The sequence below is a fragment of the Bradyrhizobium sp. LA6.1 genome (assembly GCF_040547805.1).
GTDB classification, from domain to species: domain Bacteria; phylum Pseudomonadota; class Alphaproteobacteria; order Rhizobiales; family Xanthobacteraceae; genus Bradyrhizobium; species Bradyrhizobium barranii.
On sequence record NZ_JBEPQK010000001.1, the window covers coordinates 692060 to 749730 of the forward strand.

A 57671-nucleotide genomic window follows, 5' to 3' on the forward strand; every position below is an offset into this window, starting at 1 on the left:
CCGGCGGCGGCCCAACCAGCTCCTGCGGCGCAGGACAATGCGGCCGTGAAGGGCAGCGAGATCATCGCCCGCGTCGGCGACAGCGACGTCACCGCGGAAGAAGTGCGCGCGACCATCCAGCTTCTCGATGCGCGCCAGCAGGCTGCGATGGCGCGTGATCCGGCGCTGCTGAGCCAGACGGTGCGCGCGATCCTCGCCAACCGCCTGGTGCTCAAGGAGGCCGCGGCCAAGAAGTGGGACCAGCAGCCGGTCGTCGTGACGCAGCTTGCGCGCGCACGCGATACCTTGATCGTCGAGAGCTACCTGCAATCGGTCACGGCGCTCGGCGACAGCTATCCGAGCGAGGCCGACATCAAGAGCGTCTACGAGGCGAACGCCAGCGCGTTCCTCGTTCCCCGTCGCTTCCGCCTGGCCCAGATCGTGGTCAATCTCGCCAAGGACGCCGACAGGGCGGCCGAGGACACCGCGCGCAAGAAGCTCGATGACATCGTGCGGAAGATCAAGCAGCCCGGCGCGGAGTTCGGTCCGATCGCGAAGGCATTGTCCGACGATGCGGCAACCGCGGGGCGGGAAGGGGAGATCGGCTGGGTCGCCGAGCCCGATATGCGCAGCGAGATCCGTGGGCAGGTCACAGGCCTGCCGAAGTTGGGCATTGCCGATCCGATCCGGCTCGAGGACGGCTGGCACGTCCTGAAGCTGCTCGACACCGAGGCATCGCATACGCGGCCGCTGGCGGACGTGCGGGAGGCCCTCGTGCAGCGGATGCGGGCCGAGCGCATCGAGGCCAACCGCCGTGCCTATGTGGCGGAGCTCTTGAAGCAGACCCCACCCGTGGTCAACGAGATCGCGCTGTCCAGGCTGATCGAGCCCAAACCCGACGCCAAGCCGGACGCTGCGCCGTCGCGCTAGGCGAGCAATGACCTGAAGCGCGATGACGATTCAGCCTGATCTCATCGCGCTTGAGCACGCGGCGGATTGCAAATTCATGTCAATCGGATGACGAGGCGAAGGCGCCGTCATCCACGGATGATACATTGGTTAATCGACAGTAAAAGTATCATAATTATGGTACAATGCCCGTGGTATCCGGATCGCGAACCGACCCCGGGGGCGAATTGTGACCGATCTGACCAATGCGGGTGAGCCGATATCGGCGTTCGAGGGCCGATCGCGGGTCCGTCTGGCGATCCCGTTCAGCTTCATCGAGCCCTTGTTCGCGGCCGTCGACGGCTCGATCATCGTCGCAGCGGGCGCTATCGGCGGCATCGCCTATCAGGGCGCGCTTGGTGGCACCGCCGACGGCTCCTTCTATGCCGGGCTCGGTTTGGTGGCGAGTTTCGCCTATGTCCTGGTCGCGCATTTCCTCGGTCTCTACCGGTTGAACCAGCTGCTGGACGACGAACTCGACGGCGGGCGGGTCCTGGCCGGCTGGTGTCTTGCTGCTCTCGTCCTCGCGGTCGTGCTGTTTCTGTTCAAATCCGGCGGCAACGCCTCGCGTGGCTCGGTCGTTTGCCTCTTCGCGATCGGCGGCGCCGGCCTTCTCGTCGCGCGCTGGCTGGGGAAACGACGCCTTCGTTCGGCGCTTGTCGCCGGCACGATCCGCGGGCGGCGAGTGGTGGTGATCGGAACGCAAGGCGAGCTGGCCCAGTTCGGAAGGAGCGACCTGCTCGCCAGATTTGGCCTGCACGAGGTCGAGCGCATCATTTTGCCGAGAAACGAAGCGCCAAAACTCTCTGCTCCGGGGAGGCACGAAGACGAGCTGATGAAGCGCATACGGGAGGCCGCTGCCGAGGAGATCGTGCTCGCGCTGTCCTGGTCCGGTCCCCGCGACATCGAGGCTTTGCTCGACCGGTTGCGCGTCATTCCGCTTCCGGTGCGCCTGTTACCCGATCGCGCGGTGTCGACGGTGCTGCGCCACCAGACCTCGATGCCTCAACGGCTCTATATGGTGGAGGTGCAGCCGGCGCCGCTGTCGGTTCTCGATCGCCTGACCAAGCGGCTGCTCGACATCATCGTGGCGGCGACGTCGCTGGTCGTGCTGTCTCCCGCACTGATCTTCGTCGCAGTCGCGATCAAGCTGGAGTCGAAGGGGCCGGTGATCTTCCGGCAGCGCCGCCATGGCTTCAACGGCAAGCCGTTCGTGATCTACAAGCTGCGCAGCATGAGCGTCCAGGAGGACGGCGGCGCGGTCGTGCAGGCGACGAAGCAGGATCCGCGCGTGACCCGGGTCGGACGCCTGATCCGCCAGACCAGCATCGACGAACTGCCGCAACTCCTCAACGTGATCCAGGGCCATATGTCGATCGTCGGGCCGCGCCCGCACGCGCTGGTGCACGACTACGAGTACGGCAGCATGATCGCGAACTACGCGTTCCGCCATCACGTCAAGCCGGGAATTACCGGCTGGGCGCAGGTTCAAGGCTATCGCGGGGGCACGCCGCGGCTCGAGCTCATGGAACGGAGAGTTGCACTCGACTTATGGTATATTGATAATTGGAGCCTGATATTGGATATCCATATCATGCTGAAGACGGCGTTCGAATTGATCCGACCGCGCAACGCATATTGACCAGAGCTTCCCGGCCGCAATCGGCCTCGAAGCGGCCTCGTCGCACGAGTTAACATTGGTACATTTGGGAATGATCTGTTTGGCGGCGCGACCGGTTGGAGCACGGGACCGCGCTTTATGATGTCCGTCGCATCGGCGGACGCATGCGCTGACGGGGCAGCCGGCTGATAGCCGGTCCAGGATTTCTCGCTGGCCTATTGAAAACGTTCACGATTCGCGCTTACTAAGTCCGGACTGGCAAGATTCTGGCCGGAGAGGACCACGATGGTTGGCAAGAGGCATGCCTCGGAGGAGATTTCGGCCAAGCTGGCGCAAGCCAACGAACTTGCGGCCAAGGGGAAGACCCAGCGGGAAATATCGAAGGCGCTTGGCGTCAGCATCATGACCTACCACCGCTGGAAGAAGATGCCCGAGTCGTCCGAGCCGGTCGGTGGCCGGCGCGGCGAGGCCGATGGCCGGCCGCTCGGTTCGTCGGACGCCAGCAGTGTGGACACAATCAAGCGGTTAGAGCTCGAAAACGCGCAATTGCGACGTCTTGTGACCGACATGCTGCTGGAAAAGCTGAAATACGAAGAGGAGCTTCGGGCGCGCCAGGGAACGCGCTTGCGGCGCCCCGACAGCGGCTAGTGCCAGGACCGGCCTTTCGGGCCGCCCTATAATCCCTTCTCGTCTAGCGCAAGATCTCAGACAGCTGGCGTACCGCGGCTGGATGGCTCGACAGATACGCCGCGTAAGCGCGTCTCACACCGTCCTCGAGCGAGGTCGTCGCGCGCCAGCCGAGCTTGGCGAGCCGGCTGACGTCGAGCAGCTTGCGCGGCGTGCCGTCGGGGCGCGAGGTGTCGAAACTGATCTCGCCGCCATAACCGACGATGTCGGCTACGACCCGCGCGAACTCGGCGATGGTGATGTCCTCGCCGGTGCCGATGTTGACCAGCTCCGCGCTCGAATAGGTCTTCATCAGGTGCACGCAGGCATCCGCCATGTCGTCGACATAGAGGAACTCGCGCCGCGGCGTGCCGGTGCCCCACACGATGACGCTCTTTGCGCCTGCGACTTTTGCCTCATGGAAACGCCGGATCAGGGCGGCGACGACGTGGCTCAGCTCGGGGTGATAGTTGTCGCCGGGGCCGTAGAGATTGGTCGGCATCACGCTGATGAAGTCGCTGCCATACTGGCTGCGATAGGCCTCCGCCATCTTGATGCCGGCGATCTTGGCAATCGCATAGGGCTCGTTGGTCGGCTCGAGCGGACCTGATAGCACGGAATCCTCGCGCAGCGGCTGCGGCGCCAGCTTCGGATAGATGCAGGACGAGCCCAGAAACATCAGCTTCTCGGCGCCGTTGAGATGCGCGGCCTGGATCACGTTCGCCGCAATCGCGATGTTGTCGTAGATGAACTCGGCGCGCAACGTGTTGTTGGCGACGATGCCGCCGACCTTGGCCGCGGCGAGGAAGATCACTTGCGGCCGCGCTTTCGCGAACCAGTCGAACACGGCGGCCTGGTTGCAGAGATCGACCTCGCGCCGGTCGACCGTAACGAGCTGCACGTCCTCCCGCGCCAGCCGGCGCACCAGCGCGGCTCCGACCATGCCGCGATGGCCGGCGACATAGACGCTCTTGCCCCTCAGCTCAAACGGTGCGTTTGCCACTGCCAGCGTCCCGTTTTGCCTCGGCCAGATCGCTTGCCATCATCTCCTCGACGAGTTGGGCAAAGCTGCGCTTCGGCGTCCAGCCGAGCACCTCGCGCGCCTTGCTGGCGTCGCCGACGAGGAGATCGACCTCGGTCGGACGGAAATAGGTCGGATCGATCTTCACCACGGTCTTGCCGCTCGTCTCGTCGACGCCGGTCTCCTCGACGCCCTTGCCGCACCAGGCGATGCGGCGGCCGACATGGGCAAAGGACAGCTCGACCATCTCGCGCACCGAGCGCATCTCGCCGGTGGCGAGCACGAAATCGTCGGGCTTGTCGGCCTGCAGGATCCTGTGCATGCCCTCGACATAGTCCCTGGCATGGCCCCAGTCGCGCTTGGCTTCGAGATTGCCGAGATAGAGCGTCTGTTCCAGCCCGACCTCGATACGCGCGACGCCGCGGGTGATCTTGCGGGTCACAAAGGTCTCGCCGCGGATCGGGCTCTCATGGTTGAACAGGATGCCGTTGCTGGCGAACATGCCGTAGGCTTCGCGGTAGTTCACCGTGATCCAGTAGCCGTAGAGTTTTGCAACGCCGTAGGGCGAGCGCGGATAGAACGGCGTAGTCTCCTTCTGCGGGATCTCCTGCACCAGGCCGTAGAGCTCGGAGGTCGAGGCCTGGTAGAACCGCGTCTCCTTCTCCATGCCGAGGATGCGGATCGCTTCCAGGAGGCGCAGCACGCCGATGGCGTCGGCGTTGGCGGTGTATTCCGGGCTCTCGAAGCTGACGGCGACGTGGCTCTGGGCGGCGAGATTGTAGATCTCGGTCGGCCGGATCTGCTGCACCAGACGGATCAGATTGGTCGAGTCCGTCATGTCGCCGTAATGCATCAGGAACGGCACGTTGCCGACATGCGGGTCCTGGTAGAGGTGATCGACGCGCGCGGTGTTGAACGAGGACGAGCGCCGCTTGACGCCGTGCACGACATAGCCGAGCGACAGCAAATATTCGGCGAGATAGGCGCCGTCCTGACCGGTCACGCCGGTGATGAGAGCGATCCGCTTGCTCATCCGAGCGCTCGCTCCCGCCGCAGCGGTGATCCGGCGCGGCGCCCTCTCAGCATCAATTCAACGGCACCTCTAGCTGCCACTTCTGTAGTATCCATTCTGATAAACACCCGGCTGCTCAAATTTTTCGAGAACCCTCAGATCGGCCTTGTTCAGCACCACACCAAGCAGGCGATCGTGAAGGTCCGGCTCGGCTAGCAGATGGCGCCGCACCGCCTTGATCCTGGTGCTTCCCCATTCTACCACGAACACGAAGGAGTCGATCACCGGGACGATCGCACGCACGTCGACGACGGGTGCGATCGGCGGAAGGTCAACGATAACATAATCATAGCTTTCGCGCAGTCGATCAAGCAGGGTTCGAAATCCCTGCGAGGCCAGCACTTCGTCGGAATGGACCGGAGCTTCGGTCAGCAGCAGAGGCAGCAGCGCCAGTCCCGTGGCGGCGTCTCGGCCCGTGGCCTGTGCGAGATCGATCTTCCCGCTCAGCACCTCCAGCCATCCGGCTGACGGCCGTGGCGTGAGCGAGCGGGCAAGCGTAGGATTGCGAAGGTCTGCGTCGATCAGGATCACGCGTCGACCGGCATCGGCCAACAGCGACGCAAGGTTCGCGGCAACAGTGGATTTGCCTTCGCCCGCGACGGTCGAGGTTATGCCGATCAGCCTGTTCTCGCGGATGGTGGATTCCAGCCACGCTCTCATCTTGATTGCGCGAAACGCTTCGGTGAAGACCGAGATCGGATCGTCGACTGCGCGTCGCTTCAACGGATCGATGAATGCGTAATGGGGTGTATCCGCCGCCACGTTCTCCACGGTTTGCGGTGGCGGACCCAGTCGACCGGCCTCTGCATCGAAGCCGGTCGTGATCGATCGCGGAGGTGAGGATGCACGAGGTGCTTGTCCAGCCGCGAGCGGAATCACCGAAAGACAACGGACGCCCAATTCCTGTTCGGCCTGCGATCCCGTGCGGAAGACCCCGTCGACCGCCTCGCGCCAGGCTGCAATTCCAAAGCTCGCCATCAGGCCCATCGTGAGCGCGATGGCAAGGACGAATGACGCCACCGGCTTGCTCTTCTTCTTCGGCGCGACGGCTGGACTGATCACGCGTGCATCGGTGATCGGAAACGACTGCTGCTGTATCGCCTCCATATAACGCTGCAGGAAAGTGTCGTAGAGCGTGTGATATACCTTGGCCGAGCTTTCGAGCTCGGCCAATCCAAGCCGATCGCGGTTGGTGAGCTGGCCCTCGGATACCAGGCTGGCCAGCGACCGCTCCAAACTCTCTTCGCGCGTCTTGGCGATCTCGTAATCGCTCTTGTAGCTGCCAGCGATCCGTCCGAGCTCCCCGCGGATGTTTCGGCGCGTTTCCTCCATCTGGTCGCGCAGGTTGATCGCGGCCGTATGATCCGCACCATATCTCGTCGAGATGTTGGCCTCGCGCGCAGACAGGTCGACATACTGATTGCGGAGCCGCGTAATGACCTCGTTTTTCAGGATATCTGCGACGGCGCCCTCGCTGACGTCCATTTTCCGGACTTGCTCGATCCGGTCGAGCCGGGCCTTGGCCTCGCTGGTGGCGCCGCGCGCGGCGGCGAGCTGGCTGTTCAGTTCGAACAGCTGTTGTTCGCCGATGAGCCGGCTCGCGCTGCCGGCGGATACGTTCGGTCCGCCGAGGTCGACAATGTTGTTCTTTTCCTTGAACTCCAGGACAGCGCGATCGGCTGTCGCCGCCTTCGACTTCAGCTCGTTGATCCGGTCCTGCAGCCAGGCGCCTGCGCGGGTGACTGTCTGATATTTTGCGCCGAGCTGGTCGTCGATATAGGCCTCCGCGATCGCGTTGGTGACCTTGGCCGCGGTCTCGGGGCTACGCGACGTGTATGAGATGTTCAGCGCATAAGTCTTGTCGCCGCGCGTGATGGAGCGGTGGGCCAGAAACTCATCGAGCGCCCTCTGCTCACGTTCTTCCACCGTGTTTGAGGTGACGTTCGGACGCGAGAACAGGCTCCAGCCGCCGGCGAATTCCGGATCGTCGGCGAGCTTGAGGCTCCTTACAACGTCGAGTCCCAGCTTGCGCGACGCGAGAATTTCGACCTGGGAGCCCACCTGAAGCGTGTCGAGCGGAATATCCCCCTGCGGCTGCAACTGGTTCTGCAGGACCCGCAGCGTGCTGCTGTCGATCAAAAGCGTAGCGGTCGCGGTGTATTGCGAGGGAGTGATGAGCAGATAGAGCAGGCCGATGGCTAAGGCCACGGCTGGCACGATGAGAATGACCCGATACTGCCGCCGGGCCAGTCCGGACAGTTGGTCGATCAAGGCCGACATCGAGGACGAAGCTTCTTCCCGCCCACCGCTGTAGTTGACGCGGGTTCTGTGCAACGGCATGTCCATCGTCGATCACATCCTCGGCGGGCGGGCGGTTGCTCGGAGCAAAAAGGCGCTACCACGACCGCAGGGAAATTCCACCTGACCGGGGCATCTCACCCTGTCTGGTCCCAAGGGCAGCGGGAGAGGCATTGATCGTCGCATAACTCTACCAGCTAGGAGTATCTCGACTCATGGTCTTGCCATGACCGAGCCCGGCCCGCCGAGTTGTGACGCCAGCCCCCGTAACGTTGATGGCTTTCTCTAGCGAACAAATAATACACATTTGCAACAGTTTGATATGAACTGATGTAGGTGTGTCGTTCGATATGTTATGTGTTATCGCGGCGGACGACGCCGGATGTCACGCGCCGTCCTTTCGCGTCGGCGTGTCGAGGAAATGGCGCATCGGCCGGGGCGGGTTCCGTTCCGTGATCTCGCAAAGTTCAGTGGCTTGCGGTCCAAGCCTCACGTCTTGCCGGGACGCTGCTCGACGCGCGGATCGACGCCATCGCGTTTCAAGATGACCTTGTATTCGCGGGCATCGTTGGGCGCGCCGCCCAACGTCAGTACGTCGCGGCCGTGCTTCGCGTTCGCCGGTCCTGGCGAACACCATTTGCGCGCCGTTCACCGTCAAGGTCAGTGAAGCGGAAGGCCGCACCCGATCGCCGCTCCCGCCCATGACCAGATAGCCCAGCCGTCCGCATGAACGCCAGCTTGCAGGGATTTAACTTGGTTCGAATTGAGTGCCACTTTAACGTTCCATTCCGCTGACCAGATGCCTCGGAAGAGAGTCGCGCCAACTTGCCGCTTTTTCGCCAGAGACGGCCGGGAACTAGGCGGCGTAAGATGCGGTAACTGCTTGAAACAAAAGGGAATATGAGAAGTTGCTATGACCGGTGATAGCACGCGCAGCGCTCTGATTGGGTACCGGATCCGTGACGGCATTCGGTAAACTCGTCCGCACCACGGCATTCCGGCTGACGCTGGTCTACCTGTTCCTGTTTGCGATTTTCGCGGCCTCGCTGCTCGGCTATTTCGCCTGGAATACGCGGCGGCTGATCACCGAGGAAATCACGCAGACGGTCAATGCCGAGACCTCGGAGATCAACGAGATCTACGGCCGTCGCGGCCTGCGCGGCCTCGTGCTCGCGATCGAGTACCGGGCGCTGCGGCCGGGCGCCAACCTCTATCTCGTGACCACGCCGACCGGGCAGGCGATCGCCGGCAATGTCGGCTCGCTGGCGCCGGGCGTAATGGCGACGCGCGGCTGGTCGGAGACGGCCTACAAGCGGATCGAGGACGCCGACGAGCGCGACCATCGCGCGCTGGTGCGCGTCACCGAGCTCGAAAACGGTTTCCGCCTCCTGATCGGCCGCGACCTCGACGAGCGGCGGCGCCTGTTCGGGATCGTCGCCAAGGCCGCGCAATGGTCGATCCTGATCGTGGTCGTGCTGGGCCTCGGCGGCGGCATCTTCGTCGCGCGCCGCGTGCTCACGCGCATCGATGCGATGACCGGCACCGCGCAGCGCATCATGACCGGCGATCTCAGCGGGCGCCTGCCGGTGGGGCGCAGCGGCGACGAGCTCGATCGTCTTGCGGAAAACCTCAATGCGATGCTGGAGCGGATCGAGGCGCTGATGGCGGGGCTGAAGGAAGTCTCCGACAACATCGCCCACGACCTCAAGACGCCACTGACGCGTCTGCGCAACCGCGCCGAGGAGGCGCTGGCGAAATCGGGCAGCGAGACCGATTACCGAGCGGCGCTGGAGCGGACCATCGAAGAATCCGACGGCTTGATCCGCACCTTCAATGCGCTCTTGATGATCGCGCGCGCCGAGTCCGGCCAGGCGCGCGGCAACATGGATGATTTCGACGCCGCCGAAGTCGCGGGCGGCATCCACGAGCTCTACGAGCCGCTGGCCGAGGACGATGGCATGACCTTGAAGGTCAAGGCCGAGCCGACGCCGGTTCACGCCAACCGCGAGTTGATCAGCCAGGCGCTCGCCAACCTGGTCGAGAACGCGATCAAGTACGGCAAGCCGGTCGCGCAGACCGGTGGAACCGTGGTCAGCATGGACTCCAGGCAGATCATCATCGAGGCGAAGCGCGAGGGCGACCAGGTGCTGCTCAGCGTCACCGATCGCGGCCCTGGTATCCCCGAAGCCGACCGCAAGCATGTCGTCGAGCGATTCGTGCGGCTTGAAGCCAGCCGCACGCTGCCGGGCTCCGGCCTCGGTCTCAGCCTTGCCGCCGCGGTTGCGACATTGCATGGCGGAGAATTGCGGCTGGGTGATGCCCAGCCCGGCCTCGTCGCCACGCTGGTGCTCCCGGCGCGCGCCGGCGACAGGGTTGCTCCGCCAATGCAGGATGTGCCACAGAAGGTGGCATGAACCACTCCGCGCCGGGAAACGCGGACAAGCATGGAGAGGGCCTGGCCGCGCGCTTCGCGGAAGCTCCCCATATTGCCGCTTCCACAACTGATGAACGACGTCTTGAAAACTGGCTGGCCGAGCTTGAGCCGGTTCAATTAGCCCGTCTTGGCGTGTTGCTGGCTCATCCCTTCGCGCGGGATATTCTGGCCGGCATCGCAGAATTCTCGCCCTATTTGTTCGATCTGGTGCGCACTGACCCGCTGCGGCTGATCCGGTTGCTGGAATGCGATCCGGATGCGCATCTCGCCCTGCTGATCGCAGAGGCGAGGGACGCGGTGCTCGCGGCAGGCGACGAAGCCGAGGTGATGCGGCTGCTTCGCAGGATGAAGGCCGAAGCGGCGCTTCTCACTGCGCTGTGCGATATCGGCGGCGTCTGGCCGGTGATGCGGGTGACGGCGGCGCTGACCGATGTCGCGGTATCCTCGGTGCAGGCGGCGCTCCAGTACCAGCTGCGGCAGGAAGCCGCACGTGGAAAGATCCTGCCGCCCAATCCCGAAGCTCCGGAAGAGGGCTGCGGCCTGATCGTGCTCGCGATGGGCAAGATGGGGGCGGGCGAGCTGAACTATTCCAGCGACATCGACCTCATCGTGTTCTTCGATCCCGATGCCACGACGCTCGCGCCCGACATCGAGCCGCAGCCGTTCTTCGTGCGGGTGACGCAGGGCGTGGCGCGCATTCTCCAGCAGCGTACCTATGACGGCTACGTCTTCCGCGTCGACCTGCGCCTGCGTCCCGATCCGTCCTCGACGCAAGTGGCGATTTCGCGCGACGCCGCGCTGAACTATTACGAGCGGGAAGGGCGCACCTGGGAGCGTGCTGCGATGATCAAGGCGCGTGCCTGCGCCGGCGATGCCAAAGCGGGCGAGGCGCTGCTCGCCGAAATCGGGCCCTTCGTCTGGCGCAAGCATCTCGACTTCGCCGCGCTTGCCGACGTCCACGACATGAAGCGGCAGATGCAGACCTATCGCGGCCAGAGCGAGATCGCGGTCGAGGGGCACAACGTCAAGGTCGGCCGCGGCGGCATTCGCGAGATCGAATTTTTCGCGCAAACGCAGCAGCTGATCGCCGGCGGTCGCCATCCGGAGTTGCGGGTGCGGCCGACGCTCGCCGCGCTCGATATTCTCGCCACCAGCAACTGGATCACCTTTGCCGCGCGTGACGAGCTGACGATTGCGTATGAATTCCTGCGCCGTGTCGAGCACCGCCTCCAGATGATCGCCGACGAGCAGACCCATGCGTTGCCCGACGACAAGGAGGCGGTCGAGCGCTTTGCGCGCTTCTTCGGCTATCCGGATCGCGAAGCCTTTGCGCGCGACCTGTTGCGGCAGCTCCAGATCGTGCAGGGACACTACGAAAAGCTGTTCGAGGGCGATGACCCGACCGGCACGGCAAAGCTGCCGGCGCTCGACTACAGTGCAGGTCCTGACGATCCGCGCCTGCTGCAATATTTGACGACGCTCGGCTTCAAGAAGCCGGCCGCACTCGCGCAGACCATACGTGACTGGATCACAGGCGACTACCGCGTGTTCCGCAACGACCAGACGCGAAGCGCTTTCGTCGAGTTCGTGCCGGCCCTGATCGACGGCCTCGCGCGGGCCGAGGAGCCGGATCGCGCCGTCGTGGCGTTCGATCAGTTCCTCCAGGCACTCCAGCTTGGCGGGCGGCTGATCACGCTGCTCGGCCAGAACCGCGATCTCGTCGCGCTCGTGGCGCTGGTGCTCGGCGCGGCGCCGCGGCTCGGCGAGATGCTGGCGCGGAAGCCGCAGCTCATGGATGGCCTGATCGATCCCAGATTCTTCGGCGCGATGCCGGACAAGCAAGAATTGTCGGCGCGATTGGCCGCGACGGTGCGCGACGCCGACTCCTATGAGGAATTTCTCGACCGTCTCCGCCTGTTCGGGCAGGAGAGCCTGTTCCTGATCGGCACGCGCATTCTCTCCGGTACCGTCTCGGCGCAGCAGGCCAGCACGGCTTTCGCCGATGTCGCCGAAGGCATCGTCCACACCGTGCACGATCTTGTCGCCGAACGCTTCGCCGCCCAACACGGACGTATCAAGGATCAGGAGACCGCGATCATCGCGATGGGCCGGCTCGGCAGCCGCGAGATGACGGCATCGTCCGATCTCGACCTGATCCTGCTGTACGATTTCGACAGCGACAATCCGGACTCCGACGGGGCCAAATCGCTTCAGGGCGCGCACTATTTCGCGCGCTTCACCCAGCGCCTGATCAGCGCCTTCACCACGCGTACCAATTACGGCGTGCTGTACGAGATCGACATGCGGCTGCGCCCGTCGGGACGCGCCGGTCCGGTGGCGTCGAGCCTCGTCTCATTCGCGGACTACCAGGCCAACGAGGCCTGGACCTGGGAGCACATGGCCCTGACCCGCGCCCGCGTGGTATCGGCCTCGGATGAATTCCGTGAGCGGATCGAGCGTATCATCCGCGATGTCCTGACCCGCCGTCGCGATCGGGCGACCATTGCCAACGACGTCGCCGACATGCGGCGCGCCATCGCGCAGGAGAAGGGCGAGAGCGACCATTGGGATCTCAAATACGCTGCAGGCGGCATGGTCGATATCGACTTCATCGCGCAATATCTCCAGCTCGTGCACGCCCATGACAAGCCTGAAATTCTCGACGTCAGCACCCTTCAGGTTCTGGACAACGCCGCCAAGCTCAACGTGCTCCCGCAATCGGAGGCGGAGATCCTGCGCGCGGCGGCGCGGCTCTATCACGACCTGACGCAGATCCTGCGGCTCTGCGTCAGCGACGGCTTCAAGCCCGAGACCGCCGGCACCGATCTTCAGCGCGTGATGGCGCGCGCCGGCGATGCGCCCGACTTCTCGTCGCTGGAGGCGCGCGTGAAGGAAACGCAGAGCGAGGTGAGGCGCGTATTTACGGCGCTGCTGGAAGGGACGTCGTCTGCTTCAGCGAGGTAAGAGCCTCGCGCACGTTCGGCTCCAGGCCTGCGCCGCCCGCGTCGAGATGGGCGAAGATCGCGCGCTTCATCCGGGGATCCCAGAACTTCTTGATGTGGTCGGCGATTCCCGGCACGGCCTTGTCGTGGCCCTGGCTCTTGAAGAAGGTACCGATCTGGTTGGCCATGTAGACGAGGCGGTCAGGCGACGACATCGATAATCTCCTGAGCACGATGAGCCGTAACGCGACTCTGGTGCGTGAATACTTCAAACCCATCGCTGCGGGCAATCGCGATCAACGTGATGCCGGCGGCCTCCGCGGTGCGAACCGCGAGCGCGGTGGGCGCCGAGACGGCGACCAGCACCGGGGCGCCGATTGCGGCCGTCTTCTGCACCATCTCGACCGAGACACGGCTCGTCAGCAGCACCATGCCCACGCTAGCGTCCGTCCGGCTGCGCGCCAGCGAACCTGCGAGCTTGTCTAGCGCGTTATGGCGGCCGACGTCTTCGCGCAGGGCCACAATGCCATTCGATGGCGACCAGAAGGCTGCGGCGTGGACTGCGCGCGTCTGCATGTTGATCGATTGCAGGGGCGCGATCGCCTGCATCGCCGTCATGATCTGTTGCGGCGTGAAGCTGGACCCTGGTGGGACGACGGCCGCAGGCCGCACGGCCTCGGCGATTGAATCGATGCCGCAAATGCCGCAGCCGGTCGGGCCGGCAATGTGCCGCCGCCGCTCGCTGATGCGCGCGGCATCTTCCGACGCCAGCCACATGCGCAGCTCGATGCCGTCGTCGAGGCGGACCACCTCAAGTGACTTGACGTCATCGACCGACTTGATGATGCCTTCGTCCAGACTGAAGCCGACCGCAAAATCCTCGAGATTCTGCGGCGTCCCCATCATTACGGCATAGGTGCCGCCGTTATAGGTCAGCGCCAGCGGCGTCTCCTCCGGGATCAGGCGCGCGCCTTCGGACGCGACTCCGTCGCGCCAGATCTCGCGGTCGATGGCCTGGACCGGCACGTGCATGCCGTTACTCCGCGGCCTCGGCCGGCGCGATGCGGCGGGAGTGCTGCGCCTGCGCGTCATAGGCCTTCTGCCAGTCGGACGGGCCGTTCGACGGCGAGATCTGCACCGCCGTGACCTTGTATTCGGGGCAGTTGGTGGCCCAATCCGAATAGTCGGTGGTGATGACGTTGGCCTGCGTGTCCGGGTGATGGAAGGTGGTGTAGACGACGCCCGGTGAGACGCGGTCGGTGATCTCCGCGCGCAGCGTGGTTTCGCCCGCACGGCTCGCGAGCCGCACCCAGTCGCCGTCGCGTACACCGCGCTGCTCGGCGTCGTGCGGATGAATCTCGAGCCGGTCCTCGGCATGCCAGACCACGTTCTCGGTGCGCCTTGTCTGCGCGCCGACATTGTACTGGCTGAGGATGCGGCCCGTGGTGAGCAGCAGCGGGAAGCGGGGGCCGGTGCGCTCGTCGGTCGCGACATATTCGGTGACGATGAACTTGCCCTTGCCGCGGACGAAGCCGCCGATATGCATCACCGGGGTGCCCTCCGGCGCCTTCTCGTTGCAGGGCCACTGCACCGAGCCGAGTTCGTCGAGCTTGGCGTAGGAGACGCCGGTAAACGTCGGCGTCAGTGCCGCGATCTCGTCCATGATCTCGGACGGATGGCTATAATTCATCTCGAAGCCCATGGCTTTGGCGAGGGCGATGGTGACCTCCCAGTCGGCCATGCCGTTCTTCGGTGACATCACCTTCCGGACGCGCTGGATGCGGCGCTCGGCATTGGTGAAGGTGCCGTCCTTCTCGAGGAAGCTCGAGCCGGGCAGGAAGACATGGGCGTAGTTTGCGGTCTCGTTCAGGAAGAGGTCGTGAACGATGACGCATTCCATCGACGACAGCGCCGCCACCACGTGCTTGGTGTTGGGATCGGACTGGAGGATGTCCTCGCCCTGCACGTAGATGCCCATGAACGTGCCTTCGATTGCGGCATCGAACATGTTGGGAATGCGCAGGCCCGGCTCCGGGTTGAGCTTGACGTTCCAGAGCGCTTCGAACTGGTCGCGCACGGCGTCGCCCGAGATGTGGCGATAGCCGGGCAGCTCGTGCGGGAACGAGCCCATGTCGCAAGAGCCCTGCACGTTGTTCTGGCCGCGCAGCGGGTTCACGCCGACGCCGGGGCGGCCGATATTGCCGGTCGCCATCGCGAGGTTGGCGATCGCGATCACGGTGGTCGAGCCCTGGCTGTGCTCGGTGACGCCGAGGCCGTAATAGATCGCGCCATTGCCGCCAGTGGCGTAGATGCGCGCGGCTTCACGCAACACCTGCGGATCGACGCCGGTGAGGATCGCGGTGGCTTCCGGGCTGTGTTTCGGCTGGGCGACGAAGGCGGCCCATTCCTCGAACTCGGCCCAGTCGCAGCGCTCGCGCACGAAGGCTTCGTTGGCGAGGCCCTCCGTGACGATGACATGCGCCAGCGCGGTCACGACCGCAACGTTGGTGCCGGGCATCAGCGGCAGGTGCAGCGCCTTCACGTGCGGTGATTCCACCATTTCGGTCCGGCGCGGATCGATTACGATCAGCTTTGCGCCCTGGCGCAGCCGCTTCTTCAGGCGCGACGCGAACACCGGGTGAGCGGAGGCGGGATTTGCACCAATGATGACCGCGACGTCGGTGTCCTCGACCGAGTCGAAGTCCTGCGTGCCGGCCGACGTGCCGAAGGTCTGCGACAGGCCATAGCCGGTCGGCGAGTGGCAGACGCGGGCGCAGGTGTCGACATTGTTGTTGCCGAAGCCGCCGCGGATCAGCTTCTGCACCAGATAGGTTTCTTCGTTGGTGCAGCGGGACGAGGTGATGCCGCCGATGGCGTCACGGCCGTATTTCTTCTGGATGCCGCGCATCTTGGCAGCGGCAAACGAGAACGCCTCATCCCAGGACACTTCGCGCCAGGGATCCTCGATCCGCTCGCGGATCATCGGGTTGAGGATACGCTCCTTGTGGTTGGTGTAGCCCCAGGCGAAGCGGCCCTTGACGCAGGAATGGCCGCGATTGGCCTTGCCGTCCTTGTACGGCACCATGCGCACGACTTCCTCGCCGCGCATCTCGGCCTTGAAGGCGCAGCCGACGCCGCAATAAGCGCAGGTGGTGACGACGGAGTGCTCGGGCTGGCCGATCTCGATCACCGACTTTTCCGTCAGCGTCGCGGTCGGGCAAGCCTGCACGCAGGCGCCGCAGGAGACGCATTCGGAGCCGAGGAAGCTCTCGCTCATGCCGGGCGAAACGCGGCTGTCGAAGCCGCGGCCAGAGATGGTCAGTGCGAAGGTGCCTTGCACTTCCTCGCAGGCGCGGACGCAGCGCGAGCAGACGATGCACTTGGAGGGATCGTAGGTGAAGTAAGGATTGGACTCGTCCTTCGGCATCCAGGCGGCGTTGATCTCGCCATGGGATTTTGCGAAGACGTGGTTCTCGCCCTCGTAGCCGTAGCGCACGTCGCGGAGGCCCACGGCGCCGGCCATGTCCTGCAATTCGCAATCGCCGTTGGCGCCGCAGGTGAGACAGTCAAGCGGATGGTCGGAGATGTAGAGCTCCATCACGCCCTTGCGCAGCTTCTTCAGCCGTTCGCTCTGGGTGTGCACGACGAGGCCGTTCATCACGGGCGTGGTGCAGGAGGCCGGCGTGCCGGCGCGGCCCTCGATCTCGACGACGCAGAGACGGCAGGAGCCGAACGCGTCGACCATGTCGGTCGCGCAGAGCTTTGGGATCTGGTGGCCCGCGTCCATCGCGGCCCGCATGATCGAGGTGCCCTCGGGCACCGTGACCTGGTTCCCGTCGATGGTCAGCGTCACCATCGTCGTCGATTTGGAGCGCGGTGTGCCGTAGTCGATTTCTTCGATCAGAGACATCGTCGTTCTCCTATTCCGCGGCCTGAAGCGTGGTCGGGGCCGGGATGAAATCTTCCCGGAAATGCTTCAATGCACTGAGCACGGGGTAGGGCGTGAAGCCCCCGAGTGCGCAGAGCGAGCCGAATTTCATGGTGTTGCAGAGGTCTTCGACGAGCGCGAGATTTTCGCTCACGCGCTCGCCGCGGATGATCTTTTCGATGGTCTCGACGCCACGGGTCGAGCCGATCCGGCAGGGCGTGCACTTGCCGCAGGATTCGATGGCGCAGAATTCCATGGCGAAGCGCGCCTGCCTGCGCATGTCGACGCTGTCGTCGAACACGACGATGCCGCCATGGCCGATCAGGCCGTCGCGTGCGGCGAAGGCTTCGTAGTCGAACGGGGTGTCGAACAGCGCGCGCGGGAAATAGGCGCCGAGCGGGCCGCCGACTTGCACCGCGCGGACCGGGCGGCCCGTGAACGTGCCACCGCCGATGTCGTCGACGAGCTCGCCAAGCGTCACGCCGAACGCGGTCTCGAACAGCCCGCCATGGCGGATGTTGCCGGCGAGCTGGATCGGCATCGTGCCGCGCGAGCGGCCCATGCCGAAATCGGCATAGGCCTTGGCGCCCTCGGCGAGAATGAAGGGGATCGCGGCGAACGACAGCACGTTGTTGATGACGGTCGGCTTGCCGAACAGGCCGTGATGCGCGGGCAGCGGCGGCTTGGCGCGCACCAGGCCGCGGCGGCCTTCGAGACTTTCCAGCAGCGAGGTCTCTTCGCCGCAAACGTAAGCGCCGGCGCCGACCCGCACTTCGAGATCGAAGCTGTAGGTGGAGCCGCCGATCTTGTCGCCGAGATAGCCGCCGCGCTTTGCTGCCTTGATGGCCGCGTTCATCGCTTCGACTGCGTGCGGGTATTCGCTGCGGATGTAGATGTAGCCCTTGGTCGCGCCGACGGTGATGCCGGCGGTCGTCATGCCCTCGATCACCAGGAAGGGGTCGCCTTCCATGATCATGCGGTCGGCGAAGGTGCCGCTGTCGCCTTCGTCGGCGTTGCAGACGATGAATTTGCGGTCGGCCTTCGCTTGCGCGACGGTCTTCCACTTGATGCCGGTCGGGAAGCCCGCACCGCCGCGGCCACGCAGGCCGGATGCGGTGACCTCGGCGAGGATCGCATCCGAGCCGAGCGACAGCGCGCGCTCGAGGCCCTTATAGCCGTCATGGGCGCGGTAGTCGTCGAGCGAGCGCGGATCGATCACGCCGCAGCGGGCGAAGGTGAGGCGGGTCTGGCGCTTCAGCCAGGGGATCTCCTCGGTTGCGCCCAGCCGCAGCAGATGCGGCGTGTTGCTGGCGAGGGCATCGAGCAGGGAGGGCACATCGGCCTCGGTGACCGGGCCGAACGCGATCCGGCCCTGCGGCGTCGCGACCTCGACCAGCGGCTCCAGCCAGTACATGCCGCGCGAGCCAGTCCTGACGATCTCGACTGCAACGCCGCGCTTGGCCGCATCCTGCTCCAGCGCCAGCGCAACCTCGTCGGCGCCAACCGCAATCGCACCCGCATCGCGTGAGACGAATAGACGCATGCTCATCGCTGTGCCTCCGCGACCAGTGCATCGAGGCGCTTCTCATCGAGCCGGCCAATGAGGCGGCCGTCGAGCATGGCGGACGGTGCGGTCGCGCACAGCCCGAGGCAGTAGATCGGCTCCAGCGTGACGCGATCATCGGCGGTGGTGTTGCCGAGGGGCACGCCAAGCTTCGCCTCGGCGCGCGCAGCGAGAGCATCGCCGCCCGCAGCCTGACACGCTTCCGCGCGACAAAGCTTCAGGACATGACGCCCGGCCGGCTTGTGGCGGAAATCATGGTAGAAGGTGAACACGCCATGCACCTCGGCGCGCGACAGATTCAGCGCCTGCGCCACCATGGGAATCGCCGCCTCCGGCACGTAGCCGAACGCCTCCTGAAGGGCGTGCAGGATGACCAGCGTCGCGCCCTCTTGCTTCGCATGTTCGGCGATGATCTCGGCGCCGCGCGTCTCGTCCCAAGGCTCGTAAACCGCTGTCATTCTTTGTTCTCAGATTGAGCGTCCCTTGATCGCAAACTATTTGGAATCGTTCGAAGATCAATAAAGCTGTCTCATGCTGCGATTGCGAATTCCGATCGATTTGAAGGTGCAATCGGACGATACGGAAATGCAATTAATCGCGTTCCGCTTGCCGGTTTTTCCGTGTTGGTAATGGCCTGCCGTGCTAGCTTGCATGCCATGATGGCATCCGAGGGGACGACCGGTTGATCGACAAGCTTGAACTGCTGCTGGCGCTGGCGAAGGAGCGGCATTTCGGACGCGCTGCAGAAGTCTGCGGCGTGACGCAGCCGACGATGTCGACCGGGCTCAAGCAGCTCGAGGAGATCCTCGGCGTGATGCTGGTCCAGCGCGGCTCCCGCTTCCAGGGCTTTACCCCCGAGGGCGAGCGGGCGCTGGATTGGGCGCGGCGGATCGTGGGTGATGCCCGCGCCATGCGTGACGAGATCAACGGGCTGAAGCATCAGCTCTCCGGCGAAATCCGCATCGCGGCGATCCCGACCGTGCTCGGCATGGTCGCCCAGCTGACGACGCCGTTCCGCGCCAAGCATCCCGAGGTGCGATTCCGCATCCAGTCCACCACCTCATCGGAGGTGCTCGGGCTGCTCGAAAATCTCGAGGTCGATGCGGGGCTGACCTATATCGAGAACGAGCCGATCGGCAAGGTGCGCACCATTCCGCTCTACAACGAGAGCTATCGCCTGCTGACCGCGCCGGATGGAATGTTCGGCGATCGCGAGACGGTGACGTGGAAGGAGGTCGGGCAGGTGCCGCTGTGCCTGCTGACGCCCGACATGCAGAACCGCCGCATCATCGACCGCGCGCTCCGCTCGGTCGGCGCGGAGGCGACGCCGACCCTGACCTCGAACTCGCTGCTCGTGCTGTTCACGCATGTGAAGACGGGGCGCTGGGCGAGCGTGATGCCGGCCAAGCTTGCCGAGACGCTCGGCCTGTCCGATACGGTGCGCTCGATCCCGATCACCGACCCTGATGTCAATTACAGCATCGGCATGGTGATCCCGCAGCGCGACCCGATGACGCCACTGATCGCGGCGCTGGTCAACGTCGCGCGCGAAGTCGCGCCGTCACTGCAATTGTAGGGTCTACAGCGTTTTCGAGCGAAGTGGATACCGGTTCGGCAGGGCCCGAGCAAGCGCCTCGTCCTTCGAGACGACCGCTTCGCGGTCTCCTCAGGATGAGGCTCCGTTGTATCGGTGTTCGCTGAAACTGCTGCTGCGCACTCTGCCCTCATCCTGAGGGGCCGCCGGAGGCGGGCGTCTCGAAGGATGGCCGCAGGCGAGCTTCCCGCAATGCTCTAGGCCGCAGCCGACATCCCGGACGCCGCCTTGATCGCATCGCGCGGCAGGGTCACGCGGACGACGGTGCCCACGTCGATCTTCGAGCGCAGCCGCATCGAGCCGCCGTGGAGCTGCGCCAGCGAGCGCGCGATCGCAAGTCCAAGTCCGGAGCCGTGATAGGTCTTGGTGAGCTGGCTCTCGACCTGCTCGAACGGGCGGCCGAGCCGTGCCAGCGAATGCGGCGCGATCCCGATGCCGGTGTCGGCGATCATCAGCACGATCTTGTCGTCGAGCTGCCGGCTGCGCACCACGATGCGTCCGCCGTCGGGCGTGAATTTCACCGCATTGGAGAGCAGGTTGACGATGATCTGCTTGGTCGCGCGGCGGTCGGCAACGACCGAGATCGATTTCTCGATCCCGGCGTCGAGCGTCAGATGCTTGTCTTGTGCGCGGCCGGAGACGACACGGAGGGACTCCGCGAGCGTCTGTCCGAGATCGAGCTCTTCCATGTCGAGCTTCATGCGGCCGGCTTCGATCTTGGACATGTCGAGGATGTCGTTGATGACTTCGAGCAGGTAATGGCCGCTGGTCAGGATGTCCTGGCAGTATTCCTGGTACTTCTCCGAGCCGAGCTCGCCGAACATGCCCGAGCCCATGATCTCGGAGAAGCCGATGATGGCGTTGAGCGGCGTGCGCAGCTCGTGGCTCATATTGGCGAGGAATTTCGACTTGGTCTGATTGGCTTCCTCGGCGCGGGTCTTCTCGCGCTGATACTTCTCGGCGAGGTCGGCGAGCTCGTTGGTCTGGCGCTCGAGGGCGGCCTGGGAGCGCTTCAGGTCGATGACGGTGGCGCGCAGGCGCAGATCGTTGTCGACCAGCTTCTGCTCGTGCTCCTTGATGCGGGTGATGTCGGTGCCGACCGAGACGTAGCCGCCGTCCTTGGTGCGGCGCTCGCTGATATGCAGCCAGCTGCCGTCGTCGAGCTGCGCCTCGAAGGTGCGCGCGCCCGGACCCTGGCTGGCCGTCTCGTTGTGGCGGGTGCGCACCTCCGGCATGCGGCCGACTTCGAGCACGGTCTCGTAGGAGGTGCCGGGGATGACGGCGCTGTCGGGCAGCTTGTGCAGGCGCTGGAAGTGCGAGTTGCAGAGCACGAGGCGGTCGCTCGCGTCCCACAGCACGAAGGCCTCCGGAATGGTCTCGATGGCGTCGCGCAGGCGGAGGTCGGCTTCGACGGTGCGTTCGGCGAGGCTCTTCTGCTCGGTGATGTCGACGGCGATTCCGATCAGGTGCACGCTGGAATCGGTCGCCCCGTGCGTCTTCTCGCAGCGGACGCGGAGCCAGATCCAGTGACCGTCGACGTGCTGCATGCGGAAGGTCTGGTCGATATGGTCGATCTTCCCGGAGATGAGCTGGTCGGCGATCTCGAACAGGTCGATGTCGTCGGACTTCACCAGCGCATTGACCTCGCCGAAGGTGAGGAGCTCGTTACGGCCGTCGAGGCCGAGCATCGAAAACATCGACTGCGACCAGAAGATACGGCCGCGGGACAGATCCCAGTCCCACAGGCCGCAGCGGCCGCGGTTGAGCGCGGTGTCGATGCGGCCGCGCACGGCGTCGTTGATGAGGTCGCCCTCGCGGGCGCGGGTGGACTGCCAGTGGAAGGCGAAGCCGAGGATCAGGACGACGAAGCCGGTGGTCGCCGACAGCGTCACCGAGAGCGCGGCGTCCGAGCCCCAGATCGGCTCGTTGCGCTCCTGGATCACGGTGACGAGACCCGGCAGCGACTTGATCTGCCGCGAGGTCGCCATCGCGGCGTTGCCGTTCGGCAGCGTCATGTCGGAGACGTTGTTGTCGCGCGGCGGCGCCGCGACCAGTTGCGCCGTGGTGATGGCATCGAGCAGGCGGTCGTTGCCTGAGGGGTCGCGGTCGATCGGAATGCGGGCGAGGATGCGGCGGTCGACGCCGGCCGAGGTGACGACGACGTGGCGGCCGGAGGCCGTGCCCCAGGACGGGATCAGATCGGGCAGCAGCGTCGGCAGGTTCTCGATGTTCTTGAGCCGCTCCTGCCGCGACGAGGTCAGGCGATCGATCCGCTCTGCGAGCAGGTCGGCCAGCGCCGAGATGTCGTGGCGGAGCACCTGCCGCTTCTGGCGCGTCTGATCGACGACCTGCACGAACGCGCCGAGACAGATCGTGACCAGGAACGCGATGATCAGCGTCGGCACGGCGCGGCGCAGCGCCGGCTCCGCGATCAGGAGCCGATGATAGGCAGGTTTCGCGATCGATTGCGCCAATCCCTTGATCGAATCGGATTGGACGCGCACGTTCGCGGCGTCTGCACGCGACATGCCTTCTGCCCCCTGGAAAACCTGCTTGCAACTTGAGTTCGGAAGCAGCCCCACATCGCTTCCGAATCAAGCCTGATTTGAATCCAGTTTTCGCAGGCTGTCGAGAGTCAACGAATCGTTAACGCGAATTTATTCTTATCCAACGCGCAGTTTGCGCATTTTGCGTCCGCAAACTTACGTGCGTGGTGAGTCCGAAACGAGAACGTGTGACTCCTCGCACATTTCGCGTCACGCCCGCGGCGGCTCGGCGTGGCTGATCACGCGCTTCACGCCCGGGAACGCGCGGCGCAGCGCGCGCTCGATCGCGTCGACATGCTCGTGCACCTTGATCACGCTCATCGAGGGCGTGGCACGGCAGTGGAAATTGACGATCTCGCCGGCGTCGGTGTTGCGGACACGCACATTGTGGATGTCGTAGATCTCGCCGCCGGCGGCATATTCCGTCAGGGCGGAGGCGATGGCCCGCACTCGTTCCGGCACGGCATCGACCCCGAACGGCAGTTCCGGTTCCAATGGCTCGATATGGACGTCGACCTCGACGTCCGCGCCGAACTCCTCCTGGATGCTGCGCTCCAGCGTGTTGGCGATGTCATGGGCGGCGTCGAGCTGCATCCCGGCGTCGACCTCGAGGTCGATGCCGACGATCAGCTTGGCGCCGAGGTCATGCACTGTGACGTGGTGGATGGCGAGGCCTGAATTGTGGGCGATGACCATGATCCGGTCGCGCACGGTCTCGTTGTCGCGCGCGACGGGGACGGCGGTGAAGGTAAGGTCGGCGTCGCCGAATGCCTTGTCGACCGCCGCCTGCGCCTTGCGCTTGATCTCCTCGACGCGGTCGATCGGATAGGTCCGCGGCACCTTCGCGATGGTGTCGATGAACGTGGTCGCGCCCACCATGCGCAGCCGCAGCCGCTCGACGTCGATCACGCCGGGCACGCCAAGGATCGCGGCCGTGGCCTTCTCCTGCGCGCCCTCGGGGGCGCGATCGACCAGCGTCTGCACGGTCGAGCCGGCCATGCGCAGGCCGAGCAGGGCGATCATCACGGCGACGGCGGCGGCTGCCGCGGCGTCGCCCCACCAGAAGCCGAGGGCGGCCAGGATCAGGCCGATGATCACGGCGAACGAGCCGAGCACATCCGAGGCGAAATGCAGCGCGTCCGCCGCGAGTGCCTGGCTGCGCGTCTCCCGTGCGGCGCGGTGCAGGGCGCGGGCACGCCACAGGTTCACGACGATGTCGATCACCAGCACCACGAACGGTACGGCCGAGATGGTCGGCGGCGGAGTTCCCTCGCGCAGGCGGCTGTAGGATTCGACCAGGATGCCCCCGGCCAGCACGTAGAGCAGGGCGGTGACACCGAGCGCGGAGATGCTCTCCAGCTTGCCGTGGCCGTAATGGTGCTCTTCGTCGGCCGGCTTGTCGGAGACTCGCACCACCGCCCAGGTGATGATGGTCGCGACCAGGTCGATCGAGGAATGCAGGGCCTCCGAAATCAGCGCCAGCGAGCCGATCGCGATCCCGACCGCGAACTTGGCTGCCGCCATGCCGCCGCTGGCGAAGATCGAGATCGCGGCGACCGAGGTCTTGTTGTGGTGGGAGGTCATGGCGGGGGATTTAGCAGCCCGTGGGTGAACATCAAGCGATGATCCACAGGTGTAGTCGCTAGTGAGTTGCAGGAGCGAAGCTATTGCGAATGCTTCCGAATTGAATGCTTGCTTATGCCTCTGGCTCAGTCTCGTAGGGTGGGCAAAGGCGCGTAGCGCCGTGCCCACCAACAAGTGTCTCCTGATCAACCGCTGTGGTGGGCACGCTTCGCTTTGCCCACCCTACGAGACCGCGCGCTCGTCGCCCGGCCAGGGATCACAGCGTCACGACGATCTTCCCCAGATGCTTGTTCGCCTCCATGTGCTCGAACGCCTTGTCGATGTCGGCGAAGGCATAGACCTTGTCGATCGGCAGCTGCAGCTTGCGTGACTCGACCGCGCCCCAGATGTCCTTGCGGACCTCGTCGAAGATCTCGCGGACCTCCTCGATGGTGCGGGTGCGGAAGGTGACGCCGACATAGTCGATCCGGCGTGCCGCATGCAGGTCGAAGTTGAAGTCGGCATGGGTGCCGCCGAGCCGGCCGACATTGACGATGCGGCCCTTGACCTTGGTGGCGGCGAGGTTCTGGCTCGCGACCTTGCCCGAGACCTGGTCGACGATCAGGTCGACGCCTTCGCCGTTCGTCGCCTTCAGCACCTCGTCCACCCATTTGGGGTCGGAAGAGTCGACGGCGAGGTCGGCGCCATACTCCCTAAGCCGGCCGCGGCGATAGGGATCGGTCGACGAGCCGATCACGAGCTTGGCACCCTTGAGCCGCGCGATCTGCATCGCCATCAGGCCGACGCCGGAGCTCGCCCCCTGGATCAGCACGGCTTGCCCGGGCTGAACGCCGCCGACGGTGACGACCGCATTGTGCATGGTCGCTAGCGCGACGGGCAGGGTGGCGGCTTCCTCGAAGTTCATGTTCGAGGGCGCGCGGAACAGCCGGCCGTGATCGGCCAGGGTGTATTCGGCGAACGCCGCGCCGCCCGAGCCCATGATGCGGTCGCCGACCTTCACGCCCTTGGCATCCGGTCCGAGCTCGGCGACCTCGCCGGCCCATTCCATGCCGAGCACGGTGCCGGCACCGCCGGCGGCGCCATGGGCGTGGCCCTTGCGCATGCCGGTGTCGGCGCGGTTCAGCCCGCAGGCGCGGACGCGGACCAGCACCTGCGTGCCCTTAGGCTTTGGTTGAGCGACGTCGGAAATCTGAGCGCCGTCAGGGCCGTAGACATAAGCCTTCATGAATTACTCTCGCTTCTTGCAGTGATTATTCAGCGGCTTGTGCGCTCGGATGAGCGATCATGCCTTCGAGCCGGCTGCGAATGATGGCTTCGGCCTCGCGCACGATGCGGGAGATCAGCTCGGCGCAGCTCGGGATGTCCTGGATCAGGCCCTGCACCTGGCCCGCCGACCAGATGCCTTCGTCCGAATTGCCGGTCGCATAGACCATCTTACCACGGGCGCCCGCAACCAGCTCGCGGATGTCCTCGAACTTGGCGCCTTCCTTTTCCATGGCCACGACCTTGGTCGAGATCTCGTTCCTGGCGACGCGCGAGGTGTTGCGCATGGTGCGGAAGATCAGCTCGGTCTCACGCTCGTCATTGGCGACGATCTTCTCCTTGATGAGCTGATGGATCGGGCTTTCCTTGGTCGCCATGAAGCGGGTGCCCATATTGATGCCCTCGGCGCCGAGCGCCAGAGCGGCGACGAGGCCACGGGCATCGGCAAAGCCGCCCGAGGCGATCATCGGGATCTTGACCTTGTTGGCGGCGGCCGGGATCAGGATCAGGCCGGGGGTGTCGTCCTCGCCGGGGTGGCCGGCGCATTCGAACCCGTCGATCGAGATGGCGTCGACGCCCATGCGCTCGGCCGAGAGCGCGTGGCGGACGCTGGTGCATTTGTGCACGATCTTGACGCCATGCCTCCTGAACTCGTCGACATGCTCCTGCGGCTTGTTGCCGGCGGTCTCGACCACGGTGATGCCGGCCTCGATGATGGCGGCGCGGTATTCGGCGTAGGGCGGCGGCTTGATCGCGGGCAGGATGGTGAGGTTGACGCCAAAGGGCTTGTCGGTGAGGTCGCGGCAGCGCGCGATCTCCTTGGTCAGGTCTTCCGGGGTCGGCTGGGTCAGCGCCGTGATGAAGCCGAGCGCGCCAGCGTTCGCGACCGCGGCGACCAGCTCGGCGCGTCCGACCCATTGCATGCCGCCCTGGACGATCGGGTGCTCGACGCCGACGAGCTTTGTGAACCGTGTCTGCAGCATGATCTGTTTCCCCCGCCTCGCGTGGCGCCCTGTTATCGGTTGATGGCGGCAGGATGCCGCCGGGGTCGGGAAATGTCTATTGCGCCGCCGTGCGGTGGGGGCGGGGCGATCATGCGAGGCGTGAGGGGATTCCGTGGGGTGGATAATTTTGGTGCGGGGCGCTTGGCGTATTCTCCTGCCGTCGTCCTGGCGAAAAGGGGCGACGGCGGAGAGGTAGCAAAGGTGCTGCTCCAAGGGTGCCCGGAAGGCCGAGCGCCAACTGGATCCCGCGTCAACCTTGGCCACGAAGCCGCAGGAGTCGCGATGGAATATACTCGACGTCGATGCTGATGCCGTCTCCGCTCAATGGGTTCGCGGTGTAGACGACGGAGACAGACAGTTCGAATTGGCTGACAATCGTCAAGATAGCGATGGTGAGCGCGGTGTCTCCGCTCGGGGCCGCGCCCAGCAGCATCTCTGCGATACGGCAGCAATCATCCATCGTCGCCCCCAACGGAGGAAGCTTGATGACCTCTACCTGACGTGCAGCGAACGTGGTCGGGTCGGCGACGTCGGGTTCACGCGCAACAACAGCGCCCGAGTTGATCAAGGGCACGACGAACTTCAGAACCGGTGCCGTCACCAGGTTGAGATTTTGAATGTTGACCTCGGTCGCATACACGCCCGGCCGGGCGCCGGCGACACAACAGCAGCTTGCCTCGGATTGCTTGCCGCATACGATCTTCGCGCTGTATGCGAAGAGGCCCTCGGCTGCGGCCGGTATCGCGCCGAGCTTTTCGAGAAATGGATGCTTCAACCGGTCAGCACTTGAGCCCGTCTGATTGTTAGCCATCTCGACCTCCGTGAAGGTTTGTGGAACGGATGAGCGGCACCTGGGCGCGTTGCTTATAGTCCTCGGTCTTGCCTCGATTGAGTTTTGATTACTCTACGCCAGACGCTTTCCCGCAGCGCCTGCTCACCACCTACAATAGCACTGTCGAGGAATGCTCGCCAATCATGTCAAAGGCGAATAACGGCTACTCCGCCGACAGCCGCACCATCTGGCGGCCGCCGTTCATTTCCTTGAGGCTGTTGACGAATTTTTCCGGGCGCTGCCAGCGGTAGGGGACCTGCAGGCCCATGAACTCGGCGATGTCGCCGATGAAGCCGGTGCAGTTGGTGGTCTCAGCGTTCCAGACCGGCGAGCTCGCCTGCAATTTCTTGATATAGGCGAAGACGCGCTTGGCGTCGGCTTCGCTCAGATAGACGCGGTAGTTCGCGGTCAGATAGTCCGGATCGAGATCGCCGTAGCTCGCGCCGGTTTCGGCTGGCACCCAGGTGAGGTGACCGAGCACATAGGCCCAAGTGTCGCCGGCGGGCGTGAGGCCCGCGACTTCGACGGCGCGCTCGCTGGTCTTGCCGTACCAGACGAACGCATGGCCCCAGCTCGCCGCCGTCCGCGCGCGGAAGTCGACGTAGTAGGGACCTTTCTCTGCGCGTGCGACGGAGCGCCGCGTCGATTGCGGCGCCGGTCGTGATGCGGCGTCGGTCGTAGCAAGCGCATTGGCGTCGGCAACGCGCTTGTTCGCTTCGTGGGCCGAGGCCGAGGGGGTGGTGCAGGCGAGCATCGCCGCGAGAGCGAATCCCGCGAGGATGCAGGATCCCGATCGATCAGATGTGTTCGTCACGTTGTGCCCCTCGACTACCGGCCGCTTACGCAGATTTCTTGCGCGTATTTCCGTTGCGCGTCAGTAGCGCGCAGCGACCGGGCCGGGCGCCTTGCCGATCGGGGCCTTTCCAATCGGGCTCTTGCCAATCGGCATCTTGCCGATCGGCGCCTGCTCCGCAGGATAGACGGGAACGGGCTGGCGACGCGGCAGATCCGCAGCGTTCGCAGCCGTCACCAGAGCAAGCGTCGCACCCAGAGCAATTACAATTTTCTTCACAGTCATACCCCTAGAAGGTTTGGTCCAAACACGGCACGGCCGTGCCCCCAGACACGCCTCATAGAAGGCGGCCGAATGCGTCCAAGTTGCGGCACCCGCGGGACATGTTGGCGGCATTGATCGGGTGTACAGGGATGTGATGTGTCTGGATGTTTCGGAGTGCGGAGGTCTGTAGGATGGGTAGAGCGCAGCGAAACCCATCGGCCATCTGCGCGGAGCGATATGATGGGGTTTCGCTGCGCTCTACCCAACCTACGCGGGTGCTCGTTCCAGTTCACTGATCCGTCGATCTCGCTCTAGAGTAAGGAGTCATGCCATGTGGCAGGTGCTTCTTCTCCAAATCGTCCTTCGCGCTGCAAGCAAAGGTTGCTATTGTTGAGGGCATAGCGTGGGGATCTGGTTGAGGGGCAGATGATTGCAATTCTTTCGGCGCTGGCAGGTTCGGTTGCTACGACCCTATTAGGCATATGGCTCCTGCCAATTTGGCGAGATGCACGAAGAATGGAGCCATACAAATCTGAGCTTCCTTCCTATGCAGAACGATGAGCCCCAATCGTTTGATTTTCCGATTCTTTCAATGGTTGTATTGGGGGGAAGTGGGCATCTTCAAAGGCCTGATTGAGATTCTGGAGGAGAGAATTCGTAGGCCGGGGAGCGAGACCGGTATGTTGTTCAAATCGGCAGGGGCGATCTACTTTTTTGATCCGGCTCCTGTATTTCGTTCCTTTCTTGGAAAAGCTCCGTATGTAGTGATCGCGCTCCTAGTTAGTATCCCGGCTTGGGCTGTGATTACATTTCCACTCATTAGTGCAATTTCCTCCGTTGAGGCGGCCCAAGATGCGCTGTCATCCGGATGCCTGATCTTAGTTGGGCTGCTCGGAGTTGCAGCTGTCATACTATGGATCGTTACGCCCGGTGGGCCGAGTACAGTCGCTGTAATTTTCCAAGATCAATCGGTCTTTGTTCATTCTCAACGTTGGGGGGCGGTTCCGAATCTGCCGCAGTTCCGAGTTGTTTCGGACATCGACCGCCCTTTTAGCTTCGCGAATATTTTTGGGGAGCAGGCATTAATCGAGATATCGGTTGACGGCGGAAAGTCCTGGAACACGACGTGCCGACTTCCCTATCTCAGCTATCGAATTTCTCGTCTCATCGAGGAGGATTCGAACTGGCCTAAGGTTTTCGAGGAGTTTGTGCGCTTGGTGTGCGCTCATCAAGCGTCGATGAACGCTGATCCCGAGCCTCAACTTGCATGACAAGCTATCGCAACGCGCGGGTTGGGTAGAACGAAAACCCCGCAGCAGTTTGTAGGATGGGTAGAGCACTTGCGAAACCCATCATGCTTCCGCGTAGGCAAAGTAGGATGGGTTTCGCTGCGCTCTACCCATCCTACGCTGCTGCTACGCGTCTCTCACCCGATCCTGTTCAAGCTGTTCCGGATCGTCGAGAAGATGCCGCCGATGTCTTTGCGCAAGGCATCGAGCGCGTTGAAATTGTCGAAGATGCGGGCGAGGCGGTCTTCGACCTCGCGCTTGCTCCTGGCGAGGGCATCGACGCGCGAGGCGAGGGTGACGTCGCCGTTCGCCTCGATCTCGCCGACGGTGTTCGCAAGGAGATCGCGGGTGGCGCCGACCTCGGCGATCATGGCCTCGATGCCGAACACCGGCGCCTTCAGCGGAACGAGGTCGGCCTGCGACTTCGACAACTCCCTCTTGAAGGCGTTCAGCGTCGCCAGCGTCTCCTGCAACGCGCCGAGCCGCTGGCGCGACTGGAGGACGAAATCGTTCAGCGCGTTCTGGCGGTCGACGAGGGTCTTGCCGTCGGGGTCGGTTTCGACGTCGGCGAGCGAGCGTTCGAACTGGGCCTGGCGCTGGCCGAGTTCCTCGAAATCGAGCCGGATCGCTTTCAGGATATTGAAGCTGTCGTCGATGCGGGCGAGGCGCTGCGCGATCTCGATCTTGTTCTTCGAGAGCGTCTCGACGCGAGTGTCGAGCGGCGCCTCGCCGCCGGTCTCGAGCTCGTCGATGCTTTTGGCCAGCCGGTCATGGCTGAGGCCGAGCTCGCCGATCAGGGCATTGATGCCGGCGTCCGACGAGCGCAGCGGGACCAGCTCGGCATGGGATTTCGCCAGATCTTCCTTGTACTGGTTGAGGGTCACGAAAGTGTCCTGGACCGCGTTCACCCGTGACAGCAGCGCCGATACGTCGCGCGCCACGTCCTTCAGGCGGTCGGCGAGGTTATTCTTGCGGTCGTCGGTCTCGAGGTCGAGCAGGGAGCGTTCGAGCTGGTTCTGGCGGTCGCGGATCTCGGTGAAAACAGGCTCGACCGCGCGCCGCTGATCGGCGACCTTTCCCACCATCTCTCGCACCCCCTGCTGGCGCCGGCGGATCTCGGCGAGCTGGTCGTGCATGTCGGTGGATTCGTTGCGGCCCTGCTGGAGCAGGGCGCGCTGCTCAGTCTCGCCCAGCTTGTCATGGAGGGCGGAGACGGCCTCGCGGGGATCGCTTTCGATCAGGTGCTGGACGGTGGCGTCGAGGTGGTTTTGCAGGGCGTGGGCGACGACGACGTCCTCGCGGGTTTTCTTGAGGCGGTCGCGCAGGGTATTGAGGCGCCGGTCCTGACGCGAGAGCCGCCAGGCGGGGGCGCCGATCAGCGCCAGCCCGAGCGTCACGATCGCGCCGGTTGCGATACGCTGCGGCATCGGCAGGTCCGCAAACATCGCGGGCAGGTGCGCGACGTCATAGCCAAACGCCTGCTGGGCGAGGATCGCGATGGCGGCTAGCAGGACAAACCAGGCAACCACGAAAAACAGCCACATCGTGACTTCCCCACCCGGGACACATTCTCGCCATAGTTGCTATTGGAGAGCGGAACCGAGATCAAGGGGCGCGCGGGGTTGCCAGATGTTTCCGGTCGCGCGATCCCCTGCTGGTTGCGTCAGTCGATTGGCGGAGAGCAGGGTGCCAGGTTTTCCCGGGGAGCGGGGCAAGGCCTGTAAGCCCGGATGGAGCAAAGCGCAATCTGGGGTCTGCGCGCGCAGAAACGCCCGTCCCGGATTAGGCTTCGCTCCATCCGGGCTACGGCACTGCGTGGGCCCCTTTCGGGGAGGCTAGCAGCAGGCGTCGGCGCGAGCCGGCGAGCCTCGGGCTATCATTTCCCGAGGAAGTTCGTGCGCATCTTGTCGGCGAACCAGACCACGAAGATCGCAGCGAACGAGAGAGCGAAGTACAGAGCCGCCCAGAGAAGTGCATTACTGGCATTCGACATGACATCCTCCCTTGCATCAGAAATCGATCTGTTGCCGGGAAGGATAGCGGCAGCCGCGACCGCCGATTTGCGCAGGATCAATTTTTGCCGGGCTGCGGCGCAAATGGCCGGCGAGCCTTCATTCCGGGCCCACGATGGATTTGCGGCCTAGGAATGACGCAGCGAGTTACAGCCGAAACTCGTTCGTCAGCTCGCCGATGCCGTCGATCGCGACGGTCACGGTATTCACCGGCTCCTTCATCACCCCGACGCCGACCGAGGTGCCGACGGCGATGAGGTCGCCGGGAAGCAGGGTCATGTCGTGGGAGATTTTGCTGACCAGCTCCTGCGCGGTGAAGATCATGTCCGAGATCGGATAGTTCTGCCGCTCCGCGCCGTTGAGGATGGTGCGCACAACAAGCTTGGCCGGATCAAGGCCGGTTGCGATGACGGGGCCGAACGGGCCGTAATCATCGATGCCCTTGGCGCGGGCCCATTGCGGGAAAGTGGGATCGCTGGTCAGGATGTCGTTGGCGGTGATGTCGTTGACGCAGGTGTAGCCGAAGATGAAGCTGTCGGCTTCCGCCGGCGAAACGCGGGCGCAGGTCTTGCCGATGACGATGCCAAGCTCGCCCTCATAGGTGGTCTTGCCGTCGTAATAAGAGGGGCGGCGGATCACGGCGCCCGGCGTCGTGATGCTGGTGGTGGCCTTCAGCAGATAGAGCGGCTCCGGCGGCTCGGGCTGGTTCAGCTTGGCGGCGAGCGCGTGGAAATTATTCCAGAGCGCGACGATCTTGCTGGGCGCGCAGGGCGCGAGCAGCTCGACCTCCGACAGCGCCAGCGTCTTCCCGGTGGCTGCATGGCGGCCGAACATCTCGCCCTCATGCACGCTGATGCCTGATTGCGTCAGGGTGCCGAAGCCGGTCGCACCGGCATGGCGGAAGCGCAGCCACTGTTTCATCTCGCCCGCCATCACGCCACCGCCAGTGCACGGGGATCGGCGGGCGCGGAGACGCCGTCATAGAGGCCGGCGATGCGAGCACGCTGGGTCACCATCGCCAGCACCGAGTCGAGCGCGGGCGTGGCGATGCCGGTGAGGCGGCCCATCTCCTGCACCACGGTGACGAGCGGGTCGATCTCCATCGGACGGCCGCGCTCGAGATCCTGGAGCATCGAGGTCTTGTGCGCGCCAACCTTGCGGGCGCCCTCGATGCGGCGCTCGACGTCGACGCGGAATTTGACGCCAAACGTCTCGGCGATGCCTTGCGTCTCCACCATGATCGCGCGCGACAGCGCACGCGTGGAGGGATCGGTGCAGATCACGTCGAGCGTTGCATGGGTCAGTGCGCTGATCGGGTTGAAGCAGACATTGCCCCAGAGTTTCAGCCAGATCTCGTCGCGGATGCGGTCGAGCACCGGCGCCTTCAGCCCGGCGGCGACGAAGAGATCGGCGAGGCGCTGCACGTCCGAGGTGATTTCGCCGGAGGGCTCGCCGAGCGGGAAATTGTTGCCGTAGACGTGGCGGATCACGCCGGGCGCTTCGATCTCGGTGGCGGGATAGACGATGCAGCCGATGGCGCGCTCGGCGCCGATCTCACGCCACTGCCGTCCGCCGGGGTCGATGCTCTCCAGCGTCGAATTCTCGTATTGGCCGCCGTGCTTGTAGAAATACCAATAGGGGATGCCGTTGACGGCGGTGACGATGCGGGTGTGCGGCCCGAGCAGCGGCTGCATCTTCTCGATCACGCCGGTGATCGAATGCGCCTTCAGCGTGATGATGATGTAGTCCTGCACGCCCAGCTCGGCGGGATCGTCGGTGCAGCGCGGATGCACGGTGTGCTTCTCCTCGCCCGCGAGCAGGGTCAGCCCGCGCTCGCGCATCGCGGCAAGGTGGGCGCCGCGCGCGACCAGGCTGACGTCGGCGCCAGCGCGTGCGAGCTGAACCCCGAGATATCCGCCGATCGCGCCGGCGCCGTAGATGCAGATCTTCATGAAATCCTCGCGGGTGTCCGGAATTTTGGGACGAAAGATCCGGTCCGGCTCGGAGAGGTCCGAGCCGGGGCCGGTAGTCGCAGGGGAAGTGTGACGCTTTAAGCTGCTGCTTGCGGCGAGCCGTTGATCGCTTCGTCAACGGCAGCAGCAATGTCGCGCATGCTGATGACGGAGACGAGGCTGTAATCGTCGATGACCGGCAGGTGACGGATGTGATTGCGGTTCATCAGATGCCGGACGTGCTCGATCGTGTCTGAGGAGCTGCAGGACACCAGCTGCTGCACCGACACGAGCTGCGAGACCTTGACGTTGATGGCGTTGGCACCATGCTCGGCGACGGCGCGCACCACGTCGCGCTCGGTGAACATGCCGACCGCGGTGTTGCCTTCGGAGCGGACCACGTCCTTGACCACCAGCGCGCTGATATTGTTGGCGCGCATCAGCTTGGCGGCGATACCCACCGTTTCGTTCATTCGCACCGTGACAACGCGCGGTGTCTTTTTGCGCAGAATGTCTCCGACCAGCATTGCAACCTCCCTAGGTGAATGACAGGGGAAGTGTGGTATACATAATGCCAATCGTCAAGCATTCGATTTGGCTGATCCGAAAATTCTTGCGGCAGCAATACTGACGTTTGTCATCGTGCCAAAAAGGAAAAGGGGCGCATCGCTGCGCCCCTTTCGACCGATTGAAAGGCGTGTGGTCGCTACGCTGTCTCGGTCTTGGCGTTGCCGGCCTTGGCGGTGCCGGTAGCGGCGTTGGCGCTCTCGGCTTCCTTGCCGAGGATGAAGGAGCGGCGCAGCGGCTTGATCACGAACAGCGCCGTCAGCGCCGCCGTCGCGTTCAGCGCCACTGCGACCACGAACACGGCCTTCCAGCCGTACGTTGCCGAGATCACGCTGGCGAGCGGGACGAGCAGGGATGCCGTGCCTTTCGCGGTGTAGAGCATGCCGTTGTTGGTGGTTGCGTATTTCGAGCCGAACGTGTCGCCGCAGGTGGCGGGGAACAGCGAGTAGATCTCGCCGAACACGCCGAAGTACACCGCGGTCGCGAGCACGAACACGATCGGTATGTTTCCATAGGCCGACAGCGTCAGCAGCATTACCGCCGCGGTGCCGAACGCGATGAACATGGTGTGCTCGCGGCCGATCGTGTCGGAGACCCAGCCGAAGAAGGGACGTCCGAAACCATCGAAGATGCGGTCGAGTGAGATCGCGAACGTCAATGCCGCCATCTGGAAGCCCGCGAGCGTCACCGGCGTGTCGGCGATCTTGAAGTCGTGCGCGATCGGGCCGATCTGCGCCGCGGTCATCAGGCCGCCGGAGGCGACCATGACGAAAACGAGATACATCACCCAGAAAATAGGGGTGCGCAGCACCTGCGGCGGGGTGAAGTCGATCTTGGTCTGCGGCAGATTGAGCTGCTTCTTCTTCGGCGGGATCGAGATCCGCGGCGGCTGGATGAAGAAGGCGAGCACGAACACGATCAGGCCCTGGCCGATGCCGAAGGTGAGGAACGCGTGCTGGTAGCCGCTCGTTACGATCATGGTCGCGATCGGCACAATGGTGAGCGCGGCGCCCGCGCCGAAGCCGGCAGCGGTCGCACCGGCGGCGAGACCGCGGCGATCGGGGAACCATTTCAGCGCGTTGCCGACGCAGGTGCCGTACACCGCGCCGGCGCCCATGCCGCCGACGACCGCGGCGGCGTAGAGCAGGGTGAGCGAGTCAGCGTAGGAGTTGAGCACCCAGGACAGCGCGATCATGACGCCGCCGAACATGACGACGATGCGCGGACCGTATTTGTCGACGAACCAGGCCTCGATCGGCACCAGCCAGGTCTCGGTGACGACGAAGATGGTGAAAGCGAGCTGGATCGCCGCGCGGCCCCAATGATACTTGGCGTCAATCGGATCGACGAACAACGTCCAGCCGTATTGCAGATTGGCGATCATCGCCATGCAGACGATGCCCATGGCGAGTTGGAACCAACGGAAACCGGTGCGAAGAGGCGCAGCTGTGACGGCGCCGTCCGTGCTGGAAATCATCAATAACCTCCCAACGCGCCTGATTGAATGCGACCTGGGATTGCAAGATGACCCAGTGTCGCAAATATTGTGGCTTATCGTCGCAAGCGCGGCGGGGACATTGGTATACCATATTCCAGAAGACAAGCCCAATCTTGTGACGCAGCGCAAGAAAAGTGCGCGGTTCCCTTCACGTCAGCGGTAGCCAAGGCGGGTTCTGCAAAAACGAAAACGCCCGGCCGTGAGGCCGGGCGTCGTGCTTGAAGGAGTGGTGGAGTGCGTCAGGCGGCGGCGGTCGATTTCGCGACCACGACCTTGCGCCAGGGCTTGAGCACCATGATCGCCAGCAGCGAAGCGAGGATGTTGGCGCCGGCCGCGATGATGAACACGCTGTCCCACGTGCCCGACGATTGCTGCATGTAGTTGGCGATCGGGACAAGCAGCGCGGCGGTGCCCTTTGCGGTGTAGAGCAGGCCCGCATTGGTGGTCGCGAACTTGGCGCCGAACGTGTCGGTGCAGGTCGAGGGGAACAGCGAGTAGATCTCACCCCAGGCGAAGAACACGAAGCCCGACAGCAACACGAACCAGAGCGGGTCGTGTCCCCAGAGGTAGAGCATCCAGATGCCGAAGCCTTCCATGCCGAAGGCGATGAACATCGTGTTCTCGCGGCCGATCATGTCGGAGATCCAGCCGAAGAACGGACGCGTCAGACCGTTGAGCACGCGGTCGATCGTGGCTGCGAACGTCACCGCGGTCATCGTCACCGCCATCAGCGTCACCGGAACGCTGTCGACCTTCCAGTCGACTGCGATCGGCTTTAGGTTCGCCGTCACCATCAGGCCGCCGGCGCCGACGATCACGAACATGAAGTACATCAGCCAGAAGATCGGCTGGCGCAGCACTTCGGTTGGCTGATAGTTGCGGCGGGTCTGTTGCAACGCAGCGTTCTGCACAACGGGAGGCACCTGTCCGGCCTTCGGCGCGTAGAGGAAGAAGGCGAGGATGCAGATGATGATGCCCTGGCCGAGCCCGAAATACAGGAAGGTGGTCTGGAATCCGCTGTCCTTGATCATGGCCTGAATCGGCGCAACCGTGAGCGCGGAGCCCGCGCCGAAACCGGCCGCCGTGATGCCGGCAGCAAGACCGCGCTTGTCGGGAAACCATTTCAGCGCATTGCCGACGCAGGTGCCGTAGACGCCGCCGGCGCCGATGCCCGCGATGATCATGCCGAGATAGAAGCCGTTGAGCGTGGTGGCTTGCGCGTTGATCGCCCAACCGATGGCGCAGAGCACGCCGCCGACGAGCACGACGATGCGCGGGCCGTATTTGTCGACGAACCATCCTTCGACTGGCACCAGCCATGTCTCGAACAGTACGAAGAGCGTAAAGGCCCATTGGATCGAGGCGCGATCCCAGCCGAACTTTTTCTGGATGTCGGGGACGAAGAACGTCCAGCCGTATTGATAATTGGCGATCATCACCATCGCCGCTACACCGACCGCCAATTGCGTCCAGCGATACGTGTCGCTAACCCGCGCGGCGGTTGGAACCGTTGCCTGCACCATGTCCGTCATAAAGCCTCCCGTGGCGCGCCTCTAATTTTTCTGCGAGCGCTGGAGGGGCATTCTTGTATTCATTATGCCAAGGTTCAAGCGCTGGTCCGATCACCGTGCGCAAATGCCGCAGGACCTTCATCGGTTGCGGCTGTGACTCGGGACAACGCAAATAGAAATGGCCCCGTCCTGCGGGGCCATTCATCAAAAGTAGTATGTGGACGGTTCTGAAACCGGCGCGTCGCGCTTGCCGCGCGGGAGGCGCTGCTTACAGGCCGAAGCGGGGCAGGTCGCCGTTGTGATTCGAAATCTCGGCGCTCGCCATCAGGAAGCGGTCGACCGCAGCCAGGAAGCGGGTGAACAGCGAGGCGGAGGGGGCGAGCGCGACGGAAGCGGTCTTGGACATCTGAATTCCCTTTCTCGAGACGGTCAGTGATGCTGTCTCATTTCGAAGGGCAATCTACGTATACCAGATGCCAGTGTCCATGCATGCCATTGCATAGCAGCATGCATGCTCCCGCATTGCAGCATAATGATCCGTTAAAGGGACCGAACCGAGCTCAAAATTGCCAGCCGGGCTGCTGGAATTGCGAGATCGGCCCCAAAAGGCCCCCATTACGGAGGCAAAAGAGCGCGGACAGAGCGGCGCGCGGGTTCCAAATCCAACCGCACCGCAACATTCAAGGTCTTGGCAGGCCCAGCCAAAGCCGTTAGTGGTCTGCCCCCTTTTCCAATCAACTGTCAGAGTGGTTCATGTCGAGCGCCTCGGCCGCCGTCTCGATCGGCATCGATTTTGGGACCAGCAACACGGTCGTCGCGATCGCGGCGGACGATCGCCGGGTCGAGGCCATCCGCTTCGATCACGGCGGCCAGCGCCACAGCGTCTACGTCTCGGCGCTGTGCTTCTGGGAGGATCGGCCGGGCGCCGGCGCCCAGGCCGAAGGCGGTCCATGGGCGATCGAGACGTTCCTCGAAGGCCGCCACGTCTACCGCTTCCTGCAGTCGTTCAAGACGTTTGCGGCGAGCTCCAGCTTCAACACCACGCAAGTGTTTCGGCAGCGCTTCAAGTTCGAGGACATTCTGGCGGCGTTCCTGCGCACGCTGGCGCGCCATGGCGGCGAAAAGTTCGGCTTCGAGACGTCCAACATCACGGTCGGCCGCCCGGTGCGGTTCGCCGGCGGCAATCCCGACGAAGCGCTGGCGATGCAGCGCTATCGGGCCGCGTTCGAACGCCTCGGCGCCGGCCACGCGCGCTATGTCTACGAGCCCGTGGGCGCGGCGTTCTCCTTCGCCCGACGGCTGGAGCGTGATGCCACCGTGCTGGTTGCGGATTTCGGCGGCGGCACCAGCGATTTCTCGGTGATGCGCTTTTCGCGCGCGGGAGGAGCCTTGCGCGCCGAGCCGCTTGGACACGCCGGCATCGGCATTGCCGGCGACACCTTCGATTACCGCATCGTCGACCACGTCGTCTCGCCGCGGCTGGGAAAAGGCTCCAGCTTCCGCTCGTTCGACAAGGTGCTGCCGGTCCCCACCGGCCACTACACCAACCTCGCGCGCTGGCATCAGCTCGCGATGATGAAGAGCAATGGCGATCTGCGCGAGCTTCGGGAGCTCGCGCGCAGCGCGCTGAAGCCGAAGCTCCTTGAAGATTTCATCACCATCGTCGATCTCGACCTCGGCTTTTCGCTCTACCGCGCGGTATCCGACGCCAAGGTCGCGCTGTCGGCGCGGGACGAGGTGGACTTCCGCTTCAAGGGGGGCGGCGTCGACATCGGTGCGACCATCACACGGAAGAATTTTGAATCCTGGATTGCCGACGACATCGCCCGGCTGGGTGCCACCGTCGACAAGGTGCTAAGCGAAGCGGGCATCACCGCGCGCGAGGTGGAGAAGGTGTTCTTGACCGGCGGGACTTCCTTCGTTCCGGCCGTCAGAAAGCTGTTTGCCGAGCGGTTCGGTAACGAACGGCTGATGTCGGGCGACCAGTTCGAGTCGATCGCCTACGGCCTTGCGCTGATCGGACACAGCCCCGACCCCGATCGATGGACCGCAAGCGGTGGGATTACGCCGAAGGCGGGCGCGTAGCCCAACAACAGCCGCCATTGCTTGGCTGCTCGCAATGACGACGGAGAGCTGTCATCAGTGCCGTAGGGTGGGCAATGGCGCGGAGCGCCGTGCCCACCATCTTTCCGAGGTTGAGAGAGCATCGGTGGGCACGCTGCGCTTTGCCCACCCTACGATACTGATTTCGCCGCTACTGATTGATCTCCGGTTCCACGAGCCTTGCGAGGCTTCGCAGCGATTCCTGCCAGCCGAGATAGCAGGCCTCGGGCGGGATGACGTCAGGGATGCCGGCCTGGGTGATGTCGACCTCGGTGCCGACCGAGACCTTCTTCAGCGTCACGGTCACCTGGATTTCGCCGGGTAGATTTGGGTCGTCGAACTTGTCGGTGTAGCGGAGACGTTCGCCGGGGACGAGCTCGAGATATTCGCCGCCGAAGGCGTGGCTGTTGCCCGTCGTGAAATTCCGGAACGACATCTTGAACGTGCCCCCGACCTTGGGCTCGAGGTGATGGACGGTGCAGGTAAAGCCGTTCGGCGGAAGCCATTTCGCCAGCGCATCCGCCTCGAGGAAGGCGCGATAGACTTTCTCCGGACTGGTCGAGAGAACGCGGTGCAGACGTACAGTGCTGGGCATGTTCCTTCATCCTCTTGCATCGATGGGTCCGACCTTGGCGTCTACGGCCCATTCATGTCTCAAGGACGACCGGGATGCCGCCGATCCGACATGGCGTTGCAGATAAACGGGGGCCGCCGAAACCGGCGGCCCTTGATGCTGTTTTTGTTGTCGTCTTGGAACTTATCTTGGACGTTGTTTTGGATCGGTTTGCCGCTCACCGCGTCCAGTCTTCACCCGCGCACAACGTTCCCATGCAGCCCCGGACGTTGAGACTGCCGGATGGCAGCAAGCTGACGGTGCTCGCATAGGTCTTTCCGTCGTCGGCATTATAGATCCTGCCCGACCATTTATTTTCGCCGGCAGCCTGCATGTCGATGAACAGGGAGATGCCGACGATCTTCCGGCCGCGCAATGCAGGATCGGCGTTATGGTCGTCGAGCTGCGCCTTGCCCGTCTTCTTATCGATCGGCTCCTTCAGCCAGACGACCCGGCCGCATAGCGCATTGCCGCAACGGCTCACCTTGATCCTCGCGTCGCCAGACTGTGTCAGCCAGACACCAGCGGGACCGCTGGCCGTTGCGGCTTCAGCGTTTCCAAGCGGGGAGATGGACAACAGCGCTGCGAGCAGGTGCCGGACGAGGGTGGAACGCATGGGGGCTCCATATTGGACCAATTGTCATGAAATATTTCATGATAAACGATCAATATATCGCGCTTAAGGTTGAGTCAATTGTGCGGAACATGCATATTGGGGGAGGGTGGTTGCCTGGAAATTGCGGAGTGCTTGGAGATGGGTGTGGTGGAGATATCGGTACGTGAGGCCCGGCAGAGCTGGTTCCGGCGTCTCGATCTTGCGTTCTGGGCGATCTGGGCGGCACTGCCGGTGGTGGTGTGGCTCGCCTATCTCCGGAGCACGACCGCCTCCGCCTCGATCGCGGCGAGCCTTGGTCCCGACCAGGTGAAATGCGCAGGCCTTGTCGCCAATCCGCTCGAGATGTCGCGCCCGGGACAGCTGTTGTTCTGGACGCTATTTGCGCTTCAGCTCTCGTTCTTCGCCGTGTTGATCGGCATCCTGCACCGTATGGTGCACCGATTCGCACGCGGCCGGATCTTCGCGTCCGAGACGCTTCAGGGTGTGTGGTGGATGGGGATCATTCTGGTGATCTGGCCGTTCATCGACCTGATCACCAGCAACGCGGTGGCTTATGCCTTGCACGAGATCGGCGACGTCAAGTTCTTCCTGCCGTCCTACAACGTCGACATCGGCACGATCGCGGGCGGGATGTTCCTGATGGCGCTGAAATTCGTCATCGAGCACGCCATCCTGCTGCAGTCCGAAAACGAGCTGACGATCTGAGGTGAATGCTTGTGCCGATCGTCGTGAACCTCGATGTCATGCTTGCGAAGCGGAAGCGCCGCCTCGGGGACCTCGCCGACGCAATCGGCATTTCCATCCAGAACCTGTCGGTCCTGAAAACGGGCAAGGCGAGGGCGATGCGCTTCTCGACCCTGGCCGCGATCTGCCGCGAGCTCGATTGTCAGCCCGGAGACATCCTCGAATATGTCGCAGGCGAGGAGGGCCGCGATGAGGATGCAGGCGAGGGGAGCTGAGCTTACACCTGGCGTGCCTTGTCCGCCTTCGTGCTGCACACGAGAACCTGAAACACGTCCTCCATGTGCAACGGTTGGCGCGTTTGCGCGCTCACTTGAATCGAGCTCGCCTGGTGCGAGCTCTACCTCGCGGCCGGCCGGACGACCGATCCGTCAGATCGTTGCCACATCCTGCGGCGTCATCGTGAAGGCGAGCCGGTAGCGGCCGATCGTCGGATTGTCCTGCGCGCCCAGAGCGCCAAGCGCCGCCGGCGAAAGTCGGTCGGCGGTCACCTGCTCGATCGCGTCGGCATCGTAACCCGACAGCAGCATGATCCAGTCGGCGGCGCCGTCCTTGCCGCGGATCTGCTGCTCGGTGGTGGGCGAGCTGGTCCGGGGCGTGTCGGTCAGGAGGAGGTGGGCGCCGGTCAGTCCCGGCATCTGCGCCAATGTGCCGAGCGTCTCCGAGAGATGTGTCTGCAACTCCGCCTCGCGCCCGGCCTCCGGCGAAAGCCGGATGGTGGCGAGCGAGGTCGCGACGCCACCGCCAAAGCTGGCGGCGACGCGGCACTGGCTGCGGACCATGCCGTGATGGTGCGGCATCATCTTGGTCGACCACGGCGTCGGCGCGTTGAGCCGGTCGAGATATCCCTTCGACGTGAGCACCTCGTACCGCTCCAGCTCGTACAGCACGAAGAAGCCGTCGGTGTCCGTCGTGCTGGTCCAGCGCGATCCGCGCCGGAAGCCGGGAATGCTCATCCGCTCGGGAAAATGTTCGTGGGAATGCCAGTCGCCGAACTCCGCGCGCTGCTCGCGGCGGACGCTCCACCACATCGCGACGGCGGCCTTACCAAGCAGTGACATGCTGACCTCCCTGTTTTCCAGCACTTTGCCTTGACGCCAACGCCGGGAGCAAGTCGTTCACGCTTCCAATCCGCCCCCGCACTGTCAGGTGTGATCTGCTATCCCTTCGCGGCGGAGCCGGCACGTGTGGAGCTTGGCAGTCTTTCGGTGCACACAGTCGATTGGCTGGAGGGAGAGTGGCGCAATTCTTCCGAGAGCAGCTTGCTGGTGGCGTACGGTGAGCGCTCGATAGCGCGACATCGTCTCGGGCCAGCACAGTTGGCCGGCACCAAATCGCGGCTGCGAACGCGGAATTCACCTTGCCTCAGGCGCCTTTCGGGCCTGAATCCGCAAAGTCCGAATTGTTCCGCCGAAGCCCATGAGGCATTAAATCCCGCCAAGCCTTGCAACTGGCGCCGATGAGGTATACGTTGGTGCTGTTCGTTCAGCCGCTGTGCCTTGTTGAATGCGCCCGCGGGCTCCTTTTCCAGAGACATCGACGAATTGAATCTGGTTCTGCGTGAGTGTCACGCGGAATGTGCGCGTATGCGCTTTGGAGAAGAATAATGACGACAGGTACCGTGAAGTGGTTCAACGGCCAAAAGGGCTTTGGATTCATTCAGCCCGACGACGGCGGCAACGATGTGTTCGTTCACATCAGCGCAGTCGAGCGGGCTGGTCTCTCAGGTCTCGCCGAGGGCCAGAAGGTCAACTTCGAGGCCAAGACCGACAAGATGCGAGGCAAGGTCAGCGCAGAGAATCTCTCGCTGGCCTAAGATCCTGCGCCGTTTCACGGATGTACTGAAACGGCCACGCTGCCCGCTCGATCCCAGGGATTGAGCGGGTTTTGTCCGTTGCGGGAGTGGGTGAAGCATGAGCGGCAAGAAGTCGGCTGAACCGTCACCCCAAAGCATTGCGCGTACCAACCGTCAGCGTTTGGCTGCCGAGGAGGGAACGCGGGCAATGGCGGACGTCGAGAGACAGGCCGTCGATGTTCGCAAGAACATGGCGCGGCTTCGCGAACTGCGCGAAGCCAAGGAAGCGGCCGACGCAACTCTTCAAGCATCGCTGCCGGCACCAACCCTGACGAAGCGCAAGAGAAAGCTGACGCGATAGTCGAATTCAACTGCGTCGACGAAAATCTGGAGAGGGCCGGTCACATGCCAAAGAGTGCGGATCGTGCCTAGGATCAAGTCGGACAGCGGCGGCACAATCACCTTCTTTCTCGCGCTTGGCGCAGGCCGGCAGATGTGCCGCCTTGCGACCACGTTCCAGACGCAGAAGCAGGCCTTCAGCTATCTTCAGAAATACCGGACGGAGTTCGAGCGCATCGCGCGGAGCCGACTGGCCTCCGGGGAGCTTGAAGACGGGATCGTCGTGCTCTCGATGCTCTAAAGCATGATCCGGACCCGAAGGGCCGCGTTAGCGCAAAGTGCGAAGCGGTTTTCCGAAAAGATCATGCTCAAACAATAACCTAAAGCGCGTTGACGATTCATTCCGATCTCATCGCGCTTTCGGTCAGGCGTCGATTGCGACGCGCTCAGCGCCAGCCTTCATCGCGCGGATGCAACATCGTGACCCGGCAGGGAACGCGTCCTATTCAGAGCGGTCCTTCGGCTCGGCCTCGCGGGCCAGTCGCTCCGCTTTCAGCCGCTCGCGATTCTCGTTGAAGGAGTGCTGGTCCTTCGCATAGTCATTGATCGGCTTCTGCGTTTTGACAGGCTTGAACGCCTTGTTGGCTTCACGCTTGGCCCGATCCGAGGATTGATCTCTCAACATTTCGACCTCGTTTTGATCAACAAGCTGTGACAGGACAGGTGCTGGCCGACGCCTCCCACCCGCAAACGCTGTGCGTGGGCTTGCTACCTCTCGGGGCGAGAAGAAGGCCAATTCTGCAGCGTTGCGCAGATGCTTTTGCGATGTGTTTCAGTCCCTCGCCTTGGCGGCTGCGTTGCTCGTACGTCGGGATAGCACGCCGGCTTAGACAACAATGGCACGCCGCCGCTTTTGTTCCAAGGACCCCTGCGGACTGGCGCCAAGTTTGCGATAGTGCGATTGTCCCGCTGCAATGTCAGGAGATCTGTAATGCTCGGTGTGAACGACGGGGAGACAATCCCCGCAAAGGAAAGGCCGCAAAGGTCTCAAAGATGGACTGGTGAAGATGCATGGGCGGCTTACCAGCTTCCCTTCAACGATCTGCTCTTCCGTTCACAATCCGTACATCGGGAGCATTTTGACCCAAATCGCGTGCAGTTGAGCCGGCTGCTGAACATCAAGACAGGTGGTTGTCCGGAAGACTGCGGTTACTGCAGCCAGTCGTCGCATCATGCGACCGCTCTTGCAGCCTCCAAGTTGATGGAGGTCGGGAAGATCGTTGCCGAGGCACGCAAGGCAAAAGACAGCGGCGCAACGCGTTATTGCATGGGGGCGGCCTGGCGCAATCCGAAGCCGCGCGACATGGATGCCATTGTCGAGGTCGTCGGAGCCGTGAAGGAGCTCGGGCTCGAGACCTGCATGACGCTCGGCATGCTCGACCGGGATCAGGCCGACCGGCTGAGTGCTGCCGGGCTTGATTACTACAATCACAATATCGATACCTCGGAGCGCTTCTATCCGAGCGTTACCTCCACCCGCACGTTCGCCGATCGTCTCGATACGCTGGAGCATGTCCGCGATGCCGGCATGAAAGTGTGCTGCGGCGGAATTCTCGGCATGGGTGAGAGCGAACAGGACCGCGTCGACATGCTGGTCACGCTCGCCAACCTCCCGGAAGCGCCGGAGAGCGTGCCGATCAACATGCTGATCCCGATTCCGGGAACGCCGATGGCGAAGGCGACGCCGATAGGTCCGATCGAGTTCGTGCGCATTGTCGCGCTGGCGCGTATCATGATGCCGGCCTCTTTCGTGCGACTCTCGGCGGGGCGGTCGGCGATGACCGACGAGATGCAGGCGCTGTGCTTCTTTGCCGGCGCAAACTCGATCTTTGTCGGCGACACGCTGCTGACGGCGGGCAATCCGCAGGACGAAGCCGATCGAAAGTTGTTCCGCCGGCTCGGACTGGAAGCGCTCTGACCTTTTTGCAAGCCGCTGAGCCTCTTTCCCGATCATGCCCTGGCCGTTAGGTCGTTTGTCCGACGAACAACCCCTCGGCCGCTCTTCGCCGGGCAGGATATTGGCTTTGTCGGATCATGGCATAATGCCCCTGTTTTGCCCGACGTGTCAAAAGGCATTTCGTGAAATACGAAATCGTTTATGACCAACAGGTTAGCTACTGTGCATGGGGTTGTTTTTCCATTTTTTAGTCACAGCCGCGACCGCACGGTCTTCTGAAGCAAAAAGGGCCGCCCCTTCGGGCGGCCCTTTCGTCTCGTTCAACGTGGTGCGGCTTACTCAGCGGCCTGCTTCTGCGGCGGCTCGAGCGCGCCGGACTTGTGGATGTCGGCGACCTGGTGGTCGCTGAAGCCGAGCACGCTGCGCAGGATCTCGTCGGTGTGTTCGCCGAGCAGCGGGGAGCGCTCCACCTCGCTCGGGCTATCCGACAGCTTGATCGGGTTGCCGACCGAGATGTACTTGCCGCGGGTCGGGTGATCGACCTCGACCACGGTGCCGGTGGCGCGCAGCGACTGGTCCTCGGCGATCTCCTTCATCGACAGGATCGGGCCGCAGGGGATGTCGTCCTTGTTGAGGATCTCCATCGCCTCGAACTTGGTCTTGGTCATCGTCCACTGTTCAATGCGGGCGAAGATCTCGTTGAGGCGCGGCAGGCGGACGGCCGGCTTGGCGTAGTTCGGATCGGTCTTCCAGGTGGGCTCGCCGATCACGTCGCAGATCTTCTCCCAGACCGGGGCTTGGGTGATGAAGTAGATGTAGGCGTTGGGATCGGTCTCCCAGCCCTTGCACTTCAGGATGCGGCCGGGCTGGCCGCCGCCGGAATCGTTGCCGGCGCGCGGCACGGCGTCGCCGAACGGAATGCCTTCGCCGAACTGGCTGTATTCCTTGAGCGGACCATGCGCGAGGCGCTGCTGGTCGCGCAGCTTGACGCGCGCGAGGTTGAGCACGCCGTCCTGCATCGCGGCGGTGACCTTCTGGCCCTTGCCCGAATGCGTGCGCTGATAGAGCGCGGTGACGATGCCGAGCGCCAGGTGCAGGCCGGTGCCGCTGTCGCCGATCTGCGCGCCGGTGACGAGCGGCAGGCCGTCGCGGAAGCCGGTGGTCGAGGCGGCGCCGCCGGTGCACTGCGCGACGTTCTCATAGACCTTGCAGTCTTCGTAGGGGCCAGGGCCAAAGCCCTTGATCGAGGCGACGATCATCTTCGGGTTGATCGCCTGGATCTTCTCCCAGGGGAAGCCCATGCGGTCGAGCACGCCGGGGCCGAAGTTTTCGACCAGCACGTCGCACTTCTTGATCAGCTCGGTGAGGACTTCCTTGCCCTTGGGGTTCTTGGTGTCGAGCGTGATCGAGCGCTTGTTGTGGTTGAGCATGGTGAAATACAGGCTGTCCACGTTCGGGATGTCCTGCAGCTGGCCGCGGGTAATGTCGCCCACGCCCGGACGTTCCACCTTGATCACGTCGGCGCCGAACCATGCCAGCAGCTGCGTGCAGGTCGGTCCGGACTGGACGTGGGTGAAGTCGAGAATGCGAACGCCCTTGAGCGCTTTGGTCATCGTGTTGCTCCGTATACTCTGTCTGCCCCCGCAAACCGCAGGGAATTAAGGGTTGAAGGGGAGGACTTACTTTTTCTTCTGCAGAACGCTCTGCGGATTGAGGTTGCCGATGCGGCCGCTCTCCGAGCCCGCGGCCGGATCGATCACCGCGTTGATGAGCGTCGGCTTGCCCGAGGCCATCGCCTCGTTGACGGCGCGCTTGAGCTCGTCGGGCGAGGTGGCATTCACGCCGACGCCGCCGAAGGCTTCCATCATTTTGTCGTAGCGCGCGCCCTTGACGAACACGGTCGTCGCCGGATCGGCGTTGACGCTGTTGACGTCCGTGCCGCGATAGATGCCGTCATTGTTGAAGATGACGATGCAGATCGGAAGGTTGTAGCGGCAGATGGTCTCGACCTCCATGCCGGAGAAGCCGAAGGCCGAGTCGCCTTCCACCGCCAGCACGGGGTGGCCGGTCTCGAGCGCAGCCGCGATCGCCTGGCCCATGCCGATGCCCATCACGCCCCAGGTGCCGACGTCGAGACGCTTGCGCGGCCTGTACATGTCGATGACGCCGCGGGCGAGGTCGAGCGTGTTGGCGCCCTCGTTGACGAGGATCGCCTCGGGATGATCCTTGATGACGTTCTTCAGCACGCCGAGCGCGCCGTGATAGTCCATCGGCGACTTGTTGTTCATGAGCTTCGGCGCCATCTTGGCGACGTTCTCGTCACGCTTGGACACGATGGCCTTGGTCCATTCGGCCGGCGGCGCGGTCCAACCCGTGCTGATCGCCTGATTGAAGGCCGATACGACCGAGCCGATGTCGCCGACGACGGGCGCGACGATCTCGACGTTGGAGTCCATCTCGCGCGGCTCGATGTCGACCTGGATGAACTTCTTCGGGGTCTCGCCCCAGCTCTTGCCCTTGCCGTGCGAGAGCAGCCAGTTCAGCCGGGCGCCGATCAGCAGCACGACGTCGGATTCTTTCAGCACCGTGGAGCGCGCGGCTCCAGCGCATTGCGGATGCGTGTCGGGGAGGAGGCCCTTGGCCATGCTCATCGGCAGGAACGGCACGCCGCTCTTCTCGACGAACGACTTGATCTCTTCATCGGCCTGCGCGTAGGCCGCGCCCTTGCCGAGGATGATGAGCGGACGCTTCGCCGCCTTGAGCACGTCGAGCGCGCGCTTGATCGAAGCGGGCGAGGGGATCTGCGCGGGCGCGGCGTCGATCACCTTGACCAGCGACTTCTGGCCGGCATCGGCGTTCATCACCTGGCCGAACAGCTTTGCCGGCAGGTCGAGATAGACGCCGCCCGGACGGCCCGAGACCGCGGCGCGGATGGCGCGGGCGAGACCGATGCCGATGTCCTGGGCGTGCAGCACGCGATAGGCCGCCTTGCACAGCGGCTTGGCGATCGCGAGCTGGTCCATCTCTTCGTAGTCGCCCTGCTGGAGGTCGACGATCTCGCGCTCGGAGGAGCCCGAGATCAGGATCATCGGGTAGCAGTTGGTGGTGGCGTGCGCGAGCGCGGTGAGACCGTTGAGGAAGCCGGGCGCGGACACCGTGAGGCAGATGCCCGGCTTCTTGGTGAGGTAACCGGCGATGCCTGCGGCGTAACCGGCGTTCTGCTCGTGGCGGAAGGAGATCATACGAATGCCTTCGGCCTGCGCCATGCGGCCCAAATCCGTGATCGGGATGCCCGGCACATTATAGATGGTGTTGATGCCGTTCAGCTTGAGCGCGTCGATGACGAGATGAAAGCCATCCGTCAATTCCTGCTCGGTGCCCGGTGCTTCGGACTTGGTCGCGGTATTCAGCATGGGCCTTGTCTCCCTGGTCTCATATGCCGTTTTAGGCTTTGTGGGCGAATGGCTCGCCCTTCTGGTGGACGTTGCTAGGTGAACAGTTCTTGACCGTGCGCTTCGACGTAAGCGGCAAGGCCAAGGGTGTGGTCGCGGGCGCGCTTCTCGGCGAGCTCGGTGTCGCGCGCTTCCAGTGCTTCGATCATGCTGAGATGCTCGGGCAGCGAAGTGGCGGTGCGATCCTTGCGTCCGATGGTGAGCTGGCGGTAGCCGCGCACGTGCAGCAGCAGGTCGTTGGTGAGATCGACCAGCACCGGCGATTCCGACAGCGAGATCAGCGCCTGATGAAAGGCGATGTTGGCGCGCGAATATTCCTCGACGTGATCCTCGGGCAGGCGGTCCTTGCCGAAGTCCTTGAAGTAGTCGCGCAGCGCCGTGATGTCTTTCTTGCGTGCGGTGGTGGTGATCAGGCGGGCCGCCATGCTCTCCAGCGCCGCCCAGGCGCGGATCATGTCGACGATCTCGCTCTTGGTTCTGCGCACCACCATGATGCCGCGGCGCGGAACGGTTTTGACGAAACCGTCCTGCTCGAGCATCGCGATGGCTTCGCGGATCGGGGTGCGGCTGACACCCAGGCGTTCGGACAACGCGCGCTCGTCGAGCATCACCGGCTCGGGCGTCGAATAGATGTCCATCTTGAGGATGGCTTCCTTCAAGGCGTCATACGCCTTGTTCTTGAAGCTGCTCTCCGGGGCAATACGAACGATTGCGATATCTGCCTCGGTCATGTTCGGCAACGCCTTGGTTGGTTTCCGCAGTGACACGACGAATCTCCTCCAGTGGGAGTCGTCTTTTACAGGATTATTAACGGGAAAGTTTTTGGCATACCACATGCCAGGATGTCAAGCTGGCTATTTTTTGCGGCGTTCTAAGTCATGCAGCAGCTTGACAAGTTGGCTTCTGGCATACCAAATGCCATCGCCAGCCATTTTTGATCCAAAGCGGCGGAGTAATGTGGGCTTTATGCCACTCCGTTCCGCGACATGGAACAGAGCGCGGCGAATGGCAAGCATCACGGGCAGCCGCTACACGCGCGCGCTTTGAAAGAACGAACTGAGGTCAAGGGAGAAGCCATATGTCCAATTCCAAAGATGCCGTCCGCAAAGTGCTCGACCAGGTCAAGGCGGACAACCGCACCAGCCTGACCGCGCCGGAAGGCAAGCTGGTCTGCGACGCCTACGGCATTCCGGTGCCGAAGGAGGGCGTGGCGAGGTCGGCGGGTGAGGCCGGCAAAATGGCCTCCTCGATGGGCATCCCGGTGGTGATGAAGATCGTCTCGCCGGACATTCTCCACAAGACCGAAGCCGGCGGCGTCATCGTCGGGCTCAAGACGGCCGAGGATGCCGAGAAGGCCTACGAGACCATTCTCTCCAACGCCAAGAAATATAAGTCCGATGCCAAGATCGAGGGCGTCCAGGTGCAGCAGATGCTGGCCGGCGGCACCGAAGTCATCGTCGGCTCGATCACTGACGGCTCGTTCGGCAAGCTGGTCGCCTTCGGCCTCGGCGGCGTGCTGGTCGAAGTCTTGAAGGACATCACCTTCCGCCTCGCGCCCGCGACCAAGGAAGACGCGCTCTCGATGCTCGACGGCATCCAGGCACATGAGATTTTGAAGGGCGTTCGCGGCGGCGAGCCGGTGAACCGTACGGCGCTCGCCGACGTCATCGTCAAGGTTTCGCAGCTCGTCACCGATTTCCCTGAAATCGTCGAGCTCGATCTCAACCCGGTGTTCGCGACGGCCAAGGACGCGATCGCCGCCGACGTGCGTATCGTCGTCGACTTCGCCTATGTGCCCAAGCCGAAGCCGCGCCCGACCGAAGAGATCGTCGCGGCCATGAGCCGCATCATGCAGCCGAAGGCGGTCGCCGTGGTCGGCGCCTCCGCCGAGGACGGCAAGATCGGCAACTCCGTGATGAAGAACCTCATCAACGGCGGCTACAAGGGCGACATCTATCCGATCCACCCCAAGGCCGCCGAGATCCTCGGCTACAAGGCCTACAAGAGCGTCAAGGACGTTCCGGGTGTGATCGACACGGCCGTGTTCGCGATCCCCGCGAAGTTCGTGGCGGCGGCGCTCACCGAATGCGGAGAGAAGAAAATCCCGGGTGCGGTGCTGATTCCGTCGGGCTTCGCCGAAGCCGGCGCGCCGGAGCTTCAGGCCGAGATCGTCGAGGTCGGCAAGAAGTACGACATCCGCCTGATGGGGCCGAACATTTACGGCTTCTATTATACGCCGGCCAATCTCTGCGCGACCTTCTGCACGGCTTACGACGTCAAGGGCCACGCGGCGCTGTCGTCGCAGTCGGGCGGCATCGGCATGGCCATCATCGGCTTCTCGCGCTCGGCCAAGATGGGCGTCTCGGCGATCGTTGGCCTCGGCAACAAGTCCGACATCGACGAGGACGATCTGCTCGCCTTCTTCGAGCAGGACCCGAACACGAACCTGATCGCGCAGCACTGCGAAGACCTCAAGGACGGCCGCGCCTTCGCGGAAGCCGCCAAGCGCGTCTCCAAGAAGAAGCCGGTCATCGTGCTCAAGGCCGGCCGCACCTCGGCCGGCGCAAAGGCGGCCTCGTCGCATACCGGCGCGCTCGCCGGTAACGACAAGATCTACGAGGACGTCCTGGCGCAGTCCGGCGTGATCCGGGCCCGCTCGCTGCGGCAGCTGCTCGAATTCGCCCGTGGCGTGCCGGTGCTGCCGACGCCGAAGGGCGAGAACGTGCTGATCATCACCGGTGCAGGCGGCTCTGGCGTGCTGCTGTCGGATTCCTGCGTCGACAACGGCCTGTCGCTGATGTCGATGCCGCCGGATCTGGATGCGGCCTTCCGCAAGTTCATCCCGCCGTTCGGTGCGGCCGGAAATCCTGTGGATATCACCGGCGGCGAGCCGCCGATCACCTACGTCAACACGGTGAAGCTTGGCCTGTCGGATGAGCGGATCCATTCGCTGATCCTCGGCTACTGGCACACCATCGTCACGCCGCCGATGGTGTTCGCCCGCAACATGGTCGAGGTGAAGAAGGAGATGGAGGCCAAGGGCTTCGTGAAGCCGATCGTCGCCTCGCTCGCCGGCGACGTCGAGGTCGAGGAAGCCGCCGAATATCTCTATCAGAACGGCATCCCGGCCTACGCCTATTCCACTGAGCTGCCGGTCGAGGTGCTCGGCGCCAAGTACAAGTGGGCGCGCGGGGCAGGGCTGCTCTGAGACGACGAAGACGCTTCGGTATGATCCGGAGCGGGTGGTTATTCACCTCTCCCCGCGCGCGGGGAGAGGTCGAATTGCGAAGCAATTCGGGTGAGGCGGACTCTCCACGAGTCTAACTGTCACCGTCCTTGCGGAGACTCCCCCTCACCCTGACCCTCTCCCCGCAAGCGGGGAGAGGGAAATAAGAATAGGGCGAGGGAGAACGGTCAGGTCGCGATGAGCAAGAACGTGATCCGGCGCAAATCGCTCGAGCCTCGATCGCCATCGGAGGCCGACCACGACGCGCGCGATGGCGGCGTGCAGTCCGTCGACCGCGCGCTGTCGATCCTCGAAACGCTGGCCGAAGACGACGAAGGCTATCGCCTCAGCGACCTCGCCGTGCGCACCGGCCTGTCGGCCTCGACCGTGCACCGCCTGCTGGCGACGCTGGAGAGCCGCCGCTTCGTGCAGTTCGACCGCGCCCAGTCCAAATGGCATGTCGGCGTGCGCAGCTTCACGGTCGGCGCGAGCTTTGCCCGGCGGCGTAATTTCTCCACGCAGGCGATTCCTTACTTGCGCAAGCTGCGCGATCTCACCCGCGAGACCGCCAATCTCGCCGTGGTCGACGACGAGTTCATCATCGTGCTGACCCGCATGGAGAGCCGCGAGATCATGCGCTCGCTGACCCAGGTCGGCGGCCGCGTCGCCATGGTGACGTCAGGCGTCGGCAAGGCAGTGCTCGCGACTTATTCGGACGAGGACGTCGGCGCGGTCATCCGCCATCACGGCATGCCCCGCCTGACGGAGAAGTCGATCGTGCGGCCGGGCGACCTGTTCAAGGAGCTCGAGAAGATCCGCAAGCAGGGTTTTGCGCTCGACGATGAAGAAGCCTGTATGGGCCTGCGCTGTATTGCCGCAGTGGTCTATAATGACTGCGCCGAGCCGCTCGCGGCGATTTCCGTCTCGGGCATGACCAGCCGCCTGACCGACGACAGATTGCCGGAAATCGGCCAAATCGTGCGCGAAGTCGCCGGCGAATTGACCGTCGCGCTCGGCGGGGTGATGCCGAAATCTGGCTAACAAGGAACCGGGCCTGTCGCTGGACAGCATCGGCCGTTTTGGCTGATATGCGACCAAACGACACAATGCGGCAACCGATCAACGACGTCCGCACGAGCCCTGGAGAATGCCCCCCATGTTCAAATTTCCCGCGCGCCTTGTCGGCGCAGCCGTCGCGCTGACCCTTGCGGCAGCTGCGCCCGCTTTTGCCCAGCAGCTCGAGCTCAAGCTGATGGCGCCGGCGGCCCCGGGCGGTGGCTGGGACCAGACCGCGCGCTCGATGCAGCAGGCGCTGGTCGCTTCGGGCGTCGCGCGCAGCGTGCAGGTCGTCAACGTTCCCGGCGCCGGCGGCAGCGTCGGCATCGCGCAGTTCGTCAACGGCGCCAAGGGCGACGGCAACCAGTTGATGGTCAACGGCTTCGTCATGGTGGGTGCGCTCGCCATGAACAAATCGCCTGTCACGCTCGAGCAGGTGACGCCGATCGCGCGCCTCACCGAGGAAATCCAGGTGATCGTGGTGCCGGCGAATTCGCCGATCAAGACCGCGCAGGATCTCGCCGCCGCGGTGAAAGCCGATATCGCCAAGGTGACCTTCGCCGGCGGCTCGGCCGGCGGCGTCGACCATGTCATGGCCGCGTTGTTCGCGGGCGCAGTCGGCGCCGACGCGAAGAAGATCAACTACATCCCGTTCTCCGGCGGCGGCGAATCGCTGGCGGCGATCCTCGGCGGCAAGGTCACCGCGGGCATTTCGGGGCTGAGCGAATATGACGGGCAGATCAAGTCCGGCAAGCTGCGCGCGATCGGCGTGACCTCGGAGAAGCGCATCGCGGGCAGCGACATCCCGACCTTTAGGGAGCAAGGCATCGACCTCGTGATCGCCAACTGGCGTTCGGTGGTCGCGCCTCCCGGCATCACGCCCGAGCAGCGCAAGACGCTGAGCGATGCGGTCGAGAAGATGGTGAAGTCGGACGCCTGGAAGGAGATACTCAAGCAGAAGGGCTGGGAGGATGCCTATCTCGGCGGCGACGCCTTCGCCGACTTCCTGAAGAAGGAAACCGTGCGCGTCACCGACGTGCTGAAATCGGTCGGCCTGGTCAAGTCATGACCTCAGGCGATCCCGCCCAGCCGCGGCGCGTCGATCGCGCCGGCATCGTCATCGCTGTATTGCTCGCAGGTCTCGCCGCGGTGCTGGTCTGGGACGCGCGGGGGCTGCAATCCACTGCGATGTACGGGATGGGACCGGAGGCGATGCCGGTCGTGGTCGCCACCGGCCTTGGGCTGCTCGCGATCGGTAATTTCATCGACGCGCTACGCGGCAATCTGCCGGCGCGCGAGAGCGCCGATCCCGTGCCTGTGATTCTGATCCTGGTTGGCCTCGCGCTCCTCATTGCCATCATCGGCTTCGGCGGCGGCTTCATCCTGGCGACGTCGGCGTTGTTCGTGACGACGTCGGCGGCGTTTGGGCGCCGTGCCATCCTCGTCGACAGCATCATCGCCCTCGTGATGTCGACCCTCATCTATCTCGCGTTCGACCGGCTGTTGACGCTGAGCCTTCCGACCGGCCCGCTGGAGCGACTGCTGTGATGGACACCTTTGCCGCGCTGGCCCACGGCATGGCGGTCGCCGTCCAGCCGATGAACCTGCTCTATGCTCTGATCGGCGTGTTCCTCGGCACGGCCGTCGGCGTGCTGCCCGGCATCGGCCCGGCCCTGACGGTCGCGCTGCTGCTGCCGGTGACCTACAAGCTCGATCCCGGCGGCTCGCTGATCATGTTCGCCGGCATCTACTACGGCGGCATGTATGGCGGATCGACCACCGCGATCCTGATCAACACGCCCGGCGAGAGTGCCTCGATGGCAACCGCGCTCGAAGGCAACAAGATGGCCAAGGCCGGCCGCGGCGGGCCGGCGCTTGCGACATCCGCCATCGGTTCCTTCGTCGCCGGCACCATCGCCACCATTGGTCTCGCGTTCCTCGCGCCGTGGCTGGTCGATTTCGCGGTGCGCTTCGGCCCCGAGGACTATTTCGCGCTGATGTGCGTCGCCTTCGTCACGGTGTCGGCGACCTTCGGCGATTCTCCGATCCGCGGCCTGACCAGTCTGTTCATCGGCTTGACGCTCGGTCTGGTCGGCATCGACAAGCTGACGGGGCAGGCGCGGCTTGCCTTCGGGGTCCCTGAATTGCTCGACGGCGTCGAGGTGACGACGCTTGCGGTCGGTCTGTTCGCGGTCGGCGAGGCGCTCTATGTCGCATCGCGGCGCCACCACACCGAGGAAAAGCTCGAACCGGTGCGCGGCTCGCTGTGGATGACCAAGGAAGACTGGAAGCGCTCATGGAAGCCGTGGCTGCGCGGCACCATGTTCGGCTTTCCGATCGGCGCGCTGCCCGCAGGCGGCGCGGAGATTCCGACCTTCCTGTCCTATTCCACTGAGAAGCGGCTCACAAAACATCCGGAAGAATTCGGCAAGGGCGCGATCGAAGGCGTCGCGGGACCGGAGGCCGCCAACAACGCCTCCGCCGCCGGCACGCTGGTGCCGCTGCTGACGCTGGGATTGCCGACCTCGGCAACGGCCGCGATGATGCTGGCGGGGTTCCAGCAGTACGGCCTCAACCCGGGGCCGCTGCTGTTTGCCGAGCGGCCTGACCTCGTGTGGGGCCTGATCGCCAGTCTCTTCATCGCCAATTGCATGTTGCTGGTGCTCAATCTGCCGCTGGTCGGACTGTGGGTGCGGTTGCTCGCGATCCCGCAGCCTTGGCTTTATGCCGGCATTCTCGTGTTCGCGACCATGGGCACCATCGCCGCAAAGCCCTCGGTGGTCGAATTGTCGATGCTGGCCGGCTTCGGCGTGCTCGGTTTCCTGATGCGCCGGTTCGACTTTCCGATCGCGCCCGTCGTCGTCGGCCTGATCCTCGGTCCGATCGCCGAGAGCCAGCTGCGCCGTGCGCTCGCGATCAGCCTCGGCGATCCCATGACGTTGCTCCAGAGCCCGATCTCGGCGACGCTGCTCGGCATCGCGCTGGTTGCGCTGCTGGCCCCGTTCGTGCTGAAGGGGATGGGGCGCTTCAAGGCGAACGAGGACTAGCCGTCCCGGCGCGAGCGTCCTCTAATGCTGCGTCCAGCTCGTTGAGGAAACGCCATGCCGTCGGAACTTCGCTCGCCCCGTCTCGCCGTCCTGATCGATGCCGACAACGCCTCTGCGAAGATCGCGGATGGGCTGTTCGAGGAGATTGCCAAGATCGGCGAGGCCAGCGTCCGCCGCATCTATGGCGACTTCTCCAATGCACGGTCCAGGGGCTGGGCCGACATTCTGTCGAAGCACGCCATCATCCCGCAGCAGCAATTCGCCTATACGACGGGAAAGAATGCCTCCGACATAACCCTGGTGATCGACGCCATGGACCTGCTTCACAGCGGCCGGTTCGACGGCTTCTGCCTGGTCTCCTCCGACAGCGACTTTACCCGTCTGGCCGCCCGCATCCGTGAGCAGGGCGTCGACGTGTTCGGGTTCGGCGAGCAGAAGACGCCGGAGAGCTTCAGGCAGGCCTGCCGAAGGTTCGTCTACACCGAGAACCTGGTCTCCGTCCCGGCGACCACCCAGGATGCCGCCTCAAGATCGACGTCGCTTCAGCCGCCCGATGCAGCCACGCCCATCATCAAGAAGGTCATCACCCAGATGGAGAGCGAAGACGGCTGGGTCGCGCTCGGCGAAGTCGGCCGGCAGCTCGCCAATCTGGCCTCCGATTTCGATCCGAGAACGTTCGGGTTCCGCAAGCTGAGTGACCTCGTACGCAAGACGAATTCGTTTGAGATCGATGAGCCAAAGGGCCGGTCGATGCGAATTCGCGTGAAGCCCGCTGCCGCCGCACCGCCGAGAAGGCGGAACCCGCGCAGGCCCGCAAGGGCGGGGACGACGGGCAGTTCGGCGCCTAAGGCGTAAGCAGGGTCTGCCGTTATATTTGCGCTTGCCCGCTATAGCGCAGGGCGTAACCATCGCTGGGCCGTAACGCCACGCGAGGGTCCCGATGACCAGACTTACCCGCTTCGCCGTCGCACCGCTGCATTCGATGACCCGGTGTCTGGCCGATGTCGCCTCCGCGCGCGTCGCACCGGATCTCGTGGTCACGGGGGCCCGGGTGCTTTCGACCTATTCCGAGCGCATCCATCCCGGTCGGGAGGTCTGGATCACCGGTGGCCGCGTCGCAGCGGTGAAACCGGCCGGGGCGGCGAAGAAGGTCTGGGGCGGGGTGCCACTTTACGACGCCGCCGGCGGCATCATCGCGCCGGGGCTGGTCGATCCGCACATCCACATCGAATCCTCCATGGTGACGGCCTGCGCCTATGCCGAGGCTGCGCTCCTCAACGGCACCACCACGATCTTCTGCGACAGCCACGAGATCGGCAACGTCATGGATGTCGCCGGTGTCGAGGCGATGCTGGAGGACGCGCGCGAGGCGCCGCTCTCGATCTTTTTGACGGTGCCGAGCACGGTGCCGGCCACGTCGGCGGAACTGGAGACCGCGGGCGGCGACCTCACGCCGGACAAGATCGCCGGCCTGTTCGACCGCTGGCCCGAAGCGGTCGCGCTCGGCGAGAAGATGGATTTCGTGCCTGTCACGATGGGCGACG

The 57671-nt window shown here is 63.9% G+C and carries 50 protein-coding genes (2 of these 50 running past the window's edge); 21 read left to right on the forward strand and 29 right to left on the reverse strand.

Annotation, left to right across the window (positions count from 1 at the left end; genetic code table 11):
• The 3 genes from ABIB99_RS03005 to ABIB99_RS03015 form a co-directional block, all read left to right on the forward strand.
• Nucleotides 1–909, forward strand: partial view of a peptidylprolyl isomerase gene (locus tag ABIB99_RS03005; RefSeq protein ID WP_354174836.1) — the 3' portion only. Its footprint begins 132 nt before the window's first position; only the last 909 of its 1041 coding nucleotides appear in the window; its start codon lies beyond the left edge, outside the window; the stop codon is at nt 907–909.
• 208 nt (nt 910–1117) lie between these two features.
• The gene (locus ABIB99_RS03010) at nt 1118–2569 is read left to right on the forward strand and encodes an undecaprenyl-phosphate glucose phosphotransferase (protein ID WP_354174837.1); all 1452 of its coding nucleotides are present in this window, start codon (nt 1118–1120) and stop codon (nt 2567–2569) included.
• A 264-nt stretch (nt 2570–2833) separates the two neighbouring features.
• Entirely contained in the window at nt 2834–3196 is a 363-nt protein-coding gene (locus ABIB99_RS03015) for a helix-turn-helix domain-containing protein (RefSeq protein ID WP_354174838.1), read from the forward strand.
• A 43-nt stretch (nt 3197–3239) separates the two neighbouring features.
• On the opposite strand, the gene fcl is transcribed toward ABIB99_RS03015, so the two are convergent.
• The 3 genes from fcl to ABIB99_RS03030 all read right to left on the reverse strand — a co-directional run bounded on the left by fcl (nt 3240) and on the right by ABIB99_RS03030 (nt 7647).
• Nucleotides 3240–4217, reverse strand: a complete 978-nt coding sequence (fcl, locus tag ABIB99_RS03020; protein WP_354174839.1) for a GDP-L-fucose synthase — start codon at nt 4215–4217, stop codon at nt 3240–3242.
• On the reverse strand, nt 4198–5268 hold the full coding sequence (gene gmd / locus ABIB99_RS03025; protein WP_354174840.1) for a GDP-mannose 4,6-dehydratase: 1071 nt from the start codon (nt 5266–5268) through the stop codon (nt 4198–4200). Before gmd ends, fcl begins: the two co-directional genes overlap by 20 nt.
• A gap of 69 nt (nt 5269–5337) precedes the next feature.
• Complete coding sequence (locus tag ABIB99_RS03030) at nt 5338–7647, reverse strand: polysaccharide biosynthesis tyrosine autokinase (RefSeq protein WP_354174841.1); 2310 nt, start codon at nt 7645–7647, stop codon at nt 5338–5340.
• A 917-nt stretch (nt 7648–8564) separates the two neighbouring features.
• On the opposite strand from ABIB99_RS03030, the gene ABIB99_RS03035 reads away from it, so the two are divergent.
• Nucleotides 8565–10019, forward strand: coding sequence for a sensor histidine kinase (locus ABIB99_RS03035; protein ID WP_085400602.1), 1455 nt, complete (start codon nt 8565–8567; stop codon nt 10017–10019).
• Nucleotides 10016–13003: a bifunctional [glutamine synthetase] adenylyltransferase/[glutamine synthetase]-adenylyl-L-tyrosine phosphorylase gene (locus ABIB99_RS03040; protein ID WP_354174842.1), complete on the forward strand. Its 2988-nt coding sequence runs from the start codon at nt 10016–10018 to the stop codon at nt 13001–13003. Before ABIB99_RS03035 ends, ABIB99_RS03040 begins: the two co-directional genes overlap by 4 nt.
• On the opposite strand, the gene ABIB99_RS03045 is transcribed toward ABIB99_RS03040, so the two are convergent.
• Genes ABIB99_RS03045 through ABIB99_RS03065 form a run of 5 tightly spaced genes read right to left on the reverse strand, consistent with a single transcriptional unit; the run spans nt 12960 to nt 18931 of the window.
• Complete coding sequence (locus tag ABIB99_RS03045) at nt 12960–13196, reverse strand: formate dehydrogenase subunit delta (RefSeq protein ID WP_028151503.1); 237 nt, start codon at nt 13194–13196, stop codon at nt 12960–12962. The genes ABIB99_RS03040 and ABIB99_RS03045 overlap by 44 nt on opposite strands.
• Entirely contained in the window at nt 13183–14013 is an 831-nt protein-coding gene (gene fdhD, locus ABIB99_RS03050; protein WP_354174843.1) for a formate dehydrogenase accessory sulfurtransferase FdhD, read from the reverse strand. The genes ABIB99_RS03045 and fdhD overlap by 14 nt, the downstream gene beginning before the upstream one ends.
• 4 nt (nt 14014–14017) lie before the next feature.
• Nucleotides 14018–16891 (reverse strand): formate dehydrogenase subunit alpha, encoded by a 2874-nt coding sequence (fdhF, locus tag ABIB99_RS03055; RefSeq protein ID WP_063984539.1) that lies wholly within the window; start codon nt 16889–16891, stop codon nt 14018–14020.
• A 10-nt stretch (nt 16892–16901) separates the two neighbouring features.
• Nucleotides 16902–18458: a formate dehydrogenase beta subunit gene (locus ABIB99_RS03060; protein ID WP_063984538.1), complete on the reverse strand. Its 1557-nt coding sequence runs from the start codon at nt 18456–18458 to the stop codon at nt 16902–16904.
• A complete protein-coding gene (locus ABIB99_RS03065) occupies nt 18455–18931 on the reverse strand; it encodes a formate dehydrogenase subunit gamma (RefSeq protein ID WP_135215011.1) in 477 nt (158 codons plus the stop codon). Before ABIB99_RS03065 ends, ABIB99_RS03060 begins: the two co-directional genes overlap by 4 nt.
• Nucleotides 18932–19155: 224 nt before the next feature.
• On the opposite strand from ABIB99_RS03065, the gene ABIB99_RS03070 reads away from it, so the two are divergent.
• On the forward strand, nt 19156–20049 hold the full coding sequence (locus ABIB99_RS03070; protein WP_014496684.1) for a LysR family transcriptional regulator: 894 nt from the start codon (nt 19156–19158) through the stop codon (nt 20047–20049).
• Between the two features lie 215 nt (nt 20050–20264).
• Here ABIB99_RS03070 and ABIB99_RS03075 read toward each other — a convergent pair whose 3' ends face one another.
• The 7 genes from ABIB99_RS03075 to ABIB99_RS03105 form a co-directional block, all read right to left on the reverse strand.
• A complete protein-coding gene (locus tag ABIB99_RS03075) occupies nt 20265–22595 on the reverse strand; it encodes a PAS domain-containing sensor histidine kinase (RefSeq protein ID WP_354174844.1) in 2331 nt (776 codons plus the stop codon).
• 228 nt (nt 22596–22823) lie between these two features.
• Nucleotides 22824–24197, reverse strand: coding sequence for a cation-efflux pump (locus ABIB99_RS03080; RefSeq protein ID WP_354174845.1), 1374 nt, complete (start codon nt 24195–24197; stop codon nt 22824–22826).
• Nucleotides 24198–24453: 256 nt separating this feature from the next.
• Nucleotides 24454–25422, reverse strand: a complete 969-nt coding sequence (locus ABIB99_RS03085; RefSeq protein WP_063984535.1) for a quinone oxidoreductase family protein — start codon at nt 25420–25422, stop codon at nt 24454–24456.
• A gap of 25 nt (nt 25423–25447) precedes the next feature.
• Nucleotides 25448–26443 carry an NAD(P)H-dependent flavin oxidoreductase gene (locus ABIB99_RS03090; protein ID WP_354174846.1) on the reverse strand — a complete coding sequence of 332 codons (996 nt, stop codon included), beginning with the start codon at nt 26441–26443 and terminating at the stop codon, nt 25448–25450.
• Between the two features lie 271 nt (nt 26444–26714).
• Nucleotides 26715–27275 (reverse strand): hypothetical protein, encoded by a 561-nt coding sequence (locus ABIB99_RS03095; protein WP_166098330.1) that lies wholly within the window; start codon nt 27273–27275, stop codon nt 26715–26717.
• Nucleotides 27276–27459: 184 nt separating this feature from the next.
• The gene (locus ABIB99_RS03100; RefSeq protein ID WP_071915558.1) at nt 27460–28110 is read right to left on the reverse strand and encodes a hypothetical protein; all 651 of its coding nucleotides are present in this window, start codon (nt 28108–28110) and stop codon (nt 27460–27462) included.
• 60 nt (nt 28111–28170) lie between these two features.
• The gene (locus ABIB99_RS03105) at nt 28171–28374 is read right to left on the reverse strand and encodes a hypothetical protein (protein ID WP_063984531.1); all 204 of its coding nucleotides are present in this window, start codon (nt 28372–28374) and stop codon (nt 28171–28173) included.
• A gap of 536 nt (nt 28375–28910) precedes the next feature.
• Between ABIB99_RS03105 and ABIB99_RS03110 the strand changes: the two genes are divergently transcribed.
• The gene (locus tag ABIB99_RS03110; protein WP_354174847.1) at nt 28911–29624 is read left to right on the forward strand and encodes a hypothetical protein; all 714 of its coding nucleotides are present in this window, start codon (nt 28911–28913) and stop codon (nt 29622–29624) included.
• Nucleotides 29625–29779: 155 nt separating this feature from the next.
• On the opposite strand, the gene ABIB99_RS03115 is transcribed toward ABIB99_RS03110, so the two are convergent.
• The 7 genes from ABIB99_RS03115 to ABIB99_RS03145 all read right to left on the reverse strand — a co-directional run bounded on the left by ABIB99_RS03115 (nt 29780) and on the right by ABIB99_RS03145 (nt 37588).
• Nucleotides 29780–31186, reverse strand: coding sequence for a hypothetical protein (locus ABIB99_RS03115; RefSeq protein ID WP_354174848.1), 1407 nt, complete (start codon nt 31184–31186; stop codon nt 29780–29782).
• 615 nt (nt 31187–31801) lie between these two features.
• Nucleotides 31802–32575 carry a fumarylacetoacetate hydrolase family protein gene (locus ABIB99_RS03120; protein WP_354174849.1) on the reverse strand — a complete coding sequence of 258 codons (774 nt, stop codon included), beginning with the start codon at nt 32573–32575 and terminating at the stop codon, nt 31802–31804.
• Between the two features lie 11 nt (nt 32576–32586).
• Complete coding sequence (locus ABIB99_RS03125) at nt 32587–33606, reverse strand: 2-dehydropantoate 2-reductase (protein ID WP_063984530.1); 1020 nt, start codon at nt 33604–33606, stop codon at nt 32587–32589.
• Between the two features lie 98 nt (nt 33607–33704).
• Nucleotides 33705–34133: a CBS domain-containing protein gene (locus ABIB99_RS03130; protein WP_063984529.1), complete on the reverse strand. Its 429-nt coding sequence runs from the start codon at nt 34131–34133 to the stop codon at nt 33705–33707.
• A 179-nt stretch (nt 34134–34312) separates the two neighbouring features.
• The gene (oxlT, locus tag ABIB99_RS03135) at nt 34313–35650 is read right to left on the reverse strand and encodes an oxalate/formate MFS antiporter (RefSeq protein ID WP_354174850.1); all 1338 of its coding nucleotides are present in this window, start codon (nt 35648–35650) and stop codon (nt 34313–34315) included.
• A gap of 260 nt (nt 35651–35910) precedes the next feature.
• Nucleotides 35911–37203 (reverse strand): oxalate/formate MFS antiporter, encoded by a 1293-nt coding sequence (gene oxlT / locus ABIB99_RS03140; protein ID WP_071915554.1) that lies wholly within the window; start codon nt 37201–37203, stop codon nt 35911–35913.
• A 247-nt stretch (nt 37204–37450) separates the two neighbouring features.
• The gene (locus ABIB99_RS03145; RefSeq protein WP_166098301.1) at nt 37451–37588 is read right to left on the reverse strand and encodes a hypothetical protein; all 138 of its coding nucleotides are present in this window, start codon (nt 37586–37588) and stop codon (nt 37451–37453) included.
• Nucleotides 37589–37935: 347 nt separating this feature from the next.
• On the opposite strand from ABIB99_RS03145, the gene ABIB99_RS03150 reads away from it, so the two are divergent.
• Nucleotides 37936–39267 (forward strand): Hsp70 family protein, encoded by a 1332-nt coding sequence (locus ABIB99_RS03150; protein WP_354174851.1) that lies wholly within the window; start codon nt 37936–37938, stop codon nt 39265–39267.
• Nucleotides 39268–39436: 169 nt separating this feature from the next.
• On the opposite strand, the gene ABIB99_RS03155 is transcribed toward ABIB99_RS03150, so the two are convergent.
• Nucleotides 39437–39880 (reverse strand): SRPBCC family protein, encoded by a 444-nt coding sequence (locus ABIB99_RS03155; RefSeq protein ID WP_071915552.1) that lies wholly within the window; start codon nt 39878–39880, stop codon nt 39437–39439.
• A 196-nt stretch (nt 39881–40076) separates the two neighbouring features.
• Nucleotides 40077–40514 (reverse strand): DUF2147 domain-containing protein, encoded by a 438-nt coding sequence (locus ABIB99_RS03160; RefSeq protein WP_084795231.1) that lies wholly within the window; start codon nt 40512–40514, stop codon nt 40077–40079.
• Nucleotides 40515–40652: 138 nt separating this feature from the next.
• Between ABIB99_RS03160 and ABIB99_RS03165 the strand changes: the two genes are divergently transcribed.
• Both ABIB99_RS03165 and ABIB99_RS03170 read left to right on the forward strand, forming a co-directional pair.
• Entirely contained in the window at nt 40653–41219 is a 567-nt protein-coding gene (locus ABIB99_RS03165; RefSeq protein ID WP_063984524.1) for a DUF2975 domain-containing protein, read from the forward strand.
• Between the two features lie 11 nt (nt 41220–41230).
• Nucleotides 41231–41473 carry a helix-turn-helix domain-containing protein gene (locus ABIB99_RS03170; RefSeq protein ID WP_063986544.1) on the forward strand — a complete coding sequence of 81 codons (243 nt, stop codon included), beginning with the start codon at nt 41231–41233 and terminating at the stop codon, nt 41471–41473.
• 153 nt (nt 41474–41626) lie between these two features.
• Here the strand turns inward: ABIB99_RS03170 and ABIB99_RS03175 are convergent, their stop codons facing one another.
• On the reverse strand, nt 41627–42316 hold the full coding sequence (locus tag ABIB99_RS03175) for a hypothetical protein (RefSeq protein ID WP_354174852.1): 690 nt from the start codon (nt 42314–42316) through the stop codon (nt 41627–41629).
• Between the two features lie 545 nt (nt 42317–42861).
• Here ABIB99_RS03175 and ABIB99_RS03180 point away from each other — a divergent pair.
• The 3 genes from ABIB99_RS03180 to ABIB99_RS03190 all read left to right on the forward strand — a co-directional run bounded on the left by ABIB99_RS03180 (nt 42862) and on the right by ABIB99_RS03190 (nt 43690).
• Nucleotides 42862–43071: a cold-shock protein gene (locus ABIB99_RS03180; RefSeq protein ID WP_028151479.1), complete on the forward strand. Its 210-nt coding sequence runs from the start codon at nt 42862–42864 to the stop codon at nt 43069–43071.
• Between the two features lie 97 nt (nt 43072–43168).
• The gene (locus tag ABIB99_RS03185; protein ID WP_063984523.1) at nt 43169–43411 is read left to right on the forward strand and encodes a hypothetical protein; all 243 of its coding nucleotides are present in this window, start codon (nt 43169–43171) and stop codon (nt 43409–43411) included.
• A gap of 54 nt (nt 43412–43465) precedes the next feature.
• Nucleotides 43466–43690: a hypothetical protein gene (locus ABIB99_RS03190; protein WP_028151477.1), complete on the forward strand. Its 225-nt coding sequence runs from the start codon at nt 43466–43468 to the stop codon at nt 43688–43690.
• 201 nt (nt 43691–43891) lie between these two features.
• Here ABIB99_RS03190 and ABIB99_RS03195 read toward each other — a convergent pair whose 3' ends face one another.
• Nucleotides 43892–44074, reverse strand: a complete 183-nt coding sequence (locus tag ABIB99_RS03195; RefSeq protein ID WP_063984522.1) for a hypothetical protein — start codon at nt 44072–44074, stop codon at nt 43892–43894.
• A gap of 306 nt (nt 44075–44380) precedes the next feature.
• Here ABIB99_RS03195 and bioB point away from each other — a divergent pair, with 306 nt between their 5' ends.
• Nucleotides 44381–45367 (forward strand): biotin synthase BioB, encoded by a 987-nt coding sequence (bioB, locus tag ABIB99_RS03200; RefSeq protein ID WP_354174853.1) that lies wholly within the window; start codon nt 44381–44383, stop codon nt 45365–45367.
• Between the two features lie 314 nt (nt 45368–45681).
• Here bioB and frc read toward each other — a convergent pair whose 3' ends face one another.
• The 3 genes from frc to ABIB99_RS03215 all read right to left on the reverse strand — a co-directional run bounded on the left by frc (nt 45682) and on the right by ABIB99_RS03215 (nt 49529).
• Nucleotides 45682–46959, reverse strand: coding sequence for a formyl-CoA transferase (gene frc, locus ABIB99_RS03205; RefSeq protein WP_063984521.1), 1278 nt, complete (start codon nt 46957–46959; stop codon nt 45682–45684).
• 66 nt (nt 46960–47025) lie between these two features.
• Entirely contained in the window at nt 47026–48759 is a 1734-nt protein-coding gene (gene oxc, locus ABIB99_RS03210) for an oxalyl-CoA decarboxylase (protein ID WP_071915548.1), read from the reverse strand.
• Between the two features lie 74 nt (nt 48760–48833).
• Nucleotides 48834–49529, reverse strand: a complete 696-nt coding sequence (locus ABIB99_RS03215; RefSeq protein WP_166105920.1) for a GntR family transcriptional regulator — start codon at nt 49527–49529, stop codon at nt 48834–48836.
• 347 nt (nt 49530–49876) lie between these two features.
• On the opposite strand from ABIB99_RS03215, the gene ABIB99_RS03220 reads away from it, so the two are divergent.
• From ABIB99_RS03220 to ABIB99_RS03250, 7 genes are all read left to right on the forward strand, one after another.
• Entirely contained in the window at nt 49877–52006 is a 2130-nt protein-coding gene (locus ABIB99_RS03220) for an acetate--CoA ligase family protein (RefSeq protein ID WP_354174854.1), read from the forward strand.
• A gap of 216 nt (nt 52007–52222) precedes the next feature.
• On the forward strand, nt 52223–53065 hold the full coding sequence (locus tag ABIB99_RS03225; RefSeq protein WP_063984517.1) for an IclR family transcriptional regulator: 843 nt from the start codon (nt 52223–52225) through the stop codon (nt 53063–53065).
• Nucleotides 53066–53180: 115 nt separating this feature from the next.
• On the forward strand, nt 53181–54149 hold the full coding sequence (locus ABIB99_RS03230) for a Bug family tripartite tricarboxylate transporter substrate binding protein (protein ID WP_354116997.1): 969 nt from the start codon (nt 53181–53183) through the stop codon (nt 54147–54149).
• On the forward strand, nt 54146–54628 hold the full coding sequence (locus ABIB99_RS03235; RefSeq protein WP_166351504.1) for a tripartite tricarboxylate transporter TctB family protein: 483 nt from the start codon (nt 54146–54148) through the stop codon (nt 54626–54628). Before ABIB99_RS03230 ends, ABIB99_RS03235 begins: the two co-directional genes overlap by 4 nt.
• On the forward strand, nt 54628–56127 hold the full coding sequence (locus ABIB99_RS03240) for a tripartite tricarboxylate transporter permease (protein WP_028150271.1): 1500 nt from the start codon (nt 54628–54630) through the stop codon (nt 56125–56127). The genes ABIB99_RS03235 and ABIB99_RS03240 overlap by 1 nt, the downstream gene beginning before the upstream one ends.
• A 54-nt stretch (nt 56128–56181) precedes the next feature.
• Nucleotides 56182–56982, forward strand: coding sequence for an NYN domain-containing protein (locus tag ABIB99_RS03245; protein WP_028150272.1), 801 nt, complete (start codon nt 56182–56184; stop codon nt 56980–56982).
• An 85-nt stretch (nt 56983–57067) separates the two neighbouring features.
• Nucleotides 57068–57671: the start of an adenine deaminase C-terminal domain-containing protein gene (locus ABIB99_RS03250; RefSeq protein WP_063984514.1), read on the forward strand. The gene runs 1199 nt beyond the window's last position; 604 of the gene's 1803 nt are visible here — the first part of the coding sequence; it begins with the start codon at nt 57068–57070; its stop codon lies beyond the right edge, outside the window.

Coding starts and splice junctions, on each gene's coding strand:
- ABIB99_RS03015 (WP_354174838.1), top strand. CDS start 2,834: ATGGTTGGCAAGAGGCATGCCTCGGAGGAGATTTCGGCCAAGCTGGCG.
- oxlT (WP_071915554.1), bottom strand. CDS start 37,203: ATGACGGACATGGTGCAGGCAACGGTTCCAACCGCCGCGCGGGTTAGC.
- ABIB99_RS03185 (WP_063984523.1), top strand. CDS start 43,169: ATGAGCGGCAAGAAGTCGGCTGAACCGTCACCCCAAAGCATTGCGCGT.
- ABIB99_RS03080 (WP_354174845.1), bottom strand. CDS start 24,197: ATGACCTCCCACCACAACAAGACCTCGGTCGCCGCGATCTCGATCTTC.
- ABIB99_RS03230 (WP_354116997.1), top strand. CDS start 53,181: ATGTTCAAATTTCCCGCGCGCCTTGTCGGCGCAGCCGTCGCGCTGACC.
- ABIB99_RS03075 (WP_354174844.1), bottom strand. CDS start 22,595: ATGTCGCGTGCAGACGCCGCGAACGTGCGCGTCCAATCCGATTCGATC.
- bioB (WP_354174853.1), top strand. CDS start 44,381: ATGCTCGGTGTGAACGACGGGGAGACAATCCCCGCAAAGGAAAGGCCG.
- ABIB99_RS03095 (WP_166098330.1), bottom strand. CDS start 27,275: ATGGCTAACAATCAGACGGGCTCAAGTGCTGACCGGTTGAAGCATCCA.
- fdhF (WP_063984539.1), bottom strand. CDS start 16,891: ATGTCTCTGATCGAAGAAATCGACTACGGCACACCGCGCTCCAAATCG.
- oxc (WP_071915548.1), bottom strand. CDS start 48,759: ATGCTGAATACCGCGACCAAGTCCGAAGCACCGGGCACCGAGCAGGAA.
- ABIB99_RS03065 (WP_135215011.1), bottom strand. CDS start 18,931: ATGACAGCGGTTTACGAGCCTTGGGACGAGACGCGCGGCGCCGAGATC.
- ABIB99_RS03030 (WP_354174841.1), bottom strand. CDS start 7,647: ATGCCGTTGCACAGAACCCGCGTCAACTACAGCGGTGGGCGGGAAGAA.
- ABIB99_RS03235 (WP_166351504.1), top strand. CDS start 54,146: ATGACCTCAGGCGATCCCGCCCAGCCGCGGCGCGTCGATCGCGCCGGC.
- ABIB99_RS03155 (WP_071915552.1), bottom strand. CDS start 39,880: ATGCCCAGCACTGTACGTCTGCACCGCGTTCTCTCGACCAGTCCGGAG.
- ABIB99_RS03165 (WP_063984524.1), top strand. CDS start 40,653: ATGGGTGTGGTGGAGATATCGGTACGTGAGGCCCGGCAGAGCTGGTTC.
- ABIB99_RS03125 (WP_063984530.1), bottom strand. CDS start 33,606: ATGAAGATCTGCATCTACGGCGCCGGCGCGATCGGCGGATATCTCGGG.
- oxlT (WP_354174850.1), bottom strand. CDS start 35,650: ATGATTTCCAGCACGGACGGCGCCGTCACAGCTGCGCCTCTTCGCACC.
- ABIB99_RS03090 (WP_354174846.1), bottom strand. CDS start 26,443: ATGCTGCAGACACGGTTCACAAAGCTCGTCGGCGTCGAGCACCCGATC.
- ABIB99_RS03225 (WP_063984517.1), top strand. CDS start 52,223: ATGAGCAAGAACGTGATCCGGCGCAAATCGCTCGAGCCTCGATCGCCA.
- ABIB99_RS03060 (WP_063984538.1), bottom strand. CDS start 18,458: ATGAGCATGCGTCTATTCGTCTCACGCGATGCGGGTGCGATTGCGGTT.
- ABIB99_RS03180 (WP_028151479.1), top strand. CDS start 42,862: ATGACGACAGGTACCGTGAAGTGGTTCAACGGCCAAAAGGGCTTTGGA.
- ABIB99_RS03085 (WP_063984535.1), bottom strand. CDS start 25,422: ATGAAGGCTTATGTCTACGGCCCTGACGGCGCTCAGATTTCCGACGTC.
- ABIB99_RS03195 (WP_063984522.1), bottom strand. CDS start 44,074: ATGTTGAGAGATCAATCCTCGGATCGGGCCAAGCGTGAAGCCAACAAG.
- ABIB99_RS03115 (WP_354174848.1), bottom strand. CDS start 31,186: ATGTGGCTGTTTTTCGTGGTTGCCTGGTTTGTCCTGCTAGCCGCCATC.
- ABIB99_RS03245 (WP_028150272.1), top strand. CDS start 56,182: ATGCCGTCGGAACTTCGCTCGCCCCGTCTCGCCGTCCTGATCGATGCC.
- ABIB99_RS03160 (WP_084795231.1), bottom strand. CDS start 40,514: ATGCGTTCCACCCTCGTCCGGCACCTGCTCGCAGCGCTGTTGTCCATC.
- ABIB99_RS03040 (WP_354174842.1), top strand. CDS start 10,016: ATGAACCACTCCGCGCCGGGAAACGCGGACAAGCATGGAGAGGGCCTG.
- ABIB99_RS03120 (WP_354174849.1), bottom strand. CDS start 32,575: ATGAAACAGTGGCTGCGCTTCCGCCATGCCGGTGCGACCGGCTTCGGC.
- ABIB99_RS03045 (WP_028151503.1), bottom strand. CDS start 13,196: ATGTCGTCGCCTGACCGCCTCGTCTACATGGCCAACCAGATCGGTACC.
- fdhD (WP_354174843.1), bottom strand. CDS start 14,013: ATGCACGTGCCGGTCCAGGCCATCGACCGCGAGATCTGGCGCGACGGA.
- ABIB99_RS03215 (WP_166105920.1), bottom strand. CDS start 49,529: ATGACCGAGGCAGATATCGCAATCGTTCGTATTGCCCCGGAGAGCAGC.
- ABIB99_RS03240 (WP_028150271.1), top strand. CDS start 54,628: ATGGACACCTTTGCCGCGCTGGCCCACGGCATGGCGGTCGCCGTCCAG.
- gmd (WP_354174840.1), bottom strand. CDS start 5,268: ATGAGCAAGCGGATCGCTCTCATCACCGGCGTGACCGGTCAGGACGGC.
- ABIB99_RS03105 (WP_063984531.1), bottom strand. CDS start 28,374: ATGACTGTGAAGAAAATTGTAATTGCTCTGGGTGCGACGCTTGCTCTG.
- ABIB99_RS03130 (WP_063984529.1), bottom strand. CDS start 34,133: ATGCTGGTCGGAGACATTCTGCGCAAAAAGACACCGCGCGTTGTCACG.
- ABIB99_RS03110 (WP_354174847.1), top strand. CDS start 28,911: ATGAGCCCCAATCGTTTGATTTTCCGATTCTTTCAATGGTTGTATTGG.
- ABIB99_RS03220 (WP_354174854.1), top strand. CDS start 49,877: ATGTCCAATTCCAAAGATGCCGTCCGCAAAGTGCTCGACCAGGTCAAG.
- ABIB99_RS03150 (WP_354174851.1), top strand. CDS start 37,936: ATGTCGAGCGCCTCGGCCGCCGTCTCGATCGGCATCGATTTTGGGACC.
- ABIB99_RS03175 (WP_354174852.1), bottom strand. CDS start 42,316: ATGTCACTGCTTGGTAAGGCCGCCGTCGCGATGTGGTGGAGCGTCCGC.
- frc (WP_063984521.1), bottom strand. CDS start 46,959: ATGACCAAAGCGCTCAAGGGCGTTCGCATTCTCGACTTCACCCACGTC.
- ABIB99_RS03145 (WP_166098301.1), bottom strand. CDS start 37,588: ATGTCCAAGACCGCTTCCGTCGCGCTCGCCCCCTCCGCCTCGCTGTTC.